Consider the following 57,671-nt stretch of genomic DNA (forward strand, 5'->3'; position numbering starts at 1 on the left):
TTTTTCGAAAATCTCTTTTCTACTCAACCGCTTGCGCCTTCGATCCGATCTCTCTTCTCGTCAGCGGGAGGCGCATTCTACAGCGCTCAATCACGCTGTCAACACCTCCTTTCCAACTTCATTCGCCACCGGCGAACCTTGCGAAGCGGAACCTCCCGACACCTTCGCCAACCGCTTAACTCATTGATCTACAAGGAGTTTTGCTTGGCGACTGCGCCGGAAGAGGTGCGCATTATAGGGATGCAGATTTTGCCGTCAACACTTATTTGAAAGGTTTTTCCATCATCCCTTCTCTCTATATAGAGGGGCACTCGCGCGGCCAGACAACGCTTTCGTTCAGAGAGCAAGGCGGACAATCGATCCTCAGCTCTCACTCAACGTCATGAGAATGTCGGCGTACCAGGTGCAGTTGAGTCCCAGTGCTTCGTCCCGCACCAAGTCGCGGCTACCCATGTCGAGGCGGGCGGAGTGGACGCCAAGCAGCATCCAGGGCAGATCGCCGAGGTTCTGACTCTCTTCCGGGGCGCGCATCACCACGGGGGCGCCGCTGGTGCCGCGGTGGGTTCGGGCGTCGGTGAGGAAGTAGCCCTGGCCTTGGAAGCGCAGGCCAAACGATGAGGCAACGATGGCATGCCGTACCACCGGCATGTGGTGCAGGCTGTCGTGGAAGCCGAGGGGAAAGCCCACTACCAGCAACCCGGTGCCCGCCTCGATCAGGTCGCTGGGGGATTGCAGGTGCTCAGGTGTGAATGCGTGGTAGGCGGCTGTCTTCGGCAAGGCCGAGCGCTCGATTTCGAGGAGCGCGACATCCACGCTACCTGCTGCATCCCCGCCCTGGCGCCACAGGCTCTTGCCGTCGCGATACAGCGGCATGGAGAAGTCGCAGGAGCACGCCATGTTGTGGCGGTCGGTGTGTAGTTCGATTTCGAGGCGATCGGGGAAATGCCGGCTCGGCGTATCCATCAGCACGTGCCGGCTGGTGACCAGGAAAAGGCGCCCGTCCCGGGCAAAGAAGAAGCCGCTGGCGTTGGTCAGTTGGCGTGACCCTGCATAGGTGCAGATGCGTACGGTACTGAGGAGCAGTGGTTCGATAACCGGCATTACGTAAGCTCCATCCGCTTGCGTCCCTGGGGTGGCGGTTCGCTGGATATCAGGCGCGCCACCCACGAGCATCCGCCCAGTCGAGCCTTTTGACTACGACTAACTGCCCCAGCCGGCAGGAAAAAGCCTACCCAGCAACCGGCTTGCGGTCCTACAAGCCAGATCTATAGCGTCACGCTCCGTTGCGGCTCTGGTCGCAGCCGGGATTAGAACCCCCGTCAAAACTCGATGGACACAAACGCCATAAGCGAGATCGGTGCGCTGCTTGCCAGCTCATCGCATCCCGGCAGTCTATGGCGGACCGTGCAAGGGTGGGCTCTGCCCACCGGTTTGGTGTCCATCGACCGGGGTTCTAGCCCTGCACGGTCCGCCACCCTCCCCCACGGTGGCGGCTACTCAGTTCCGAACATGGAGTTAGAACATGAGAGCCTCTTCCACGCATCTGCATCTCTCCCCCGCCCCTCTGCCCGGAGGTGCGCCATGACTGACTACCGCACGCCCACTACCTTTCGCCGCTACCGCCTGCCACTGCGCGCACTGTTGATCGATGATCGCGCCTGGCTCCTGTGTCGCGATCTGGCGAAGCTGGCCAGTTTCCGGCCGGATATCGACCTCTCGCAGAAGCTCGACCCGAATCAGTTGCGCACCGAGGTGCTACGGCTGGAGGACGGCACCTTCAGCGAGGAACAACTGGTGAACGAGAGCGGCATGCACCAGTTGCTGCTGGTGTACTACTACCACCCCGAACATCGGAGCCTGCGTAGCTGGATCAGCGAAGAGGTGGTGCCGGCCCTGGGTCGGCAGGACGCCCCCGACCAGCAACCGCGCCGACGGTTAATGCACTGGCAGGGGCAGGAGTTGAACCTGATGGAGTGGCAAGGCACGCTCTGGATTCGCTACGAGGACATGCCGCGCATCCAGGGGCAGGTGCCGGAGCGAAAGGCACGGCCCTGAGAAGGCCTGCCCCAGGCAACCGTAATTGGATGGGTCGGGAGTGCGTGAACGGAACCGCGACTCATCCTCGCTAGATGCGGAAGCTATCCACCAGCCGGCGCAGCTCGCCCGAGCGACCATCCAGGCTTTCGCACACTACCAGTGCCTGTCGCTGACTGGCCTGGACCTGCTGGTTGAGCGTGGATATCTCGCCCACTTCACGACTGATGGATTCGACCACCGCGCGTTGCTGCTCGGTGGCGGCGGCGACGGACTGGTTCATTTCATCGATGTCGGCCAGGCGGCGCATGACGGCGTCGATGCCTTCGCAGGCCTGGGCGATGACTTCGACGCTGCGCTCGCCGTGGGTGTGGCTGGCGAGCATGGCGGCGACGGATTCGCGGGCGCCGGCCTGGAGCGATTCGATCATGTCCTGGATTTCCCGGGCCGACGCCTGGCTACGGTGCGCCAGCTGGCGGACTTCGTCGGCGACCACGGCGAAACCGCGCCCAGCCTCGCCGGCACGGGCGGCTTCGATGGCGGCATTGAGGGCCAGCAGGTTGGTCTGCTGGGCAATGCCGTGGATGACCTCAAGGATGCGGCCGATGGCTTCGGTCTGGCCGTTTAGGTTTTCCATGCTGGCGCGCGCCGCGCCCACCTGAGCGGACAAAGCCTCCAACGCCGATACACCCTCCCCCAACACACGCTGGCCGTCTTCGGCCTGGCTGCGCGCCTGGGCACTCTGCAGGGAAACGCTGGCAGCATTGCCGGCAATTTCCTGGGCCGCCGCGCCCAGTTCTTCGATGGCAGCGGCGACACTGTCGCTGCGCTGCACCAGTTCGTCGGACTGGCGCAGGGTTGCCTGACTCGCTTCCACCATGCGCCGCGCGCCGTCTTCCACGCCGACGCTACCACTGGCGACCTGGCCGACGGTGGCCTGCATGCGCTCGACGAAGCGGTTGAAGGCCCGCGCCAACAACCCCAGTTCGTCCCGCCCGGCCTGGGGCAGACGTTGGGTCAGGTCACCTTCTCCGGCAGCGATGTCCTGCATGGCGCCAGTCATGCGCAGCAGCGGTCGCAACAACACGCGCAACAGCAGGCCAAGGGCGAGCAAGACCACCAGCACGGACACGGTCATGGCGATCAGCGCCGAGTGGCTGAAGGCGTCCAGTTGCGCGTAGGCCAGGTCGCGGTCGACGGATAGGCCGACATACCAGTCAGCGCCGGGCAGGCCAGCTACGGGAATGAAGGTGTCGATGCGCACCTGCCCGTCCACCGGGTGTGCTTGTAGCTCGCGGCTGACCTTCAAGGGTTGCTTCGGGTTGATTTCGTCGAGGCGACGGTTGATGAGTTCGGTCTGCGGATGAACGAGGATCTTGCCCTCGCCGTTGACCAGGTAGGCATAGCCCTTGCCCTGCAGGTCGACGCCGCCGACGATCTGCACCAGCGTGTCGATGGGCATGCCGGCGCCCACCGCGCCCTGCAGTACCCCCGCATGCAGCACCGGCGCGGCAACGGCCATGATCATTTCCTGGGTCGCCGCATTCACATAGGGTTCGGTGAGTACGCTGTCGTTGCGTGCCAGCACGCGCTTGTACCAGTCACGCTCGCGGGCGTCGTAGCCGGCAGGCATCTCCTGTTGCGGGCGGATGCTGAAACTGCCGTCGACTCGGGCGAGGTAGACCATGCTGAAGGTGCTCTTCAGCACATCCTGTGCGAAGGCCCCGTCTACCGCCGCTTCACGGGTGTCGCCGGAAAGGCGCTCGGCCAGGCTTTGCACCAGCAGCACGCGGCCACCGAGCCAGTTCTGGATGCTGTCGGCGGCCAAGGCGCCGACTTCGCGCAGCTGGCTTTGCAGCTCGCGCTGCAGCAGGCGTTGCTGCCAGACGTAGTTGTACAGGGTGAATGAGATGAAGGCGCTGACCACCACCAGGGCGGCGGCCAGCAGAATCTTGTGGCTGAATTTCATGGTGAATGCCGTCAAAAAGGACCGCGCAGGAAACCTGCGCGGCCAAATCCCCTCTACGGATCGCCAAGCCTCCGGGAGCACGAAGGGTCGGCGACCACCAGAGACTCAGGCGACGCGGCCGCCCAGGTACAACTCACTGACCTGCGGGTCATGCATCAGCGCACGGGCGTCGCCCGTCAGTGCCACGCTGCCCATGGAGAGCACGTAGGCACGGTCGGAAATGCGCAACGCCTCCATGGCGTTCTGCTCGACCATCAGGATGGTCACCTTCTCCTGTGCGCGGATCTGCTGAATGGCCTCGAACACCTCCAGCAGCACTTTCGGCGACAGGCCGGCAGAGGGCTCATCGAGCAGCAGCAGGCGCGGCCGGGGCATCAGCGCGCGGGCCAGGGCGAGGATCTGCCGCTCGCCGCCGGACATGGAGGCCGCCGCGGCGTTGAACTTCTTCGCCAGGATGGGATAGGCGCCGCACAACTCGTCGATGCGCTGCTGACTCTGTTCCTTGTCCAAGTAATGCCCGCCCACCTGCAGGTTCTCGCGGATGGAGAGGTTGGCAAAGACGTTCTCGGTCTGCGGCACGAAGCCCAGGCGGCAGCGGCGGATCTTCTCGTACACCGGCACACGGGAGACATCCTGCCCTTCCAGCAGCACCTTGCCCTGGCGCGGCAGCAGGTAGCCGGCGATGGTTTTCAGCAGGGTGCTCTTGCCGCAGCCGTTCGGCCCCAGCAGGGTGACAATCTCCTGCTCGGCAGCGTGCAGGGTCATGCCGCGCAGGATGTCCACGTCGGCCGTGTAGCCGGCGACTGCGTGATTCACTTCGATCATCGGGTGTGCTCCTCGAGCTCGTGCGGGTTGTGCCGGCCGCCCAGGTAAGCCTGGATAACCCGCTCGTTGGAGGCCAGCTTGCTCGGCTTGCAGCTGGCGACTATCTCACCGCGGTCGAGCACCACGCAGCGGGTGCAGACGTCGCGAATGAAGTGCATGTCGTGCTCGACGATCACCAGGGTCATGCCCTGGCCGTTGAGGCGCTTGAGGGCTTCGACCAGGTCGCGGCGCAGGTTGGGGTGAACACCGGCGGTAGGTTCGTCGAGCAGCACCAGTTCCGGTTCGCCCATCAGCGCGCAGACAATGCCGAGCAGCTTTTTCTGCCCGCCGGAGAGGGCCGAGGCCGGCAGGTCACGCACCTTGGCCAGCAGCAGTTCATCGAGCAGGCGTTCGGCCTTGGCGCGGGCCTCTTCCTCGGCGCGGCGCAGCGTCGGGAAGCCGAGTAGGGTGGCGAGCACGCCGTGCTGGCCGGTGCTGGCGGCCAGGGCCACTTCGATCACCGACATCTTGGTGGGCATGGAAGGCAGCTGGAAAGTACGGGCGATGCCCCGCTGCACGATTCGGTGCGCGGGCAAACGTTCGATGCGCTGACCGCTGAGCGAAATGCTGCCGCCATCCACCGCCTCGAAGCCGGTGATGCAGTTGAGCAGCGTGCTCTTGCCTGAACCGTTGGGCCCGAGCAGGCCGACGATCTCGCCGCGCTGCACATTGAAGCTGACGTCCTTCAACACCTGGTTGCCGCCGAAGGCCTTGGCCACCGAGAGCACGGACAGCAGGGTATCGGTGGAGGCATTCATACGATCTTCCTCACTTTTTCCGGAATCAGGCCCTCGCTGCGCCACAGCAGGCAGGCCAGCAGGATGGTGCCGATCAGACCCAGGCGCAGGGCGCCGGCCAGGTCGGAGTCGAAGCCCAGGTGGTCCTTGGCGAAGGGCACCAGGCTGTAGGCGGCCTGCACCAGCAACACGCCCAGCAGCACGCCGCGCAGGTTGCCGAGGCCGCCGATCATCAACATGGTCCAGAGCAGGAAGGTCTCCGAGGCGAGCAGGTAGTCCGGCCCGACGAAGCTCATGAAGTGCGCGTAGAGCGAACCGGCCAGTGCGGTGACCACAGCGCCGCTCATGATCGCCCGCGACTTCAGTGAGGTGAGGTCGTAGCCCATGCAGGCGGCCAGTTGCGGCTCTTCGCGCATCAGGCGCAGGGCGCGGCCGAAGCGGCCATCGGCCAGACGCTGGCAGAGCAGCGTGGCAGCCCCCAATAGCACCATCACCAGCACAAGGAAGCCGAGTCCGTCGAACAGGGTGGGAATGGCGCCGATGCCCTGGGCACCGCCGGTCAGCCAGCCTTCGTTGGTGGCCACCACCCGCAGGATCTCCGCAATGGCCAGGGTGGCGATGCCCCAGTAGTCCGACGCCAGCTTTCGGCCCAGACGCGCGATGCACCAGCCCAGGCCCATGGCCAGGATCACGCCCAGCGCCACGCCGGCCAGCGGCGAATAGCCGGCCTGGATGGCGATACCGGTGGCATAGGCGCCGAGGCCGGCGAAGGCGATGTGGCCGAAGTTGAGCAGGCCGCCATAACCGGCCTGCAGGTTGAGCCCCAGGGCCATCAGGCCGTAGAGGCCGGCGAAGGTCAGGGCCGAGACGATGAAATCAAACACGGCGTACCTCCCGGTCGAACAGGCCGTAGGGCTTGAACAGCAGCGCCAGCAGCAGGATCAGGAAGGCAGCTCCGCTGATGTAGGACACCGGCAAATAGGCGACTTCCGCGCCCAGCAGCGGGCCGAAGTTGAGGCTGGTCACCAGGGTTTCGGTGAACGCGATCAGCAACGCACCGGCCACCGCGCCCAGCGGGTTGCCGAGTCCGCCGAGGATGGCGGCGGCGAACACCGGCAGCAGCAGATCATGGCCCAGGTTGATGTGGGCACCCGTGGACAGCGCCAGCAAGCCGCCACCGAGCCCGGCGATGGCACCGCTGGCGAAGGTCACCACCTGGGTGATGCGTGCCGCGTGCAGGCCGCTGGCGTTGGCCAGCGCCGGGTTGCCGGCCAGCGCGCGCATGGCGCGGCCCAGGCGGCTGTGGAACAGCGCCAGGGTGAAGCCGGCCAGCAGCGCCAGGGTGGTGAAGAAGAAGTACAGCTGGGTGTGGGTAATGCGCGCATCGCCTAGGGTGATGGGCGCCTTGAGCGGCAACTCGAACATCCTCGGGAAGGTGCCGGCGCTGCCCTGAACCGCGGCCACCAGCAGCATGGCGATGGCCAGCGAGCCGATCATGGCGATGGCCGGGCCGCTTTTCAGCAGGCGCTGGAACACAAGGCGCTGCAGCAGCAACGTCAGGCCGCCCACCAGCAGGGCGGCGAGCAGCAGCGCCAGGGGCAACGGCAGGCCAGCGGCAGAAATGCCGTAGGTCAGGTAAGCACCCAGCATGGCGTACTGCACATGGGCGATGTTGGGGAACTTGACCAGTCCGTAGACCAGGCTCAGGCCAAAGGCGATCAGCGCCAGGTCGGTGGCCCGCAGCAAGGTATCGATCAGGAACTGCAACATGGAGAACACTCCGCAAAAAACAGGCAGGAGCCCACCCGGCGAACCGGGTGGGGTGTTGCACGGATCAGCGCGGAACCACCTTGCCGCCGTCGTACTTGAGCTTGGCGTAGGGCGGATCGAGGCGTTGGCGACCGTCGTCGAAGGCGATCTTGCCGGTCACGCCCTCAAAGCCCTTGCCGACTTCCCTGAGCGCGGCCTGCACGGCGGCCGGCTCGGTGGAGCCGGCGTTCTCGATGGCCTTGGCGGCCATCAACACAGCGTCGTAGGCGTAGCCGGTGTAGGAGGTCTTCATGCCTTCCTTGTACTTGGCGGCAAAGGCATCGGCGTATGCCTTGCCGGTGTCACCCACGAAGGAACCCACCTCCATGCCCAACTGGCCCTGGGCGATGTTGGCCGGGGTGTCGGACAGACTCATCGACAGCAGGATGGCGTACCAGGGCTGCTCGCGCAGACCCAGCTCGAAGGCCTCGCGGTTGATCACCGCGGACTCCTGGCCATAGGCGGTATAGATGTAGGCATCCGGCTTGCCGCGGGCGATCTGCTGCAGCTCGCGGCGGTAGGTGGACTGGCCGGCGGTGTAGAGGGTCTCGCTGATCACCTTGCCGCCAAGCTTCTCGAACTCCGCGCGAAAGCCGTGGGCCACGCCCTGGCCGTAGGCATTGTTCGGCGCCAGCACCGCGACGTTGCGGTAGCCGAGGTCCCAGACGTCCTGGGAGGAAAACTTGTTGCCCTTGTCCTCCAGGCCGATCAGGTTGAACGAGCTGGCGCCCAGGTCGCGGATCTTCACGCTGGTGCTGGCGATATTGATGTGCACCACGCCTTCCTTGACCAGGTACTGGCCCATGGGAATGCTGATGCCCGACGAGTATTCGCCGATCACCACCGGCACCTTGTCGACGCTGACCAGCTTGCGTGCGGCGTTGATGGCGGTTGTCGGGTTGCCGCCGGAGTCTTCGACGATGACCTGGAACGGCTTGCCGAGCACACCGCCGTCAGCGTTGACCTTGTCTTCGGCGAGCTTCACGGCACGGCGCACGTCCTCGCCGACCGTGGCGTTGGCTCCGGTCAGCGACAGCACGGCGCCCATCTGAATGGCGTCGGCGGCCTGGGCGGAGGGGGTTGCCATGGCCAGGGTGAAGAGCATGGAAGCGGAAGTCAGGATGGAGCGGAACTTGAATGTCATAACGGTCTCCTTGGGATGATCGTGACGGCCGGGGCCGTCGCTCACTGCGTCATGCAGTCCCCTGCTCAAGCGGGACAGAACAGCTCAAGTACCGGTGCTCCCCGAGCCGCTCGTGGCAAATCGCGGGCGCACCGCTCCTGTCCTCCCGGGGGTTCCGGGTGGGGGAGTGAATCGAATCGGGGCTTAGCGGCCGCTTACCAGAGCGGCAGCGAGTAGCTGATGGTCAGCCGGTTGTGGTCGATGTCGCCGAGAACGTCGCTGCGCAGCATGCCGTTACGCCAGGCAACGCCCACACCCTTGAGGGCACCGCTCTGGACCACGTAGCCCAGCACGATGTCGCGCTCCCATTCCTTGCGATCGGAGCCGATGGCGGTCTTGATCTGGTCGCCCTTGAGGTAGGTGAGGCTGGCGGTCAGGCCCGGAATGCCGGCTTCGGCAAAGTCGTAGGCGTACTGGCCGAGCACGGTGCGCTCGCCGGCGTAGGTGAAGTTCTGCACCAGGCTGTCGGTGATCACGTAGGTGCTGGTACCGCCGGCGCCTTCGTTGGGCAGGCTGCCCTGGTTCAGCTGGACGAACATGCTGTTATCGGAGACCTGCTGGTAACCCAGGCTGACCGAGTGGCCCTTTAGGCCGTAGGTGAACTTGGCACTCCAGGTGGAGTTGTCGATCTCGCCGTCGTTGCCGCTGCCGTTGGTGGCGGCCCTGTAGCCGGCAGTGCCGTTGGCGTTCTGGCCGTCGGAGGTGGTGCGGAAGTAACGCAGGTCGGTCTTCAGCACGCCCGGCCCCAGCGGCAGGCTGTGCAGCGCGCCGAGGAAGTTCTGGTCGTAGTAATCCTCAAGGTTGGCGAAGTAGTACTGCAGGGTCAGGTCCTTGATGCCCTTGTAGTCGCCGCCGGCGAAGCGGAACTGGTTGCTCTGCTCGGTACCGCCGGATACCGCCATGCCGGTGAAGTTGCTCGACATGCGCCCCACCACATGCTCGATCTGGCCGGCGGTCAGGGTCAGGTTGTCGATCTCGTTGCTGGTGATCATGCCGCCCTCGAACAGCTGCGGCAGCATGCGCCCATCGTTGGCGGTGAGGATTGGCAGCTTGGGCACCAGGATGCCGTAGCGCGCTTCGGTCTTGGAGAAGCGCATCTTGCCGGTCAGGCCGCCACGACTGAAATCGTCCACCGCCTCGCCGTCAGTGTCGGCGGGGAAGATCGACCGCGCCCCCGAGGCGTCCAGCTTGACGCCCAGCGTGTAGGTGGCATCCAGGCCAACACCCACGGCGCCTTCGGTGAAGCCGGACTGCAGGTTGAGCAGGAAGCCCTGACCCCATTCGTCCTGGGTCGGACTGTCGGTGTCACGGATGTCGTGGTTGAAGTAGAAATTGCGCAGGTCCAGCCGTGCCGTGCTGTCCTCGATGAAACCTCCGGCAAGCGCCTGCCCGCCGGTTCCCCCCATGGCCAGAGCAATGGCCAGACCCAACATGGTCTTCTTCATGTGAAGCGACTCTCCCTTCGTTGTTTGCTTTGTTCAGGACGCACCTTGCCGCGGGCCTGCCGTGACGGCGGGCCCGAGGGGCGGATGCGGAGTTGCGACAGCTAAAAAAAACCGGAGCACGAGGGCTCCGGTTTCTTCATTCAGGACGCGTTCACGCCACCCTGAATCTCGTCGTCGGTGCGGCGTTTGCCGACCGACAGGATGGCGACCAGGGAGATGGCCACGGTCGCCAGCATGTACAGGGCCACCGGTTGCCAGCTGCCGTTGTATTCGGCCAGCAGCCAGGTAGCGATCAGCGGTGCGGTACCGCCGGCGACGGCGGCGCCCAACTGGTAGCCCAGGGTAATGCCGGTGTAGCGCACGCGGGTGGAGAAAATCTCCGAAGACAGGGTGCCGAGCACGGCCGTGACCGGCGCCCAGAGCACACCGAAGCCGATCAGCGTGGCCAGCGTAATGCCCCAGTGGCTGCGGGTATCGAGCAGCATGAAGTACGGCACGATGTACAGGGCGATAGCGATGATGCCGCCGATGTAGACGCGCTTGCGGCCAATGCGGTCGGACAGCCAGCCCATCAGCGGAATCAGCAGCGATGCGACCAGGGCGCCAATCATCACCGAGTGCAGCGCCGACACCTTCTCATAACCCAGGTTGTTCACCGCGTAGCTGACCACGAAGGTGGAGAAGATATAGAAGGGCGCGGTCTCGACCACTTTCAGGCCAGCGGCGATCAACACTTCCCGCCAGTGGTCACGCAGGGTTTCCACCAGCGGCATCTTGGCGACGTTGCCACTTTCCTTGGCCTTCTTGAACTCCGGCGTCTCATCCAGGCCATGGCGAATCCACAGCCCGAGGAATACCAGGCCGGCGCTCATGATGAACGGCACACGCCAGCCCCAGGACAGGAAGTCCTTCTCGGGCAGCATGGCCATCAGGCTCACGGCCATCGTGGCCAGCAGCATGCCGAGGGTGACACCTACCTGCGGCACGCTGCCGAACAGGCCCTTGCGGTTGGCGGGCGCGTACTCGTAGGCCAGCAGCAGGGCCCCGCCCCACTCGCCGCCGATGCCCAGCCCCTGGATCACTCGCAGCAGGATCAACAGCACCGGCGCCCAGATGCCGATGTGCTCGTAGGTCGGCAAGCAGCCGATCAGGACGGTCGCGCCGCCCATCAGCGACAGGGTGATGACCAGGGTTTTCTTGCGCCCGATGCGGTCGCCGATATGGGCAAACAGCACACCACCAATGGGGCGGATGAAAAAGGTCAGGGAAAACGACAGGTAGGCCAGGAGCAGGCCGACCACCGGATCGAAGTTGGGGAAGAACAGCTTATTGAATACCAGCGCTGCAGCTGTTCCATAGAGAAAGTAATCGAACCACTCGATGGAACTACCGGTGAGACTGGCGATAAGTGCACGCCGACGGGTCTGGGCCGATTGGGCCTCGGGGAGGGGATGGCTCATCTTGTTGTCCTGCTTGTTATTGGTGGAGGCCGCGCAGGCCCCGAGTATCACCAGGTATCACCTGTGATGGCCGATCCTAGGTTTCGCCAGTCACAAGGTGCAACCGCACTCTTTTTCATAGGTATAACCAAAGCGATCAATGAGCCGTTTTTGCACCATTGAAGAGCGCATGAAAACAACTAGAGATGGAACTCGCACCAATGATGCGCACAATATTTCGCTTGAAAATACTGTTCGATCAGCGAACTTCAAAGTTTAGGTTGCACCCAGTTGCACCTTAAATAATTCAAGGTTTAATCTGCGCACTTCCAATTAGCCAAGCCCGCTCTGACAGGTATAACAACATGGCAACCACCACCCTCGGCGTGAAGCTCGACGACGCCACCCGCGACCGCCTGAAGCAAGCTGCCCAACAGCTGGACCGTACCCCGCACTGGGTGATCAAACAGGCGATCTTCAGCTACCTGGAGCAGGTCGAAGGCGGCCTGACGCCGGCCCAACAGGCGGGCCTTTCGGCTGCGGCGGGCGAGGAGCTGGTGGAGAACCTGAACGAGCAGGGCCTGCAGGTGTTCCTCGACTTCGCCGAAAGCATCCTGCCGCAGTCCGTACTGCGCGCGGCCATTACCGCTGCCTACCGCCGCCCCGAGCAGGAAGCCGTGCCCATGCTGCTGGAGCAGGCCCGCCTGCCCGCCACCATGGCCGACGCCGCCCACACGCTGGCCTACGGCATCGCCGAAAAACTGCGCAACCAGAAGAGCGCTGGTGGCCGCCAGGGCCTGGTGCAGGGCCTGCTGCAGGAATTCTCCCTGTCTTCCCAGGAAGGCGTGGCGCTGATGTGTCTGGCCGAAGCCCTGCTGCGCATCCCGGACAAGGCCACCCGCGACGCGCTGATCCGCGACAAGATCGCCAATGGCAACTGGAACCAGCATCTGGGCCAGAGCCCGTCGATGTTCGTCAACGCCGCCTCCTGGGGTCTGCTGATCACCGGCAAGCTGGTATCCACCCACAATGAAGCCGGGCTGTCGTCCTCGCTGAACCGCCTCATCGGCAAGAGCGGCGAGCCGGTCATCCGCAAGGGTGTAGACATGGCCATGCGCCTGATGGGCGAGCAGTTCGTCACCGGCGAAACCATCGGCGAAGCCCTGGCCAATGCCAGCACCCAGGAAAGCAAAGGCTTCCGCTACTCCTACGACATGCTCGGTGAAGCGGCCCTGACCGCCGAGGACGCGCGTCGCTATCTGATTTCCTATGAACAGGCCATCCACGCCATCGGCAAGGCTTCCCACGGTCGCGGCATCTACGAGGGTCCGGGCATTTCCATCAAGCTCTCCGCCCTGCACCCGCGCTACAGCCGCGCCCAGTACGACCGGGTCATGGACGAGCTGTACCCGATCCTGCTCAACCTGACCCGCCTGGCCCGGCAGTACGACATCGGCCTCAACATCGACGCCGAAGAAGCCGACCGCCTGGAAATCTCCCTCGACCTGCTCGAACGCCTCTGCTTCGAACCCTCACTGGCGGGCTGGAACGGCATCGGTTTCGTCATCCAGGCCTACCAGAAGCGCTGCCCTTATGTGATCGACTACGTCATCGACCTGGCCAAGCGCAGCCGCCACCGCCTGATGATCCGCCTGGTGAAGGGCGCCTACTGGGACAGCGAGATCAAACGCGCCCAGATCGACGGCCTGGAAGGCTTCCCCGTGTACACCCGCAAGGTCTACACCGACATTTCCTACATCGCCTGCGCGCGCAAGCTGCTGGCCGTGCCGGACGCCATCTACCCGCAGTTCGCCACCCACAACGCCCACTCGCTGGCGGCCATCTACCAGATCGCCGGCCAGAACTACTACTCCGGCCAGTACGAATTCCAGTGCCTGCACGGCATGGGCGAACCCCTGTACGAACAAGTGGTGGGCAAGGTCGCCGACGGCAAGCTGAACCGTCCGTGCCGCATCTACGCACCGGTGGGCAGCCACGAAACATTGCTGGCCTACCTGGTCCGCCGCCTGCTGGAGAACGGCGCCAACACCAGCTTCGTCAACCGCATCGCCGACCAGTCCATCTCCCTCAACGAGCTGGTGGAAGACCCGGTCGCCCAGGTCGAAGCCATGGCCGCCCGTGAAGGCGCCCTGGGCCTGCCGCACCCACGCATCCCGTTGCCGCGCAACCTGTACGGCGCCGCTCGCCTCAACTCCAGCGGCATCGACCTGTCCAACGAACACCGCCTTGGTTCGCTGTCGGCGGCCCTGCTGGCCAGCACCAATCACCCCTACGTCGCCGGCCCCATGCTGGGTGGTGAGCCCGCCAACCCCGGCCCGGCCCAACCGGTGCGCAACCCGGCCGACCATCGCGACCTGGTCGGCCAGGTATTCGAGGCCAGCGAAGCCGACGTGAAAAATGCCGTGCTCTGCGCACAGGCCAGCGGGCCGATCTGGCAGTCCACCCTGCCGGGCGAGCGCGCCGCCATCCTCGAACGCGCCGCCGACCAGATGGAAAGCGAGATGCAGCAACTGATGGGGCTGCTGGTGCGCGAATCCGGCAAGACCTTCGCCAACGCCATCGCCGAAGTGCGCGAAGCCGTGGACTTCCTGCGCTACTACGGCGCCCAGGCGCGCGGCTTCAGCAACGACAGCCACCGCCCGCTCGGCCCCGTGGTGTGCATCAGCCCGTGGAACTTCCCCCTGGCGATCTTCACCGGCCAGGTGGCCGCTGCGCTTGCCGCCGGCAACACCGTGCTGGCCAAGCCCGCCGAACAGACCCCGCTGATCGCCGCCCAGGCCGTGCGCATCCTGCACGACGCCGGCGTTCCGCATGGTGCCGTGCAATTGCTGCCGGGCCGTGGTGAAACCGTCGGCGCGAGCCTGGTGGGCAACGAGCGCGTCCGTGGCGTGATGTTCACCGGCTCCACCGAAGTAGCCGGCGTTCTCGGGCGCAACCTCGCCGGTCGCCTCAATGCCCAGGGCCGCACCCTGCCCCTGATTGCCGAAACCGGCGGCATGAACGCCATGATCGTCGACTCCTCGGCGCTGGCCGAACAGGTGGTGGTCGACGTCATCAGCTCCGCCTTCGACAGCGCCGGCCAACGCTGCTCCGCCCTGCGCGTGTTGTGCGTGCAGGCGGACGTGGCCGACCGCGTCACCGAGATGCTGCGCGGCGCCATGGCCGAATACCGCGTCGGCTCGCCCGAGCGCCTGCAAACCGATATCGGCCCGGTGATCGACGCCGAAGCCAAGGCCGGGATCGAGGCGCACATCCGCGCCATGCGCGAAAAAGGCCGCAAGGTGTTCCAGGCCGGACGCGTAGAGGGCGAGGAACTCAAGCGCGGGACCTTCGTGCTGCCGACCCTGATCGAGCTGGAGAGCTTCGACGAGCTCAAGCGTGAGATCTTCGGCCCGGTGCTGCACCTGGTGCGTTACGAGCGCGCCCAGCTCGGCGAGCTGCTGGAACAGATCAATGCCAGCGGCTACGGCCTGACCCTGGGCGTGCACACCCGCATCGACGAAACCATCGCCCAGGTGGTCGGCAGCGCCTGCGTCGGCAACCTCTACGTCAATCGCAACATCGTAGGTGCCGTGGTCGGCGTGCAGCCCTTCGGCGGCGAAGGCCTGTCCGGTACCGGTCCGAAGGCCGGTGGCCCGCTGTACCTGTACCGCCTGCTGTCGACCCGTCCGCAGGATGCCGTGGCGCAAAGCCTGGCCAACGACGACGCGCAACCGGTTGCCGTACCGGGCGAACTGGAGCAAGCGCGCAATGCCTTCGCCGACTGGGCGAAGCAGAAGGAGCCGGCCATCGCCGCCCTGTTCGCGCAGTACCGCGCGCTATCGCGAAGCTACAGCACGCATCTGCTGACCGGCCCGACCGGCGAGCGCAACAGCTACAGCCTGCTGCCCCGCGAGCGCGTGCTGAACCTGGCCGAAGAGCGCACCGACCTGCTCGCCCAGTTGGCAGCGAGCCTGGCGGTGGGCAGCCGCGCCGTCTGGCCGGACAGCCAGCGTGCCCTGCGCGCCGAACTGCCCGCCGCCGTGCAGCAGCGCATCGACAGCATCGCGGACTGGACCTGCCACGAGGCGGCGTTCGACGCCATCCTCCACCACGGCGACTCCGATCAGCTGCGAGCGGTGAGCCAGCAAGCCGCCCAGCGCAAGGGCGCAATCATCGGTGTGCATGGCCTGAGCCGGGGTGAAACCGACATCCCGCTGGAACGCCTGTTGATCGAGCACGCCCTGAGCGTCAACACCGCCGCAGCCGGGGGCAACGCCAGCCTCATGACCATCGGCTGAAAACCCGCCCAGCCGTGCCGCCACGGCTGGGCCATGCAACGCGCCGGTAGCGGCGCGCCTAACTGCCACAGGACAACTGACAACATGAACGCACTCTTCATCGGCTACGGCCGCATGGGCAGCGCCATTGGCGAAGCCTGGCTATCCGCCGGCCTGGTCGACAGCCTGAGCGCCGTCGATCCGTACCTCCAGTCGGCCACCAGCGCCGCCCTGTTCAGCAGCGTGGAGGCGGTTCCCGCCGAGCCGTACGACATCATCGTGGTAGCGGTGAAGCCGGCCTACGCCTGCGAAGTCCTGGCGGCCCTGCCTGATGCGCTGTGCCAGCGCGCGGTGGTGATTTCGGTCGCGGCGGGCGTCACCGCCGCAAGCCTGGGCCAGGCCCTGCGCAATCGCTGCCCGGTCGTACGTGCCATGCCGAACACGCCGGTTCTAGTGGGCGCCGGTTGCACCGGGCTGTACGCCGACGCGTCGCTCGGCGAGACAAAGCTCGAACTGGTTACGCGCCTGTTCGCGGCCGTGGGCACTGCGAGCTGGGTCGAGCGTGAGGAGTTGCTGGACGCGGTCACCGCCATCTCCGGCAGCGGTCCGGCTTACTACCACCTGTTCAGCGAAGCACTGGCGGCAGCCGGCGTGGCCCTGGGCCTGAGCCCGGAGCTGGCCAGGTCCCTGGCCGCACAGACCGCCCTGGGCGCGGCGACGCTGCAGACGCAACCGGAAGCCGATTTCGTGGCCCTGCGCACCGCGGTGACCTCACCCAACGGCACCACGGCGGCAGCCATCGCCACCTTCGAACAGGACCAGGCCCTGCGCCAGCTGATAGGCGCCGCGGCCCGTGCCGCCCACCAGCGCTCCCGGGAGCTTTCCCAGGGCGCCTGACCCGAGCGTGCCGCATGCCAGTGGCACGCGGCACGTAACCCGCCCAGGCCCCGGGGCCTGCTGATCCAACCCGACATACGGCACCGCCCATGAAGTTGAACCAGCTCCGAGCCCTCGTGGCGATCTGCGAAAGTGGCAGCATGCAAGAGACCGCGCGCCTGCTGCACATCTCCCAACCGGCCCTGTCGAAAAGCATCAAGGAACTGGAGACGGCGCTCGGTGTGCCGCTGCTGGTGCGCTCCAATCGCGGCATCACCGCGACCGAGTATGGCGAACGCCTGGTGCGCCGCGCCCGGCTGATGCTCGAAGAGGCACGCCGCGCCCGCGAGGAGATCGAAACCCTGAAGGGCGGCATGGATGGCAAGGTGTCGATCGGCATCTCGCCGGCAACCCCCGGCGCCCAATTCCTTGCCGCACTCGAACACTACGGCAAGCGCTACCCCAAGGTGCAGTTGCAGATCCATGAGTCGCGCCCGTCCAAGCTGATGGAAGGCCTGCGCGAGGGCCAACTGGACCTGGCACTCTGTTCCCAGCCGGCCAGCCGCTACAGCGATGGTTTCCATTGGTCTGAGCTTTACGTGCAACCCACGGCCCTCGCAGTGCGCAAGGGACACCCCCTGCGCAACGCCCACTCGCTAGCCGAGTTGCGCGAGCAGCAATGGCTGCTGCAGGACTCGCTGGACAAGTCCCGCATCGGCCTGATGTTCGAGGCGTTTCAGGTCCCCCTGCCCGAGCGCGTGATCGAGTGCTCTTCGGGCGTGATGTTCTGCGAGCTGGCACGCAACACCGACGTCATCAGCTACTGGCCGCTGCGCGTGCTGGAGTACGTGCAGAAGCTCGGCCAGGAACTGGACGTGCTCGACCTGCAGGAGCAGGTGCCGCCGCTGAACATCTCGCTGGTCTACCGCGACCAGGAACTGATCACCCGCGAGGCCAGGGCGCTGGCCGACGAACTGGTGTACGTCTTCAAGAGTCCCCACGCCGCGAAGGTCGGGGACCTACAGCGTCTGGTGAAGTGAGCCGGGCGAACCCGGCCCGCGTAGGGGGTTCGACGCGCCCGCACGGTGCTACTATCGCTCACCGCTGCCAGGCCCCTGGCCCGTTCGGCAGAGCAATCCCCCTCATTCCCCCCTGAAAAAACCACGGGTAACCACCATGGAAATGGATTGGAACCAGGCCCTGCAGGAAAGCCTGAGCTGGCTGGCAGTCGCCTCCCTGATCACCATTGCCGCGTTCGCTGCCGCGGGAACACTGGCGGTACGCTTCACCCGCTGGGGTAGCCAGTTCTGGCAGATCGCCGGCCCCTACCTCAGCCCGAAACACAGCTGGCGCCCTCTGCTGGTGTTCATCCTGCTGCTGGTCCTGACGCTGTTCTCGGTGCGCATGAACGTGCTGTTCTCGTTCTGGTACAACGGCTTCTACAGCGCCCTGCAGGGGCTGGACCAGAAGGCTTTCTGGTACTTCCTCGGGGTGTTCTCGATCCTCGCCACCATCCACGTGCTGCGTGCGCTGTTCAACTACTACGTGACCCAGGCCTTCAGCATCCGTTGGCGGGTATGGCTCAACGATCGGATGACCGCCGACTGGATGAAGGGCGATGCCTACTACCGTGGCCAGTTCCTCGCCGAGCCTGTGGACAACCCCGACCAGCGTATCGAACTGGACGTGAACTCCTTCGTCACCGGCTCGGTGTCCCTCGCGCTCGGCGCCGTCAGCGCGCTGGTGTCGCTGGTGGCCTTCACCGGCATTCTCTGGGGCCTTTCGGCGCCCCTGGAAGTCGGCGGTGTGGAGATTCCACGGGCGATGGTCTTCGCCGTTTACATCTACGTGATCATTGCCACCTGGATCGCCTTCCGCCTCGGCCGCCCGCTGATCCGCCTGAACTTCCTGAACGAAAAACTCACCGCGAACTTCCGTTACGCGCTGATGCGCCTGCGCGAGTACGCCGAGAACGTGGCGTTCTACCAGGGCAACGACATCGAGCGACACACGCTGCTGGGCCGCTTCTCCGCGCTGATCAGCAACGTCTGGGCGCTGGTGTACCGAAGCCTGAAATTCGACGGTTTCAACCTCGCCATCAGCCAGGTGGCGGTGGTTTTCCCCTTCATCCTGCAAGCCCCGCGCTTCTTCAGTGGCGCCATCAAGCTGGGCGACGTGATGCAGACCTCCCAGGCCTTTGGCCAGGTGCAGGACTCGCTGTCGTTCTTCCGGACCTCCTACGACGCCTTCGCCCAGTACCGCGCCACCCTCGACCGTCTCACCGGGTTCCTCGATGCCAACGAACAGGCACGCACCCTGCCCCGCGTCACCACGCACGAACAAGCCAAGGTGCTGGAAATCGAAGGCATGCAGGTACTGCGCCCTGACGGCTTTCGGCTGCTGGCCGACCTGAACCTGAGCCTCGCGCCCGGCCAGGCGCTGCTGATCAAGGGGCCATCGGGCAGCGGCAAGACCACCCTGCTGCGCGCGCTGGCCGGGCTCTGGCCTTACGCAGAGGGTGCGGTACGCCGCCCCGGCGGCAACCAGGCCCTGTTCCTTTCGCAGCGCCCTTACCTGCCGCTGGGGGACCTGCGCACGGCAATCGCCTATCCGGCCACCAGCGCCCCGGAAGACGAGGAGCGCCTGAAACAGGCACTGCGCCAGGTGAACCTCGCCCACCTGGCCGACCGGCTCGACCTCAGCCAGGACTGGACGCGCATACTCTCCGTCGGCGAGCAGCAGCGCCTAGCCTTCGCCCGGGTGCTGTTCAACCGGCCGCAGATCGTCTTCCTGGACGAATCCACCTCGGCCATGGACGAAGGCCTGGAGCATGCCCTCTACTCGCTACTGCGCAATGAAATGCGCGACGCCATGCTGGTCAGCATTGGCCACCGCAGCACCCTGTCGCTGTTCCATACCCACCGCCTGGAGCTGGACGGTCAGGGCGCCTGGTCACTGATGGAACAGCAACCGGCGCTCGAGGCGAACGTCTAGCCAGTCCCATACGCGCCCGGACCCGCATCGAGCGCGGTCACGACCTATGAAAAGCCCCTGGGGATCGGCAATCCCCAGGGGCTTTCTGCATCGGCTGCCAGCGCATGACACGCGGAAACGCGCGACCTGCCGCCGCAACTCGGTGCCCAGCCGTGCCAGCGCGATGCTGACCGCCGCGCCCGCACCTGCCTTCGGCTCCCGGATACCAGCGGGCGCCCAGCGCGCCTCATTCCGGGTCCTGACCGAACCTCACGTATCCAGATTGGTGCAAGAAGCGCATCCACTCCTGCATGCAATCGACAACAACAACAGTCCACAACCTCTGGGGCGCGGTTTTGCGGACCATGGCCTGCTCCTTGCTATGAGTCCTCCCGAGTAGAAGCGGTCAGCGCGGGTCGGAGGACTCCGCGCGGGACATTGCTCTTGCGGCTCAGGCCGCACACCCGGCAAGGGTGTCCGCCCCGGTATTGGCCGGGGTGGGAGAGGCATGTCCAGATGGCAGCCCTTGCCGGTCACCTCAATGACTACAAGCAAGGGAACATCCGATGAAGCATCGCATCGCCTCGCGCGCCAGCATCCCCACCCTGGTTCTCGCCCTCGGCGCCTCGCCCCTGGCTGCCCAGGCCGGGCCGCTGCTGTGGAGCGACAGTAGCCTGAGTTACCTCTACGGCACCGACTACAAGGTGGACGGCAACGGCGCCGGCAAGACCCAGCAAACCATCACCTTCGAGCACGCCAGCGGCTGGAGCTGGGGCGACGTCTTTCTCTTCGTCGACAACAAGTGGTTCAACGGCGTCCACGGCAGCGACGGCCACAGCTACTACGGCGAGTTCTCACCCCGCCTGTCCCTGGGCAAGATCAGCGATACGCGCATCGCCTACGGCCCGATCAAGGACGTGCTCATCGCCGCCACCTACGAGCGTGGCAAAGACCGCAACCGCAAGTACCTGCTGGGGCCGGCGCTGGACCTGGACATTCCCGGCTTCGACCGCTTCTCGCTGAACACCTACTACCGCAAACCCGACGGCATCACCGGCAAGGCCTCGGGCCAGTGGCAGATCAACCCCACCTGGGCCATGACCATTCCCGTGGGCCGTTCCGACATCCTCTTCGATGGTTATCTGGAGTGGTACGTCAACGACGTGGGCACCAAGGGCAAGTCCGACTATGTCGCCCGCAGCTTCCACTTCAATCCGCAGATCAAGTACGACCTGGGCAAGGCGCTGGGCCATGGCGCCAAGACCGTCTACGCGGGCATCGAGTACGACTTCTGGTCCGACAAATACGGCATCGAAGACAGCCGAGGTTTCCCCACGGACCAGAGCGCCACCAGCTTGCTTCTGAAAGCACACTTCTAAGCAGACCGGGGGCGCAATGCCCCCGGTTCCGTTATGCGCGCGGCGTTACCGCAATCGCTAGCAGTCCAGCTCCAACCGCCCACCCCGGCAACCCGACACGCAAGGCAACAGCCATTCGCCGCTGTCCCGTTCGGCATCGGACAGGAACTGGTCGCGGTGCTCCGGCGTGCCTGCAAGCACGCGGGTCAGGCAGCAACCGCACATGCCCATGCCGCACGAGGTGGGAATGGCGACACCCGCCCGTGCGGCGGCATCCACTAGGGTTTCACCCTCCCCCACCTGCACCGAACGACCACTGCGCACCAGCACCAGCTCCAACCCTGCGGACGGGGTGACGACGTCGCCGGACGGCGCCTGGAAATGCTCCTGGAACAGGGCCTCCGCCGGCCAGCCCGCCGCTTCAGCCTGCTCCAGCACCGTTGCCATGAAGGGTGCCGGCCCGCAGGTGTACAGCGTCGCGCCAGGCCGCCAGGCAGGCAGTTCGGCGCGCAGTCGCTCCATGACCCCGGCACCGTCCAGGCCATGAACCAGCCTGACCGACGCGTCGCCGGCCAGCTCATCGGCGAATGCAGCGTGGGCGGGACTGCGGGTGAAATACAGAAGGCGCGCCGGGCGCGTATCGCGGCGGCACTGGCGATACATGGCCAGTAGGGGTGTGACGCCAATCCCCGCTGCCACCAGCAGCACTTCACCCTGCCCGTCCCGCAACGGAAACAGGTTGCGCGGCGCGCCGACCTCCAACCGCGAGCCGATGCGCAACCGCTCATGCAGCCAGCGCGAGCCGCCACGGGAGGTTTCCTCCTGCTTCACCGCCAGGCGCATGCAGCCTTCGTCTGCCAGGTTGGTCAGCGAGTACTGGCGCACCAGCCCGCCTTCCAGGCGGATATCCACATGAGCGCCGGGTTCCCAGTGCCACGTCAGCGGAACATCCTCGGCCGGCCGCAGCTCGATACCGAGGATGCCAACGGCCTCTTCCCGCAGGCCGCGCACGCGCATGTCCAACCAGCTCATGCCCGTACCCCCGCGCGTTGCTGCAGCCCCACGACTGCGCGGGCGGCTTCGCGGCCCAGTTCGGCGAGGTCGAGACCGGGAATCCGATCGTCGTCCACCACCCGTTCGCCGCCGACCAGCAAGGCGCGAAGCCGGGCACGGCCACCACAGGCGATGGGGCCGATGGCCGGATCGTGCAAGCCAAAGTAGCGCGGGTCGTCGAGGGCATAGATGGCCAGGTCAGCCGCCTGCCCGACCGCCAGGGTGCCGAGCTGGCCAAGGCCAAGCACCTTGGCGCCGCCCGCCGTGCCCCAACGCAGAACGTCTTCGATGGACGCCGCGTCGGCGCCCCCCTCAAAGGTGCCACCCGCGTAGCGCGGCCGTGCCCGCTCGCCCTTGCGCGCCCGCTGCAACAGCCAGGCGGCGTGGGTTTCCGAAAGCATGTCTGCGGCCTCGTTGGAGGCAGCACCATCAACGCCGATGGACACCGCCACTCCGGCCGCCTCCAGCGCCGGCAGATCGGCGATGCCACTGCCCAGGCGCCCGTTGCTCTGCGGGCAGTGAGCGATGCCGCTGCCGCTGTCCCCCAGCAGACGGATTTCTTCGGGCAGCAACTTCACCAGATGGGCGAACCAGACATCCGGCCCGAGCCAGTCCTGTTCGGCGCAGAACTGCACCGGCGTCATGCCGAACTTGGCCCGCGCGGCATCCAGGTAGTCCACGGTTTCCGAAAGGTGGCTGTGCAGGCGAAGGCCCAGCCGGCGCGCCAGCGCGGCAATCTCCCGCAGCTCCTGCGCCGTGGTGGAGTGCAGGGTGGTAGTCGGCGCGGCCACCACGCGGCGGCGGGCATCGCCGGCCGGGTCGTGATAGCGGGCGGTGAGTCGTTCCAGGTCGGCCAGGAAGGCGTCCAGGGTTTCCGGTCGCAGCGCCTGCGGCAGGTCCGCTTCCAGCTGACGGGCCTGGGTGGCACCTCCCCGGCAGAGCACGAAACGCAGCCCGAGGGACTCGGCTTCCTCGAAGAGAATGGCCGCGCCGTCGAAGGGCATGCCCGGGTAGTACAGGTAGTGATGGTCAGCCACGGTGGCGCAACCGGAACGGGCCAGTTCCACCAGACCGATCCGTGCGGCAAGGCGGAAGCTGTGCTCGTCGAAGGCCGCGCGGAAGCGATAGGGTGTGGTCGCGAGCCAAGCGGTGAGGCTCTGGTCGAGGCCTTCCGGTTCGCCCTTTAGCAACGACTGGAAGAGGTGATGGTGGGTATTCACCCAGGCCGGGTAGACGACGCAGTCACGGGCGTCTATCTGCGACTCGCCGGGTAGCGGGTCGAGCCGGCCAAGGGCGGCGATGCGTCCATCGCGGATGCGGATATCCGGCCCGGCGTGACGCGCCGCGTTCCCGGTAAGGCCGGTGAGAATGGCGCTGGCATTGCGGATCAGCCAGCTCTTGGAATCAGTCATGACGACACTCCGTCAAGGCTCCCCGGAACGGCGCGGTGAGGGAGCCGGATCACCGCAACCGCTCCGGGAGAGACAGGGTTGGGCCGCTGCTCAGGTCAGCGGCCGGAATCAGGCAAGGCGGGGCTCAGCCCTGCTCGCTTTCGTGCCAGTGCCCGAGGCACACCCGCGCCAGCATAGCCATCAGGCAGAACAGGGCGACGCCGGTGACGGCAATCAGCAGCAGCGCGGCGAACAGCCGGGGAATGTTCATCTGGAAGCCCGCCTGGAGGATCTGGTAGGCCAGCCCCGCGCCGGTGCCGCCGGTACCGGCGACGAACTCCGCCACCACCGCGCCGATCAGCGCCAGCCCCGAGGCTATGCGCAGCCCGCCGAAGAAGTACGGCAACGCGCTGGGGATGCGCAGGCGCAGCAGGGTCTGCCAGCGGCCGGCACGGTTCAGGCGGAACAGGTTGAGCAGGCCAGGGTTGACGCTGCGCAGCCCCAGCACGGTATTGGCGATCACCGGGAAGATGGCCACCAGGGTGGCGCAGACCACCAGCGCCAGGGTGGTGTTGCTGACCCAGATGATGATCAGCGGTGCGATGGCCACCACCGGCGTGACCTGCAGCAGGATGGCGTAGGGGAACAGACTCGCCTCGATCACCCGGCTCTGCACGAAGAGAAAGGCCAGCGCCACGCCCAGGGTCACCGCCAGGGCAAAGGAGAGGAAGGTGATGGTCAGGGTGGTCCAGAGCGCCCCCAGCAGCATGGGGCCGTCGGTCAGCAGGGTGCGGCCAATGTCCAGCGGACTCGGCACCAGGTAGGCGGGCACCTGCAACGCCACGCACAGGACTTGCCACAGGCCGAGCAGGACGATGCCCACCAGCACCGGCGCGGCGATGCGTTGAACGGTGGGGTGGGTCAGCCAGGGACGATGTTCAGTGTTCATGTTGAGCTCCTGTGTGGGAGGAAAACGCCCTCATCCCAGCCCTCGCCCAGAGGGCTGGGAATGCACGAAAGTTGTCCATCAATGCCCGCCCTCCCCGCTCGCCTCGGCCAGCAGCGCCGACAGGTGCGCACACTGTTCGATGAAGGCGGATGACGTGCGGAAGGCGTCGTCCCGTTCCAGTGGACCGTCGATGGCCACGTCCGCCAGCACGCGGCCGGGTCGTGCGCCCATCACCACCACCCGCGAGGACAGGTACACCGCCTCGAAGATGCTGTGGGTGACGAACACCACCGTCAGGTCGCGGCTCGCCCAGAGCTGGCGCAGGTCGCTGTCGAGGCGGTTGCGGGTGAATTCGTCGAGGGCACCGAAGGGCTCGTCCATCAGCAGCAGGTTGGGCTCGGTGGCCAGCGCGCGGGCAATCGAGGCGCGCATCTGCATGCCACCGGACAGCTCCCGCGGGTAAACCCCACCGAAGCGGCCGAGGCCCACCAGTTCCAGCGCGGCTTGAACCCGGGGCACGCTTTCGGCCTTGGGTACGGCGGCCAGGTCCAGCGGCAGGCGCACGTTGTCGGCCACCTTCGCCCAGGGCATCAGGGTCGCCTCCTGGAACACCATGGCCAGGCGCTGACCGCTGCCCGCTTCATCGAGGCGGCCCTTGCCCCACCAACGCACATGGCCGGCGGAGGGTTGCTCCAGCCCGGCGAACATCTTCAGCAGCGTGCTCTTGCCGCAGCCGGAGGGTCCCAGCAGCGAGACGAACTCGCCACGGCCGATCTCGAGCTTCATGCGTTGCAGCGCCTGGGTGCCATTGGGGTAGACCTTTTCCACCTGGTTGGCGAGCAGGACCGGGCGCTCCTCCGCCATCACCGGCGGCAGGTTCATGGCGGCGTTCACAGCGGCACCCCCTCGGCACGGAAACATTCCTCCTCACCGTGCTTCTGCAAGAGCGCGAAGAGCTGCTTGCGCATGATCAGGCCCGGCTTGTCCGACTCCATGTGGAACTCCACCCGGCGACGTGTATCGACGCAGGCGTCGTAGTCGGTGGCTTCGAGGATGTCCTGGTCCTCGCGGGTGATCGGGGCATCCCAGGCGATCAGTTCCCCGGTGCTGCAGTTCTCCTCGCTGTCGTTGCGGTAGAGCCACTGCACCAGCTGAATGCGCTTGTCGTCGATGGGCGTGGCGCAGTTGTAGATGATGTGGTGAATGCCGCTGTCCGGGTAGGTACAGCCGAAGCGCCGCACGAAGGGCAGGTACCAGCGGTTGAACAGGTGGCGTGTGGTGGTCGGCGCGCTGCTGCCGGTGACCCGGTGCCCGGACGGCGGGTTGTTGATCGGCACGACGGTTTCCGCCTCGAACCCCCAGTCGGTTTCCTCCAGGCGATAGCTGGAGGGCTTGGGCTGGTCGAGCATGCCGAAATTGGCCCGGTGCACGAAGGAAAAGTGGGAGTTGTCGAAGCTGTTCTCCATGAAGCGCAGCGGGCTGGTCTTCCACTCCTCGTAGAACTGAAAGATGCGCCGGTACTGGGGCAGGCCATCCTCCTCGAACCGCGGGATGTCCTGCAGTGGCTCGCCGAGGCAGACCCAGACGTAACCGTACTGCTCCTTGCAGTGGAACGCCTGGGTCCGGGCGCCGGCGGGAATCGGCGCGCCTTCGGCCTGCTGCGGGATGCACACGCAGGCGCCGCTGCCGTCGTAACGCCAGCCGTGGTAGCCGCAGACGATGGTGCCGTCCTCCACCCAGCCCTTGGACAGCTGGGCGGTGCGGTGGCAGCAACGGTCCGCCAGGGCCACCGGGCCTTCCTTGCCGAGGAACAGCACCAGGCGCTCGCCCAGCAGGGTGAAGGGCTGGGGGCCGGCGTCCAGATGGGCGACAGGCATCAGTGCGTACCAGAAACGGCGCAATACAGGTTGTTGGGTAACCAGCATGGTTCAGGTCCTCATCGAATTCGTTTCAGGCGCGGAGTCAGGGATTGGCGGCGGTCTGGGCCGGCGCACCGGGCAGTACATGAAGGTCGCGGACGAAGCGCAGGTCGTAGGCGTCCTTCGCATCCACCTCAGCCTTGAGCAGACCGCTCTGCACCATGAAGTCGCGGGTGGCCTGCCAGCGGGTATCAGTCATCACGCCGATACCCCGGGTCGCCGCATCGCCGCCCTCCACCAGGCGGTACTCCTTGAGTTTCTCCACACCCCAGGCCAGCAGTTCGTCACTCATGTTCGGGTTGTCGCGCTTGATCAGCCCATTGGCTGGTGCCGGGTTGACCAAGTAGCTGCGCCAGCCTTCCATGCTCGCCTTGACGAAGCGCGCGAGGACCTCCGGGCGCTGTTCGATCAGGTCGCGGCGGGTCACCAGCGTCGAGCCGTAGGGCGGATAGCCGTGATCGGCGAAGAGGAAGAAGTTGGGTTTGATACCGGCCTTGGTGGCCTGCAGCAGCTCGGAACTGGCGTAGGCCTGCTGGGCCGCGGCAGGGTTGGCGAAGAACGGCTGCAGGTTGAAGGTGTAGGGCCGTGCCTGGGCGTCGGAAAGGCCGTACTTCGCCTTCAGCCAGGGCCACCAGGTGGTCTGCCCGGAGGTGGAAACCAGCACGGTCTTGTCCTTGAGCTGATCCAGGCTCTTCACGTCGGCGTGGGTCAACATGCCCTGGGGATCGCCCTGGAAGGCCGCACCAATGGCCACTACCGGCATGCCCGCCTCCACGCTCTTGAGCACCTGCAGGTCGTAGCTGGCGATCACATCGGCCTGGCGGTTGAGCAGCAGCTGCATGCCGTTCACCTGGGGGCCGCCCATGCGAATGGTGACGTCCAGCCCCTCGGCTTCATAAAGGCCGGTAGCCAGCGCCTGGTAGAAGCCGCCGTGCTCGGCCTGGGCGTACCAGGAAGTGAGCAGCACCACCTTGTCAGCGGCCTGGGCCAGCGGCGCGGCAAGGGCACCCGCCACAGCGAGCGGGAGCAGCAGTTGACGGGAAAAGCGGCGAGCGGCGGAGCGCAAGGCGGAGTAGCTGGTCATGGCGAAAATCTCCGAATCAAGGCACAGGAATGGGCCTCGCGTGCATGGCGCGAAACCCGTCAGGGAACCGGAGGGATGCTGGAAACGACGAGACACCGTCGCGCGGTTCTGACCGGCGAACAGGTGGAAGGGATGGGCAATGGCGAAGCGCATGACTGACATCTCTCTCGTCCAGGTCCGAAGACCATGACCAAGCACCCGCATACCGGGTGTGCGACCGGGGTGGCCGCAAGAGCAATGTCCCGCGCCGAAGGAACTCGTTCGGCGCTAACCGCTTCTACTCGCCAATGACAAAGCCAGGAGCGTGCCAAGCCGCGAGAAAAGCCTGAAAAGCCTCATTCCAGAGCGCTTTGCTGAGGATATAGATGCAACCTGGTGCACCTGGATCGCGCTCAGGCCGGGGGCACCACGACATGAATGCGCCTCGTCGTGGTGCATCGGAATCAACTGTCTGACGGGCACGACCCTGGGAAAATGGCTGCCCCCGGAACGACCGGGGCCAAGGGACTCAGCTGGATCAGCGCGACAGGTGGCTGGAGAACTGCCCGATGGCGTTGACCACGCGTTGCGCCCCGTCCTGGATTTCGACGATGGCGGTGCCAGCCTGGCCGGATAGTTCCAGGCCCAGCTCAGCCTGCTGCCGACCGCGGTCGATCATGGCGACGGCGCGTTCGGCCAGTTGCTGGTTCTGTTCCACCACCTTGGTGATTTCCACGGTGGCCGAACTGGTCCGCGAGGCCAGTTGGCGAACCTCGTCGGCAACCACCGCGAAGCCACGCCCCTGCTCGCCGGCACGAGCGGCTTCGATGGCGGCGTTGAGGGCCAGCAGGTTGGTCTGGTCGGCGATCCCGCTGATGCTCTTGACGATGGCGCCGATGACCTGCGACTGCTGGTCCAGCGCTTCGATACCCTGCACCGCTTCCTGCATGCGGATGGCCAGCTCACGCATGACATCCACCGTCTGCTGAACCACGGCGGCGCCGCGCTTCGCGCTGTCATCGGTGCCCCTGGACGTCTCCAGGGCCATTCCAGCAGCCTCGGCCACGGCCGCTTCGCGGTTGACCTGATCGGTGATCACGGTGGCGAACTTGACCACTTTGTAGAGGCGGTCATGGGCGTCGATGATCGGGTTGTAGGAGGCTTCCAGCCAGACCGTGCGGCCGTGGCGATCAACACGCTTGAAGCGATCGGCGACGAATTCGCCGCGACGCAGCTTGTCCCAGAAGGCCTGGTACTGCGACGAGTTGTACTCGACCGGCTCGCAGAACAGACGGTGATGCTTGCCACGGATCTGTTCCAGGCTGTAACCCATGGCGTCGAGGAATCTATCGTTGGCGGCCAGCACCTCGCCGTCCAGGTTGAACTCGATCACCGCCGTGGAGCGCTGCAAGGCGTTGATCAGGTTCTCGTGCTCGCGGGATGCCTCGATGGTGCGGGTCAGGTTGCTGGCGTAGATGGAAAAGCGCTGGAGCCTGCCGGCGCTGTCGCGAATCGGCTGCAGGATGCAACGCAGCCAGGCCTCCTCGCCATCGCCGCGCAACAGGCGCACGACCCCAGCCAGATGCTCACCCCGCTCCAGCGCGGTCTTCACCCGCAGGTGGAACTCCAGGCCGCGCACATGCTGGGGAATCAGATCCAGCAGCGCTCGACCGAACAATTGGTCGGCGCGGTAGAGCATTTCCTTTTCGAAATTGGCGTTGACCGACTCGATGCGACCACGCGCGTCGAGGTAGAGCGCGAGCATTTCCTCATCGAGGCTGGCGCGAACCTGCTGGATGGAGGACAGCTCTTCGCGCAGGCTGCGCAGTTCCTGTTTCAGGCGGGAGTTGAACATGTCAGGACTCGGGGAAAAGAAAACGCAGGGAGGTAACTCCTGCATCGGCAGCGGCGACCGCTTCTTTAGGCCCCTGAGCCCCCTGGCTGATTACCGGGAAATGCCGGCAGCGTGCGCCTGGAGGAAAGTGATGTGCGGGCCCGCTTGGGGACGGCTGGCGCCGTGAAGATGGGTGACGTCCATGTCGCTTGATCGCATTCTGCCACTAGCCATTCGGGCAGCGCCACAACTAAAAAACACGCTCATTCATCCCCTGTGGGAATGCCGGAAAGTTTCAGCATCGTCCAGCGTGGGATCGAACCGTGGATCGTCCGGATCGCGCTCCAACTCCAGGTCAATGTAATCGGGGTCGATCAGCCAGCGCGGAAATTCGCCCTGGCTCTTTTGGTCATTACCGGAAAGGCCGCCTCTTCGCTCACTACTCATGCTGCACCTCGCGGGACCGACAGGATCCTTACCCATTTGAGTCGGCTGGACGGCACGGCGTTCAAGGCCATTGGTCGCCGACGTCGGACAGCGAGCCATGCACGTGGCACATACCCTGTAGGGGCGAGTTCATCGGCTCTGTCTGCGTTACGTCTTGCAAGCAACTGCATTGCCCGTAGGAGCTGGCTTGCCAGCGAATGGCCCCGTTTCGCTGGCAAGCCAGCTCCCACAAGGCTCTTGGCCCTATGGTCAATCTCTCGCACAGCTAACGCAGACATAGCCAGTTCATTCGCCAAGGGCCGCACAGCGGCCCCGCCGGTTGGACAGGACACCTTCGCCAGCAAGCGGGTTCCTACCGACCTGCCGCGCAGGCTGCTGCGCAAGAAAAAGGCGCCAGTCCCTTGCGAAGCTGGCGCCCGGCATAAGAAAGCGGGGCCGGTGTGAGGGCACCGAACCCCGGTGGACGATGCGGCGATGCGAGCAGGATCGCAGCCCGGCCACAAGGATCTCCTCCTCCTGAACTGGCGAGAGGGAGTGCTAGGGAACAGTAGCGCCAGAAGGCGCCGGGGCCCGGTGGCGGATCAGTGACGGCGATCCGGCCGGACCAGGCCCAGTTTTTCGATTCGGTAACGCAGCATGTCCCGCGTCAAGCCCAGCAGGCGGGCGGACTTGGTGACGTTCCAATCGGTCTTGTCGAGCATGCGGATGACCAGGCCCCGCTCATCCTCGGGCTCGGCGCCATTGCCGTTGCCATGGGTGCGGTAGTGACTGGACGACTCGTCCACCAGACTCGGGCAAATGTGCAGTTGCCCGGCGCTCACCCGTTGTCCCTGGGCCAGCAGCACGGTCTGCTCCAGCATGTTGCGCAGTTCACGCACGTTGCCTGGCCAGCTGTAGCTCTGCAGAAGGTGTTCGGCCTCGGGGGTGAACTGCATCCCCGGCTTGCCATAGCGCTTGCCGTGCTGCTTCAGGAAATGCCGGGCGAGCAGCAGGATGTCGTCGCCACGTGCATACAGGCGCGGCACGCGGATGGAGATGATGCGCAGGCGGAAGAACAGGTCCCGGCGGAATCTGCCCTGTTGCACCATCTGCTCCAGGTTGCAGTTGGTGGCGCTGATGATGCGCAGGTTGACCTTGCGCTCTTTCACCGAGCCGATGCGACGGATGGTGCGGTCCTCCAGCAACTTGAGCAGCTTGGCCTGGAGCACCAGGTCCATTTCGCCCACTTCGTCGAGGAACAGGGTGCCGCCGTCAGCCGCCTCCACCAAACCCAGGCGACGCTCCTTGGCATCGGTAAAAGCACCTTTCTCGTGGCCGAACAGTTCGGCCTCCAGCAGGTGCGCAGGAATCGAAGCGCAGTTGAACTCGACGAATGGCCCCTTGCTCCGCGCGCCGTCGAAGTGGAGGGCACGGGCGATCAGTTCCTTGCCGGTGCCTGTCTCACCTTCGATCAGCACCGCCGGCAACTCGGCATCGACCATACGGCTTTCGGCATCCAGCAGCTGACACACCATGGATTTGACTTCCAGCATCGCCGGCGACTCGCCGATCATCGCCGCCAGCCCGGCATCCTGCGCCGCACGGCTGTGATAGAAATCCAGCTTGTGCTCCAGGCGCTGGGCCTCCAGGGCCTTGTCCAGCAGCAGCTTGAGCTCGGCCAGGGCCACCGGTTTGGTCAGGTAATGGAAGGCGCCGGCCTTCATCGCCTGCACCGCGTCCTCGATGTTGCCGTAGCCGGTCATCATGATCGGTTTGATCTGCGGCGCGCGATTGCTCACCTCGCGAATCAGCTCATGGCCGCTCATGCCCGGCAGGGAGTTGTCGGTGAGCAGCACGTCGGGCACCTGGTCCTGCAGCAGTTCCAGCGCCTCTTCGGCCGAGTGGCAGACCAGCGCCTCGAAGTTCTTGCGTTCGAGGTAGACCTGGATATTGCCGGCCAGCAGCTCGTCGTCTTCGACTATCAATACGCTGTGTTCCATCACCCCCGCCCCCCAGCGACCTTGAAGTTCAGGCAGATGCGGGTGCCTTCCCGCTCACGGCTGGTCAGGCTGACCTTGCCGCCGAAGCGTTCCATGATGCGTTTGACCATCACCAGCCCCACGCCCAGCCCCCCCTGTTTGGTGGTGTAGTAGGGCTTGAACGCCATGGTTTCCTGCTTGCGCGTCATGCCCTGGCCGGTGTCGGTTATGGCCAGCATCAGGCGCTTGCCGGTGCTGTCGGGCTTGACCTCGATGCGCAGCAGGCCGCCGTTGGGCATGGCCTCGATGGCGTTGGCGAACAGGCTGTTGAGCACCTGCGCCAGCAGCACCCGGTGGCTGACCACCGCCGGCGCCGCCTCGGCATGGAACTCCACCCGCACGCCGCTATGGCGGATCTGCTGATCGAAGCCATGTAACGCCTCGTTGATCACCGCGATCGGCGCCACCTCCTCAGAATCACCGGAGAGCGGCCGCGCCGAAATCAGCAGCTCGCGCACCCACTTCGACATACGATCCACCTGGCTGATGATGTCGACGATGTTCTTCTGCACCGGCGGAGCCACCAGCTCCTGGGCCAATTCCGCGCTGGAACGGATCGAGGCCAACGGGTTGCGCAAGCTGTGGGCCACCGCGGAAGACATCTCGCCCAGGGCGACGAAGGTCTCGTTGGCGATCAGTTGGCTCTGCTGTTGGGCCAGCAGGCCCGAGGCACGGCGCACGATCCAGAACAGACCGAAGTAGATCAGGCCGCCGCCAATGGCGGTGGCCAGCCAGATCAGTACAAAGCCGCGCTGGATGCGCTGCACCAGGTCGCGGGGCTCCTTGTAGATTTCGACTACCGAAGCGACGCTGCCCTGGTCGTCCAGCAGCGGAATGTAGTTCTCGATGAACAGGGTGCGCGGCGCGCGGAGGAACTTCTGCTCGCTGCGCCCACCGGTGACCTCGTCATAACTGGAAGCCACCTGCATCGGCGACGAGAAGGCCTGCTCCAGGTCCTCGTTGCCACTCATGTCCTTGCCCACCAGCGCCGGGTTGGTCGACCACACGATCACCCGGTCGGCGCCGTAGATGTTCGCCAGCAGGGCATCGGGCAGCATGGCGATGTGGTCGAGGAATTCGTTGCGCGCCCGCTGCCGCGCTTCCAGCATGCTTTGCGGATGGTGGCCATCCTGACGGGCATCCAGCAACTCGCCCATGGTCATGCTCGCCGGCAGCGCCACATGGCGGATTTCGGCCTGGGCGATGGACTGGATGAACTGCGAGCTGAGCATGGCATCGCGTTCGATGCTCTCGGTCACCACGAATCGCGTGGAAATGATCCCGAGGCCAATGGCCACGCTCGCAATCACAACCAGGCTGACCAGCGAAAACCAACGCAGCAGGTTGAACTGCGGAGGTGGCGAGTCGCCGGTCTTGCCGGTTGCGTACTTATCCCAGATCACCGACAGAGCGCTCATGGAAACCTTCCTATGCGTTGCGTGATGGGTTCGACCCGTCGTGCCAACCGGGCGGCCTTGGACGCAGGTACCAGTGCATAAACCAGGCCCGATTTATCGGATTGGCGTGAAAGCCCCGTGCCATGCGGCCTCCCCCAGGTTCACCCGCATTCCCCCCACTCCCCCAACCACCCCCAGATTCACCCAGTAGTGGGGAGACTCACCCACCTGCCCAGCGCCGTTGGCGAGTACACCCAGCGCGACCAGAAGCCTTGCCGGGTGCGGTTTGGCGAGGTGATTCGGAAACACTGGCACGCTCATTGCGAAGGGCCGGTCAGCCAGCCTGTGGCGCAGCAAATCCGCAGGGAGGGCCCCCACATTGCAAGAGGGAAAGCTCATGCAACGCAAACTCGCCAAGGCCACCACCTCGATCTTCCTCGTGGTCGCCGCAGAACACGTAACCGCCGCCCTGTACGCCGTCGACGAGGGCCCCTACAACCCCGACATCGGCTCCTTCGCCGCCTGGTACCAGGACACTCACGGCCGGACACTGGACCTGTGCCTGTCCAAGACCATCAGTTCCCGGGCAGGCGGGGCACCTGGCGCCCCGGCCTACATGTGCTCGTTGCTGCCGGAACCGGGCGTCTACGACGACACCCAGCCGCTGGCGTTCCCCACCAACTTCCCGCCGGAAGCCTTCTGGTTCACCGCCGACGCCGCCATCGCCGACGCCGCCAGCGGCATCGACCTGAATTTCGGCGCGGCACTGGAAGCCGCCTTCGTGGTGGAAAACCCGGCCGAGGGCGACCAGATCAGCTTTGCCCGTATCCGCATCCGGGTGGATGTCCCCACCATCGGCACCTACACCGTCACCCACCCCTATGGCGTGGAGGTCTTCGAGGTCACCGCAGAAGACTTCGGCGATGACGGCGGCGGGGCGATCAACATGACCCGCGACATCGGCATCGGCGCCCCCAAGACCTACACCGGCGCGCTGGGTGGTGACATCGGCCCCTTCCTGCGCAGCCTCAACGGCCCCTACACCGAGGTGAACCCGGAAACCGGTCTCTCGGAGCGTTTCATCGGTGACCCCAACCTGACCGAACCGGTCACCGGCAGCCCCTTCGACACCAACTACGTCCGCATCCAGGGCCCGGGCGGCATCGACCTGCGCACCAACCTCTTCTCCGTCTCCGGCAAGTTGTCCGATGTGATCCGCCCCACCCCGGTGATCGTGCAGCGCTCCACCTACTCGCGCAGCGCCGGCGAAGCCGGGGCCAGTGCCCAGCAGGACGTCTTCGTCATGGCGCCGCCGCCCCCCGGCACCGCCAGCTACGAAGACAGCGCCGCCACGACGGTGCCCATGACCGAAGCAAACGCTACCGGCAACTGGTACGGCCAGTCGAACAGCAACCCGGCGCTGCCGGCGAGCGTCTCGATCACCGCCGACAACAGCGTCGCCATCCCGGAAAGCACGCCCACCACCCAAGCCGCCCCATTGGTCGACCTGGTCCACATCCAGCGTGCCGAATACAGCCTGGCCTCCGGCCAATTGACCGTGGTGGCCAGCAGCAGCGACGAAACCTCGCTGCCGGCGCTCACCGCCACCGCCAGCAGCGGCGCCGCCATCGGCGCGCTCGGTGGGGACGGCGCCACCAAGACGCTCACCACCGGCATCACGCCCACGCCTCCCGCGACGGTGACCGTCACCTCGGGCAGCGGCGGCAGTGATACCGAAGAAGTGGTCATTCTTCCCTAAGCGAACCCAGAGCCGAGCGCTCAAGCGCCAGGAGGCAACATGAACAAGTGGCCCTGCCTGCTTCTCACCACCCTGGGTCTCGCCGTCGAGGGTATCGACATGGCCGAGGCCGCCCTCAAGGCGGTCGACCCGGGCCCTTACACCGCGTCCACCGGTTACTTCCCGCACTGGTACCAGGACAACGACGACCTCAGCCTGGAGCTCTGCCAGTCCAAGGCCCAGAGCACACTCGTCCCCGGGTCCTACATGTGCACCCTGATACCGGAGCCGGGTGTGTTCGACGACACCCAGCCGATGGTCTTCCCCAACAACTGGCCCAGTGAACTCTTCTGGTTCATTGCAGAAGCCAACATCCCGGCCGTGGGCGGCAGCAACTACGAACTGGAGGTGTACACCGCCGCCATCGAGGCTGCCTTCGCCCTGGAACTGCCCCGCGCCGGCGACCAGCAAAGCTTCGCGCGCATCCGCATCCGCGCCAGCATCCCCACGCCCGGCACTTACACGGTCACCCACCCCTACGGCGTGGAAACCTTCACCGTGACCGCGGCGGACATTGCCGAAAGAGGCGGCCGCCGCGCCATCAACATGACCCGCGACATCGGCATCGGTGCGCCAGGGGTCTTCAACGGTGCCCTCAACGGCGACGTCGGCCCGTTCCTGAAGGGACCTGGCGCGCCCTACCCAGCCACCAACCCGGAGACCGGTGAAGAGGAGCTGTTCATCGGCGACCCCAATGTCCCGTCGACAGTGACCGGCAGCCCCTTCGGCACCAACTACGTCGAGATCAGTGGGCCGGCGGGCACCATCCGCACCGAGCTGTTCTCGGTCTCCGGCAAGGTCTTCGACTCGCGCTCCGCCACCCCGGTGGAAATCGAACGCGCCAGCTACCGGCGCACCAGCCAGGGCACCCGCCTGGAGGTGTTCGCCAACGGCCCGGCCAATTCCGAGTTCTGCTACCGGGAAACCCTGGAACTGGTGGAGGGCGGCACCCAGCCGGCCTGCCTGGCAGACATGGTGAACGACGGCAGTGGGTTCTTCTTCGCCCACAACCCGGCACCGGGGGTTCTCCCGCCATTCGTGGTCGTCACCGGTACCGATCCGTCCGGTCTCACCAAGCCCACGTCGGTCTCCCGTGCAGTCACAGACGTCGTGAAGGTCAGCACCGCCCGCTACAACTGGGCCGATCGCTCGCTGACCATCGAAGCCAGCTCCAGCGATGAGGTGCAGATCCCCGACCTCGCCGCACAGGGCTTCGGTCGCCTGACCAAGGCCGGCACCCTGCAGAGCCTGCGGGTCACCGACCTGGCCCAGCCGCCAGCGGTCATCACGGTGAAATCCGCTGCTGGCGGTGCCGACACCGAACCTGTAGTGGTAGTCGGCAGCGCACCGGAAGAAGTGCCCAACCAGGCACCGGTGGCCAACGCGGACAGCGCCAGCACCAGCTTCGGCGTACCGGTGACCATCGCCATACTGACCAACGACAGTGACGCCGACGGCGACCTGCCACTGTCCATCACCGGGCTGACCCAGCCGGCCGACGGCCAGGGCAGCGTGACCCTGAACGGCAGCACCAGCGTGGTCTACACACCGCCACCGGTGGTCAACAGCCCGCTCACCGCAACCTTCACCTACCGCGCGATGGACCTACGCGGCGAGGCGTCGGCGCCGGCTACGGTCACCGTGAGTGTCAGTCCCAACCAGCCACCGGTGGGCCTGCCTGATACCGGCAACACCCTGGGCGTGCCGCTGACCCTGAACGTGCTGACGAACGACAGTGATCCGGAGGGCAACACACCGCTCTCGGTGGTCAACCTGACCCAGCCCGGCACCGGACAGGGCATCGCCAGCACCGACGGCACCAGCATCACCTACACGCCGCCGGCTACGGTCACCAGCGCCTTCACTGCCAGCTTCACCTACCAGGTGCAGGACGCCTTCGGCGCCCTCTCCGCCCCGGTCACGGTGACTGTCCAGGTGTCGCCGCCGCCGGCCACGGCTGAGACTCTGACGGTAGCCACCGCCGAGTTCACCCTCCGCTCCAACAACCGCGTCACCTGGAGCCTGGACGGCCAGTCCTCGGTGACCACCGGCAACAGCATCCGTGTGCAGGTGAGCACAACCACCGGCCTGCGTGACCTCGGCACCGTCGTGGTCCCCTTGAGCGGCCGCTGGCGGCTTTCGGTGACTACCACCAACGTAACGCCGAGCGCGAACCCCACGGCCACCGTCACCTCGTCCCACGGCACGGTGCGCACCGTGACCCTGACGCCCCGTTAGGAGCCAGCCATGAACACCGCCACCGCGCTGCGCATCGCCGCCCTGCTCGCCTTCGGGCTGGGCAGCAGTGTGCTGCCGGCGGCGGACCTGATGGAAAACTTCGACCTGGCCGGCGGCAACGCCGACCTTGGCAGCCCGCCGGGCGCTCCCCTGGACCAACAGGCCCTGGTGCGCCAGCTGGGCGAAGCGAATGTCGCGTTGCTGGCGCAGAACGGGCATTCGTTGCTGGGGCAGATCATCCAGAACGGCAGCGACCAGGAGGCCTTCATCCTCCAGGACGGTGTGCAGAACCTGGCCTCGATCACCCAGCAGGGCACCGGCAACCAGGCCTACATCTCTCAAAGCGGCGCTTACAACCGGGCCGAGATCGACCAGGCAGGCGCCAACAACAGCGCATCCATCGTGCAGTCCGGGGAGGGACTGAACAGCACCATTACCCAGTATGGAAACGGCCTCAGCGTGCAGGTGATCCAGCACTGAAGGCGAACTCACGATCCGAACGACTCGCAGGGAACCATCCCCAGGAGGCAATACCATGTTCCAGTACAAACCGCTTGCCGCCGCAATCCTGGCCCTGGTCAGCATCCAGGCCTTCGCCGACGACAGCCTCTCGACCCAGACCCAGAACGGCCTGGAAAACGTAGCCGAAGTGCAGCAGGCCGCTGCCCCCTTCAGCAGCGCCACCCAGGACCAGCTCGGTGAAGACAACAACGCCTACGCCGACCAATCGGGCGGCACCGGCACGGTGACCCAGACCCAGGACGGCACGTACAACGCCTCCACCGGCGTGCAAGGCTCGGAAACCGAAAGCCAGATCACCCACACCCAGAGCGGCGACTGGAACAGTGCCCACAGCGAACAGTGGTCCAACCAGAACAGCCAGGCCACGGTGACCCAGGACGGCAGCTTCAACGCTGCGTTCAGCTTCCAGGACAGCCAGGTCGCCAGCACCATCGACATCAACCAGGTCGACCAGGAAAACATCGCCGATGCCGAACAGATATTCGGCACGGACAACACCACCACCATCACCCAGAGCGGCACGCATAACCAGGCGGGCACTTGGCAGGTGGACCATACCAGCAGCCGCGTCGACGTCCAGCAGTCCGGCAGCGATAACGAGGCCTACATTGACCAGACCGGCCCTGGCCTCGACAACCAGGCCGTGATCTTCCAGAGCGGCGAGACCGGCTACGCGGAAATCTGGCAGACCGAACAGGAAGGCAGCCAGGCCTCCATCGACCAGGGCGGCGGCGCCCTCAACGAAGTGGTCGTCGACCAGAGTTTCGGCACGGGCAACCTGGCCACCATGACCCAGACCGGCGATGCCAACGCCGCCTGGGCCGACCAGTACGCCACCACCGATTCCGTCAGCACCGTCACCCAGACCGGCAACGGCAACCTCAGCCTGACCTACCAGGAAGGCGTGAACCTCAGCCTGACCGTGGACCAGACCGGCAACGACAACAACGTCTACGCCAGCAACTGGCAGGGCGCCCAGGAAGGCGGCCAGTTCGGCAACGACCAGACCGCGAACCTGAGCCAGAACGGCAACGGCAACACCGCCAACTTCACCCAGGACGGCAACTTCAACGAGCTGTATTTCGACCAGAGCGGCGACAGCAACGTCCTGGTGGTCAGCCAGCGCGACGGCGGCAACATCGCCGAGGGCTCCAGCGAAGGTATCGGCAACAGCGTCGAAGTCGACCAGTCCGGCAGCGACAACCTGAGCCAGACCTACCAGAGCGCCGGCGGCGACAACGTCGCCAGCATCACCCAGGCCGACATGAACAACCTCTCCATCGTTAGCCAGGTAGGCTGGGGCAACCAGGCCACGGTCAACCAGAGCAACTTCAACATGACTGCCACCGTCGACCAGACCGGCACCGGCAACTCCGCCACCGTCGTCCAGCAGTAATCCCCCGAAGCCGCCGCCCCGTTGTGGGCGGCGGTCTTTTTTCCCCATGCTCCTCGCCGCCCTGCTGGTCAGCGCCAGCCTCCAACTCCAGCCCCAGGCCCCCGGCCAGGCCGACCTGCGCCTGTGCTTCGAACCTCCCAGCCCCCATGTGCGCTACGAACTCCTGGTCATCGCCCAAGGCCCGGCCGGCCGCAGCCAGTCACGCCAGAGCGGCGTGGCCGACAGCGCCTGCCCGGTGCACAACCGCCTCAACCTGTCCGTCGCGACGCGGGTAGAAGCTCGGCTCAAGTGGTGGGTCGACGGCGTGGAGCAGGAAGAGCGGGTGGAGTGGGTTCAGTTGTAGCCCCCCCCGCACATGAGGGCTCGCCTGGTGGGGGCGAACTCATTCGCTATGTCTGTGTTAGCTGTTGCGAGAGATTTACCAACGGGCCAAGAGCCTTGTAGGAGCTGGCTTGCCCGCGAAACGGGGCCATTCGCTGGCAAGCCAGCACCTCCGGGCAATGCAGCTGCTTGCAACGCGTCCAATTCATTCGCCAAGGGCTGCGCAGCGGCCCCGTAGGGTGGACCACGCTTCACCGGTCCACCATCGGAGCATCGATCAGGCGCCGTTGGTGGATGTAAAGAGCGACATCCACCCTGCGCGCTGAATGATGGGTATCGCTTCGCTCTACGCCATCCTGCGGGCTCGGAAAGTGTGGTTAAGCGGCCCGGTATGGCGGAGCTGTCGCGTTACTGGATCGAAACCTGCGCCCCCATGTATTTCTTCAGTGAGGTCTGCTCCACCGGCTGGTCGCCGGAAGCGTGCCAGAGTTGGCGTTCCACCCCCTGGGCGATGAGGTGGGCCACGGCCGATTCGATGGCCGAGAGCACGCAGAGCTGCGCCGGTTCGTTAGTGGTATAGCCCGCCTCGGCTTCCAGCAGTTCCTTGAATTCGATGAACTTGAACACGCTGGCGCTCTGCCCCACCGAGTAGATGGTCTTGGAGGTCATCACGTTGGCCAGCACCATGCCGCTGCGCACGTCGACCGCACGCAGGTTCACCGAGACCTGGTCGACCCGGTACTCGTGAGAGGCGCCGATGCCGAGGTAGCGAGCCCCCTCGCCGCCGCTGCGCACGTTGGTGTCGTAGGCGATGATGCCGCCTTCCAGCAACAGGTTTGCGGCCTGCAGCGGCGGCAACTGGGTCTGGATGTTCGACGGGGTGTTGGGCTTGTTCTGCGAGGCGCGGATGATCTTGCGTTCGGTCAGCACGTTCTGCAGACCTTCGCGCTCCAGCACCATGAACCAACCACTGGCCTGCAGCGCATCCACCAGCATGCTGGCGGCGCCCTGGGTGACGCTGGTGGAGAAGGAGCTGGCCGGAGTCGGTTTGTACTGGCCGGTCTGATCGCGGAAGCCGTACACCGCCGCCACCAGTCGCCCCTTCGGCCGGGGCAGGTTGAGCAGGTCGTAATAGGTCGAGGCGCGCGGGGTCAGGGTCGGGGTCTGGCCTTCGGTATCAGCCGACATCGGCTGGCGCAGACCGCAGCCTTGCAGGGTGGCGAGCAGCAGTACCAGCAGCATCACTCTGTTCATGGTCGTGGCTTCCTGTCGATGCCTGGATTACGGGAGCAGGCCGTTGACGACGACTTCAGAGACCTCACCAGTGGCACGATCGGTGATTTCGATGGTCAGCTGACCACCGTCGTCGATCATGTTGATGATGAAGGACTCGGTGGTGAGGCTGCCGGTATTGCCCTCCTCGATATTGGTCAGCAGTTGCGACAGCAGGCGCGATTCCAGGGTGCTGGTGAATCGCTCCAGGGCACTCTGCCGGCTCGCCGTGGAACGGGCATCCGGGTCGTCGTGATCGTTCTGCGCCTGGGCGTTGTTCAGCAGCCAGGTGCCGTTCAGCGGGTTACCACCGAACGAGGGGTTGACCGGGGTGTACACCAACTCGGTGGCCTGGACCGAGCCGACCAGGCCGAACCCGAGCAGCCACAGGGAAAGTCTGTTCTTGTTCATAGCTCGTCCCTCTCCATGTCGTGTGTGTCTTGCAGGAGGCGCTGCAGCTTCTGCTGGGCGATGGCCTCCAGCACCATGTCCGCCGCTGCGTAGGCAGCAGGTTTCAGTTCAGCGGTGTTCGGCGGGAGAAACTGCCGGTAGAGCACGCGCTGTTCGTATTCCACCCAGATCAGGCTGCCCCAGCGGGCATCGGGGCGTTCACGCACCACCAGGTTGAAGTCCAGCTTGCTGGTGTCACGCAGGCGCTCGCTGAAGGAGCGGTAGAAGTCGTGGCCGATGTGGGAAATCGTGTAGTCGACGATGAAGCCCATGAACTCATCTTCGTCCCCACGCGCCGTACCTAGCGCGCAGCAGAGGATAAGGACGGCGAGCAGCGGCGTGCGCTTCATGGCGTCGCCCTCGCCGGGGTGCCTTCCATGAAGGCTTTCTCGGCGACGAAGCGCCAGTCGGCGTAGCGGGTCATGCCCTCGAACTCCACCCATTGCGCGGGGAAGTGCGCCAGCTTCATCGGCCGTTGGCGGGACTGGCTGTAGACGCCGGCGATGCGCCCGTCGAAGGAGCGGATCAGCCCCCAGTCGGTGCTGCCGGTGAGCGGGTCGGCGTAGAGCCGGCGCAGGTGCCGCACGGTCTGCGGAAAGCGGTTGTCTTCCAGCAGGTCGTCCAGGGCGGCGGGGTACTGGGCCACACCCGGCGAGGCCCGGTAGTAGCTACGCAGGGCCTGGGCGTACTGGCTGCCGACCCAGAGCAGGTCGCGCTCGCGGGCACGCTGGCTGGCGGTGGACCAGAGCTGCCCCGCGCCGGCCAGGCCCATCCCCATCAGCATGATGAGGAAGAGCACGCCGAGGTAGGTGAAACCCTGCTCACCAGTCCGCATAGAGGCTCCCGTCGCGCGCCCGGCCAGGGGCGCCGCTCTTCACGTCGTAGACGCCGCCCGGCGCGCCTTCCGGGGGCGGCAGCACCACCCACAGATCGCTGCGCTCGGTCATCGGGTCCAGCGGCAGGGCGCGCAGATAGCGCTGGGCAACCAGCTCCTCTATCGATTCAGGATAGCGCCCGGTGTCGCCGTAGAACTGGTCCAGGGACTCGCGCATCACCGCCAGGCTCTGGCGCAGGGTGGTTTCCTTGGAGTTCTCCAGGCTGGAGAAGTAGCGCGGCACGGCAATGGTCATCAGGGTGGCGATGATGGCCATGACCACCAGCAGTTCGATGAGGGTGAAGCCCTTCTGCCGAGTCATCGTCACCACTCCCGGTAAGGCGTGCCGTTGAGGCCGCGGCCATCGGCCTGCGAGTAGACGTCGAACACGTCCGCGCCGGGGCGCGGGTCGTCCGCCGGGCTCGAATAGGCGCGCAGGCCCCAGTTTTCCGTGGCGTCGAGGCGGGCATCGGCGAAGGGATCGCGGGGAATCCGCCGCAGGAAGAAGATGCGCTCGCCCTTGATGCTGCGCAGGTCGCGCACGCCGTCCACCAGCACCTGCAGCGACGGTGGATAGCCGGAGCTCGTGGCGGACTTCTCGATATGCCCGGCATCGGCCGCCAGCTTGTAGGCATCTATGGCGTCGCGGATCTCGTAGAGGGCGATCTTGAGATCCTGCTCCTTGCCGCGGCGGATCACGGTCTCGGCCAGCGGGGCAGCCATGCTGGCGAGCAGGCCGAGAATGGCCATGGCGATCACCAGTTCGATCAGTGAAAAGGCGGCTTGGCGTTGCATGGCTCAGGGCCTCCCGCTGACAGGGGCGGGGCTGACCACCACCGCCGGTGCATCGGGCAGATCCACGCCCAGCGCCTCCACCGGCCCGCGCACCGTCGGCACGCGCATGCTGCTTTCGGTACCGGACGGGAACTCCATGTCGTAGGGGCTCTGGTACGGCAGGTTGCGCACGATGCGCGGGGTGATCGACAGCACCAGTTCCGACTTGGCGACCTTGTCGTTGTTGCTGCCGAACAGGCGACCAAGGCCGGGGATGTCACCGAGTCCGGGAATCTTGTTGCCGCTGTTGGCCTGGTCGTTGCGCACCAGGCCAGCCAGCACCTGGGTCTCGCCATCGCGCAGGCGCAACGTGGTCTGCGCGTTGCGGGTATCCACCTGGACCGGAATGGTGCCCGCCTGGGTCGGCGCCAGCGGTGTGGCGTTGCTCACCTCCAGGGCGACCTTGATGGCCACCTCGTTGTTCAGGTGCACCGTCGGCTGCACCTCGAGCTTCAGGCCGACGTCGAGGTAGGTGATGCTTTCGGTGATCACCGGGCCCTGGGTGGACGGCACCGAGGTGGCGCTGACGATGGGAACCCGCTGGCCGATATGGACGCGCGCCTGCTCGCGGTTGCTGACGCGGATCACCGGGCTGGCCAGGGTGTTCACGTCGTTGTCCTGGGCGTTGATCTTCAGCTGCGGCGAGGGATTGATACTGATGCGACCCGAGTCGATGCCCTTGAGCTGGTCGAGGATGGTCACTGGCGAGCCGTCGTCGTTGATCACACCGAAGGTATTGGGCCATTGCAGGCCGAGGTCGAGGATGCGCTGGCGGGACACTTCCATCACCTCCACCTCCAGCACCACCTCGGGGTTGGACTGGTCCTGGGCCAGGAACAGCTTCTCGGCCATGCGCACGGCGTCGGGGGTATCGCGCATGGTCAGGGTGTTGAGGCGTTCGTCGATGAACACGTCGCGGGTTTTCAGCAGGGTCTTGACCAGGTTCATCGCCGTCGCCGCGTCGGTGTTGGTCAGGTAGAAGGTGCGCATCACCAGGTCCTGGTAATCCTTCAGTTTCTGCGGCGAGTCGGGGTAGATGACGATGGTGTTGTCATTCACCACCCGCTGGTGCAGCTGGTTCTGTTGCAGCAGCAGTTCCACCGCATCCTCGATCGGCACCTCACGGACGAAGATGGTGGCCTTCAGCTGCGGGGGCACATCCTTGTCGAAGATGAAGTTCAGCCCCGAGGTCTGCGCCAGCACTTCGAAGATCACCTTCAGGTTGGCGTCGCGAAACTCCAGGGTCACCGGCCGATCCAGGCGCGAACGCAGTTGCGGATAAGGCACGGAGGAGCGGGCCTGGACGACTTCGATGCTGCGTTGCAGTTCGCGCGCGCCTTCATGCTCCGGGTCCAGGGCGAAGATGCCGCGCACCTGGCGCGAGGCCCCGACCACGTCGCCTCGGCGCAGGGCGGTCTGGCCCTGGCGCAGCATGTCCTGGATGTTGCGCTGCTGCTGGATCAGGTGCAGGCCGTCCAGCGCCCGCTGGTTGTGCTGCTCGATACGCAGGACCCGCTCGTAGTTCAGGCTCGCAGTGGCGTAATCCCGTTGGCTGCGAGCCAGGTCACCATTGCTGAGCAGCGCCTTCACGGCGCGCTCGCGCTGGGTGGTCAGCGCCATTTGTGCGCCGACATCGCGAGGCGACTCGCGCGCGACCTTCTCCAGCCTGGCCAAGCCTTCCTCGAACTGACCGGAGTCAATCAGGTCAAGGCCTTCGCGCTGGGCCAGGTTGGTGGCGCAGCCGGCCAGCAGCACCAGGGCGAAACAGCACGTCAGGCGGTTCATAGTGCGCTCCCTACCGCCAGGGTCTGGGCGACGTCGAGGGGCAGATAGACCAGGGTCATGCGCTCGGCATCGATGCGCTGGACCTTGTAGGTCTTGTCGATCAGGTCACCCTCACTCACCACCAGGACCTGCTCACCGTGCAGCAGGAAAACCTGCAGATGCTGGCGGTCATCCATCTTGCCGATGAACTTGAAGGGCAGCGGTGGCGCCGTGGGTTTCGCCAGCGGCGCTGGTGGCGCGGCGGCCATGACGGGGGCTGGCGGCGGTGCCACGTACCAGCTCTGCGAAGCAAACAGGTCGGCCGCCGGTACCGCCAGCGGCGCCGCCACCTCCGGCAGCGCCACGGCGCTCGGCGCGGTCTCCCGTGGGGCCAGTGCCAGACTTGCGCTGCGTGGCATGGCCTGTGGCTCGGCCTGCTCACTGAAGAATTCGGGGACCACCGCCAGCGCGGCGGCCGAGCCGAGGAATGCCAACCAGAACAGACGGCGTGCCATGGTCACCTCGCCAGATACAGGGTCATTCGGATACGCCCCTCGAGTTCCGAGTCGGCAATCTGCTTGCGTTGCAGGTCCACCTCTTCCAGCGCCAGGGCCGGCAGTTGTGCCTGCAGGCCATGGAGGAAACGGCGCAGCTGCGGATAGCTGCCACGCACCGGCAGCAGTACCTGGTAGCGCGCCAGGCGGGTCTTGGGGTCGAGACCGAGGGCGTATTCGCCACGGGCCAGGGCGATGCCCTCGTCCCGGGCCAGTGCGTAGATGCGATCGATGGCGCCGGTGGCGTCCAGTTGTGCCGGCAGGTTGCGGCGCAGCTCCTCCAGTTGTGCCGCCGACGCACCGCTGGCCTGTGTGCCGGGCAGAATGGCGGTGGCGGCAGCGGCCAGTTGGGCGCGGTCTGCAGCGAGCTGGCGGTCCATGTTCGCCAGTGCCTGGCGTGCCGGCAGCAGGCCCAGCGCGGCGTAACCCAGGGCCAGTGCCAGCAGCGCGGCGCCGGCCAGGCCCGGCCAGCCGAGGCGGCGGGTCTGTTCGATGAGGATCAGCCTAGGGACGTGCATCCTTCACCCCCCAGTTGGCCAGCAGGTTGAAACGAATCGGCCGCTCGGCCTGCTCGGTGACCATCTCGTGGTTGAGCAGCGAGACATCGCTCAGGGCGTCGCTGGCTTCCAGCTCGCGGTGGAAGGCCAGCATCGCAGCCAGGTCGCGCGCTTCGGCGGCAATCCGCAACTGGCCCTTGCGGGCATCCGGGGCCAGCGACAGCAGGGCGATATCCTGGCGCGGCTGGGCTTCAAGCATGGCGAACAGGCCGTCCCAGGGCAGGTTCATCTGCGCGGTGATGCGGCGCATCTCCGCCACGCTGGCGGCGCGGGCCTTCTCTTCGGCAGCGGACAACGGTGCCTGGCGCAGCCCGCGCTTTTGCAGTTGCTGCTCGACGCGCTGCAACTCGGTACTGCGAACGTCGGCTTCGTCGCTGGTGCGCAGGTGAGCACCGAGCATCAGCAGCGCCATCAGCATCCCGCCCCCCAGGAGAATCCACCCGGGTACGCTGGAAACGGGGTTGTGCTGGAAGTCGAGATCGATCGGGCGCATGTCAGTTCACCGTCATCGCCATGGCGTACAGGGGATTGCCAACCCGCCCTTGCGGCAGGTCGGCATCCAGGCAAGCGACGCCGTCGGCGATCTGGCCGGCGCGGCCCGGAGCGTGCAGGAAGAAGGCGGCCGGAGCGTCCTGCTCGAGGCCCTGAATTTCGCCCTCGCGGGCAATCAGGTGGTTCAGTGCGCAATCGCTGTCGTCCAGCGCCACCGAGCGCACGGAATTCCAGCGACCACCACGGACCAACAGCAGATTGGCGCGGCCGGGCTCGGCGACCAGGAAGAGGAAGTCATCCCGCGTCAGGGCGGCGCGGAAACGGTTGAACGCGGCCATCAGGTACGGCTGCACCGAGGCGAGGTTCAAGCCGCTGGCCTTGGCCAGGGTGCGCAGCTGGGTGAGCAGTTCGCCCGGCATGGCGGCGGCCAGGCGCGGCCGGCCGGCGGCCTCCGGCGACAGGCGCAGGCTCCAGCCGTCGTCCAGGGCGCCGTAGATGTCTTCGAAGCACAGGCGCGCGTAGCCGGCCAGTTCGTCGAGGCTGTTGATGGCTTCGCTCCAGGGCACCAGGCAGAAGCGTGTGTAGTGGCTGGACAGCACCACCCGCAGTGCCGCCCGCCCCGGCTTGCGCTTGACCAACAGGCTCTCCAGCGCCGCCAGGGCAGCCGGCCAGGCCAGGCCGCCGACGCAGTCGAAGTCGGCGCTGCCGAGCCACTGTCGGTCACGGCTGCGGTAAAGGCCCACACTGTGGGGGCCTAGTACGGCGACATAGGTCTCACGCGACAAAGGTGACACGGTTGATCTCCTCCAGCGTGGTGCGACCTTCGCGGACCAGGTCCAGGGCCGAAGTGCGCAGCAGGCGCAGGCCGCGCTTGACCGCCAGGTCCTTGATACGGCTGATGGGCTGGCGCTCGATGATCAGTTGGCGCAGGTCGTCGTCCAGACGCAGCAACTCGGCGATGGCGGTCCGCCCGCGATAGCCGGTGCCGCGGCAGCGGCCACAACCCGGACTGGTCACGAAGTGGTACTGGTGGGCGCTGGCCGGGTCGATGCCCGATGCCAGCAGCTCCTCCTCGGACGGCTGCACGGTCTCGGCGCAGCTCGGGCAGGCCAGGCGGATCAGGCGCTGGGCCAGCACGGCGTTGAGCGCCGAGACGAAGCTGTAGGGGTCCACTTCCATCTGGGCGAAGCGACCAATCACGTCGAACACGTTGTTGGCGTGGATGGTGGTGAACACCAGGTGACCGGTGAGGGCCGACTGCACGGCGATCTGCGCGGTGTCGGGGTCGCGGATCTCGCCGACCATGATCTTGTCCGGGTCGTGCCGAAGGATGGAGCGCAGGCCACGGGCGAAGGTCAGGCCCTTCTTCTCGTTCACCGGAATCTGCAGCACGCCGGGGAGCTGGTACTCCACCGGGTCTTCGATGGTGATGATCTTGTCCACGCCGTGGTTGATCTCGGTGATCATCGCGTACAGCGTGGTGGTCTTGCCGCTGCCGGTGGGACCGGTGACCAGGACCATGCCGTAGGGCTCGGCGGCCAGCCGGCGCAGGCTGCGCAGGGTGCCTTCCTCGAAGCCCAGGGCTTCCAGGCGAACGCCGTTGACCTGGTCGGCCAGGTCTTGCTTGTCCAGCACCCGCAGCACGGCGTCCTCACCAAAGATGCTCGGCATGATGGACACGCGAAAGTCGATCTGCCGGCCATTGATGCCGATCTTGAAACGGCCGTCCTGCGGCACGCGCTTCTCGCCGATATCCAGCTCGGCCATCACCTTCACCCGCGAGATCACCTGCTCGGCCAGCTCCACGCCCGGCACCCGGCTGGAACCGCCGAGCACGCCGTCGATGCGGTACTTGATGGTCAGCCCATTACCGGTCATGCCCAGGTGGATGTCGCTGGCGTGCAGCTTGAGGGCATCGTAGAGGGTGGAGTTGACCAGCTTGACCACCACGCTGGAGTCTTCGCTGATGCGTGCCAGGGACAGGGTTTCCAGGGCTTCGCTTTCCTGCACCGCGCCAGCACCGGCCTGCAGGGATTCGACGGCGTGGAAGCTCTCCTCGTGGCGTTCGAAGAAGGCCGCCAGTTCCCGGGGATGCACCAGGTACAGCGGCGCGCCCTGGCGCTGCTCTTCGATCCAGGCCAGGCGAGACTCGTCGAAGGGGTCGGCGAACACAGCGAGGGTCTCGCCTTCCAGCTCCAGCAGCACGAACTCGCGCTTGAGGGCGAGCGCCAGGGGAATCCGCTCGAAGCCGGGCGTACCCCGGCTGAGGTCCTCGAAGGCCAGCACCGGGTAATGCAGCGTGTTGCCCAGGCGCCGGGCGAAGGCATCGGGGGTCAGGTTGGCCAGCTCGTCCAGGGCGTCCACCAGGCGATGCCCCAGCTCGACCGAACGCTTGCGCGCAGCGCGCATCAGTTCGGTGTCGAAGCGCTCCAGTAGCGGCTGTGCAAGGAGTTGGCTGTCCATGGTCGTGCCTCCAGAGGCCCTGGCGATCCGGCATGGCCGGAATCCGCCTTCAACTGGACATACGCACGCATCGTGCCAGTCATTTTCTGTGCTGGAGGTGTTTCTAAGTCGCTGATTTGCAATGGGGGTGGTTTACCCGCCACCGGGGGTTCCCCCAAAACCGGGGGAATGGCCGATGTTGGCCAGTGGCTATCCCCAGAAGTGGGGGATGGAGACAACTCCACTCTCCCTCAGTGCGTGGCGTGGATGTCGCTCTTCACATCCACCAACGGTGCACGATCGAGGCTCCGATGGTGGACCGGTGAAACGTGGTCCACCCTACGGGGCCGTTGCGCGGACCTTGGCGAATGAATTGGCTATGTCTGCATTACATGTTGTAGTCACCTGCATCGCCCGTAGGAGCTGGCTTGGCCCGCTGGTAGATCTCTCGCAACAGCTAACGCAGACATAGCGAATGAACTCGCCCCTACAACACCACCAGTACTTCTACCCTGCCCTTCTCGCGCAGTTTCTCCAACGCCAACTCGCGTCCCTGGGCCATGCGTTGGCCAGTGAGGTACTGGCGCACCAGGGCCTTGGCGCGGGCCTCATCCATCGCGGGGTCGAGCTGTGGCTTGAGGCTTTCGAAGGCCGCTTGCACCTCCGACTCGGCGGGTGGGGTTGTCGCGGCCAGTGCATCGAGCACGCGGCTGGCGACCAGCTCGTGGTGCAGGTAATCGCGGTAGCCGGACTCGTCGAAGCCGGCCTCTTCCAGGGCACGGGAAAAGCCCTGGGTGTCGGGGAAAGCGGCCTTCATCTCGGCGAGGCTGCCAGCGATCTCCTCGTCCGACACCGTCACGCCCAGGCGGCCGGCCTCCTGCCAGAGCAGTTCCTTGTCGATCAGTTGCTGCAACGCTTCGCGCTTGAGCCGCTTGTAGGCCTTCGGGCTGCGGATGGCGCCCACCTGGCGGCCCTGGATCTTCAGGTAGTCGGCGAAATGCCGCTCCAGGCGGAAATTGCTGATATCGGTGCCGTTGACCCTCGCGGCGATGCCGGTTTCCCCGGCCAGCGCCAGGGGCGTGAGCAGGCCGATGATCAGGCCGAGCCAGGGGTTTGCTTTCATGACCTATAGCCTCGTGTCGACTTTTACGAAACGACCCAGCGGCCGAAAGCTCTGGCCGTGCAGGTCCACCGTGACGATATGCGCGCCAGCCAGGCCCACCCGCTGCCCGGGGCCGAACTCCAGTGCCGGGGTCAGGCCGGTGTGGAAGCCATGCAGGCTTTCCAGGGCGCTGACCAGCTTTTCGCGGCTGGCCTCTCGCCCCGCCCGTTTGAGCCCCTCGCTGAGCAAGGCGGCCGCGCAGTAGGCGCCTACCTGCAGTACCGCGTGTTGGCCACCCAAGCCCTGGCTGCGACGGATCGCCAGCAGCGCCGCCTCCCCCTCCGGGGTCCAGTCCGCGGGCATGAAGGGATAGGCGAGGAACAGCCGCCCGGAAAAACGCTGCGGAATACGCAGGGCGCTACTGGCGACCTGAGCCGACGCCGCGAACAGATAAGGCGAGAGGTCCGCCGCCTGGAGCTGGTCGGCCAGTTTCGCGAATGCCTCCGACTGGCCGAGGAAAAACACGCCCTGGGCGCCTTTGGCCGCGTGGCCAAGCGGGGCATCCGTATGCGCCGCGTCATAATCCAGCAGACGCACACGCGCCCAACCCTGATCCATCAGGCGCAGGGCTAGGGCCTCGGCCAAAGCCTTCTGGCGGGCGTCATCGGGATAGGCCACGACCGCCTCCGGCTGATGCAGGCCAAGATCGCTGGTGGCGTAGCCCGCCAGGGCGAACATCTGCTCGCGCAGCCCCGGCAGGGTGGTGAACACCAGGGGGTTGTTGGTGGTTTCGTCGAACAGCGCCAGCGGCCCCACCAGCGGCACGCCTGCCTGGCCGGTCAGTTCGGCGAGGTCGCCGTCCAGCGCCGGTACCAGGGGCGCCACCAGGGCGAAAACCTGATCTTCGCCAAGCAGCTGTTCAAGCGCTCGTTTCGTGCTCTGCCGGTCCATGCCGGGGTCGCGTATTACCAATGACAGCTGCCGGCCATGGATGCCACCGGCCTCGTTGACCCGGGCCAGGGCGCCGCGCAACACCGCCTCCACGGTATGGCCCAGTTCGACCAGTGGCCCCTGGGTGGGCAGCAGCGTGCCCAGGCGCAGTTCGGCGTCCTGCACGCCGGGGTCATCATCGTCCTCCAGGCGCTTGAGGTAGGCGGTGAGGTTGGCCATGTCACGCAGGGACATGACGAAACGTGGCATGGCCGGATCGAGGCGGTTCCCGGCGGGGTCGCGGCCTTCCGTCACCGCGCGCTCCAGGGCACCTTCATCGTAGGGCCCGTGGCTGCGGCCGTTGGCCTGCACCTGGCCGTAGGGCCGGGAGAGACGCCGCCAGGTGATATCCGGCGGGCGCACGCCGCCTTCCGGACGGCCCCGGCCATCGGCGCCGTGGCAGTTGGCGCACGGCATCACCGCCGCCGGCACCAGGGTGTCGGCGGCGCCGACCCGTGCGCTGATCTCGCCATTGGCCGAGCCCACACCTTCCAGGTAGATGCGTCGGCCGGCCGCTTCGCCGGGGCTCAGCTCCAGCCCGGCGGCCAAGGGCGCCTGTATGAACAACGTGACCAGCAGCAGGGCTCGCCACATGACCGCGCCCTCAGCGCCCGGCCATGGGCATAGTCATCAGCTGCAGGCGCTGGGCGATGGCATTCACGGGCGCGTCGGGGCGGATCTTGCTCCAGCGCTTGTTCGGCACGTCGCCGGCGATCAGCAGTGTGGAATGGGCCTCCGGGCTTTCCCCCAACTGGCCGAGGCGCGACAGCACCAGGTCCATGTCGGCCTTGTCGCCAGTGAGGAAGATCCAGTTGGGCGAGTCGACCCCGTGTTTGGCGGCGAAGGTCTTGAGCACCTCAGGGGTGTCGTTCTCGGCGTCACTGGAGAGGGAGATGAAATAGACCTGTTTGGCCAGTTCCTCGCCCATGGACTCGCGCACCTCCTTGAGCTTGCGAGTAATCAGCGGGCAGGCGTCCGTGCAGTGGGTGAAGATCACGTTGAGCATCACCAGCCGGCCCTTAAGCACGTCGCTGTAGAAGCGCACGGTCTGGCCGTTCTGGTCGCGCAGCACGGTGTCAGTGAAGTAAGCCTGGGCGTCCGTGGTGCCACCCGCGGCCAGGGGCCGGGAGGCGGGGGCATTGGAGGGCGCGGCGCCCTGCCCTTCATGGCCCTCGTGGCCTTCGTGGGCGGCGGCGCCGGTGGCAAGGCCCAGGGCCAGGACGAGCGGGATCAGGCGCTTCATGGGCGGATCTCCTGGAGCAAGGCGGTGTGATCATGGCCACCGTGTGCGCGGGCGGCGCGGAGTTCTTCGACCCGGGCCATGAGCACAGCGGGGTCGGTGAAGCCATAGAAGCGGGTCCACTGCTGGCTGCGGCCGTCGCCGACCATGATCAGCGGCGGGTGCTCCGCGTAGTTGGCCGTCCAGGTGCCGAGCCCCTTGAGGGTTTCGCTGACAGCTGCGTTGCTGCCGGTGAGCCAGCGCCAGCCATCACCCGCGCCGAAACGACCGGCGTACTCGTGCAGGCGTTCCGGGGTGTCGCGCAACGGGTCGATGCTCAGGGAGATCAGTTGCACCTCGGTGCCGGCGCGCTCGCCCAACTGGTTCTGCAGCTTCTGCATGATCGCCGAGATCACCGGGCAGACCGTGGTGCAGCTGGTGTAGACGAAGCCCATGACGACGATGCGGTCGCCCACCAGGTCGTCCTTCAGGCGCAGCTCGCGCCCATCCTGGTCCAGCAGCGGGACATCGGCGAAGGTCACCTCGGCGCCCGGCTGGGCGCTGGTGTGTCCCTGATGCCCGGCATGGGGGTCGGCGGCCTGGCTGGCCATGTGCGCGGCGTGTTCTTCCGGGCTGTGGGCCTGCGCGGGAAGAACGCCCAGCCCCAGCCCGAGCAGGGCGATGGCGATACCTGACTTCAGAGCTTTCATGACGTGCTCCTTTACGGGTTGGTCCGCGCCTGGTCCGCAACGGCGCGCAGGCTGGCGTAGGGTTGCGAGCCGAAGGGCATGCCCAGGGACGACGACCCCACGTGCAGGTAATAGGCGCCGGCGGTCTTCAGCTCGATCGGCGCTTCGTAGATACCCCCGCCCACTTCCACGGCGGCCACTTCGTGGGGGCGCGAGGCCGGGGCCAGGAAGTAGCGCACGCGCACGTCGGTGATACCGGTTCTCGGCTGGTCGCCGCTGCCCTGGAGGATGCGCAAGCGCGCTTTGGCCGGAGCGCCGGCAGCCACCTGAGGCTGGTCGATGAGGAACTCCACGCGCGGCTTGCTGCGCTGGGCGGCCAAGGCCTTGTTCGGCTGCACTTCAGTGCGGAAACAGTGGGCGACGTTCGGCTGGTTGATGGCCACTGCCAGGTCGAACTTGCCCGGTGCCGGCAGCTTGATCCGGGTGCTGAACAGACCCGGCTCCACCTCGCGCATGCTGCGATCGATCACCCGCGCGGCACGGGAGGTGTGACCGCGGTTGAGGTAGCCGGTCATGGGGGCGTTCATGCCTTCCATGTAGAAGTAGGTGGAGTTGTCCACCGGGTTGACCACGAACACCGCGCCCTCGTCGCGGGCCTGGCTGAGGCTGTCGGCCAGCGGCAGGTCGCCGGCCAGCTTGGGCGCGGCCGGGCCGGCATCGAAGCCCTGGACGATCATCTGCTTGCCTTTGCCCAGGGACTCCAGGTTAATCATGGTCACCTTCGGCGACGCCAGGCCGCGCACGTAGGCGTAGTTGCGGGTGAATACCAGCTGGTAGGGCTCGGCGGTAACCTCGGCGCGCTGGACAATTTCGTCACTGCCGGCATCCAGCACCAGCACCTGGTCGTCGAGGCTGTTCAGGGCCAGGCCGAAGCGGCCGTCCTGGGTGAAGCGCAGCGGCCCAAGCCCATGGCCGGCGTCGATCACCTTGCGCACCTTGAGGCTGTGGGCGTCGATCACGGTGATGGTGCCCGCCTGGCCATCGCTGACGTAGAGCGCGCCGGAAAGGGCCGACAGGGCCAGGGACAACGGGCTTGGGCCGGTCTCGATGTCCTTTACCCGCTTCAGGCTGGCGATATCCACCACGGTCACCCGGCCGGATTCGCGACTGCTGACGAAGGCATGACGCGAATCGGCGCTGAAGGCGATTTCATGATGGCCATCGCCGGTCGCCAGGGTCGCCACGGTCTTGCGGGTCTGGGTGTCGATCACCGTGACGCCGCCCTTCTCCCCCCGCCGGGCATTGTTGCCAACCCAGAGGTAGCGGCCATCGGGCTGCAGGGCCACGCGCACCGGCTCAGGACCGGCGGGCAGGCTTGCCAGTACCTTGAACTCGGCGGTGTCCACCACCGCCACTTCACCGGCACTGGGCATGGAAACGTAGAGCAGGCGGTCGTCGGCGCTGGCGGCCCAGTCCATGGGCGGTCGCTTCAGGGCAACGCGGGTGAGGGTGCTGGTGATGCCGCCTACCGAGGTCACCGGGTCGATCACGGTGAGGGCGGAGTCTTTGTTCATCACCACCAGGTAGTAGCTGTTCAGGTCGACCATCGCACGGGCGCTGAGCACACCCTTGAGGTAGGTGCCGATGCGCACCTTGCACTGGTCGGCCTGGCCTTGCGGCAGTGCCTGGTCGAGCCAGGCCCCCGGCACCTGTCCGGCCAGCGGCTGGCCGGTGGTGGCGTCGGTGAGGCGCAGGCGGATATCGGCGAACATCCCTTCGGTGAGCACGCCATCGCTGCCCAGCGGCCGGGCCTCGAACTCGATGGCGACGCCGTCGCGCACGAGGCGCTCGGAAACGCCGGCAGGCGCGTCTGCCGCAAGCGCCTGGACGACCCACAGGCCGGTGAACAACAGCAGTCTGGAAGCTTTGTACAGGGCTTTCATCTGGCGTCCTTCCCCTTCGTCTGGACCTCGCCCTGATGTGGGAGCAATGCCTGTGCCAGGCGCGGTAGGGCTGTGGATTCAATGGGTTGCGACAGGTGACGGGCCGATCAGGCGAATTTCCCCCACCCATTCCCCTTTTTTGGGGGTGACCCGGCGGAGCCCGGAAAAAGAACTTCGTAGGCCAAACCTCGCCTGCGATTTTCAGTGTCACAGTCGGTCCCGATCGATGGGTTTCGTACCTCTACCCCTCCTACGAAGCTGCCCCAGGTGGGCTCGTTCCTTGTGGGGGCGAATTCATTCGCGATGCAGGACGCAGTCCTGCCTGGTGAGCCATCCCGGAAAAAGAAAATCGCAGGCCAATCCTCGCCTGCGACTTTCAGCGTCACGGTCGGTCCCGATCGATGGGTATCGCTTCGCTCCACACCATCCTACGAATCTGCCCACCGTAGGATGGGTTGAGGCACGAAACCCATCGCCGGGGTTTCGCCGCGCTCAACGCCATCCTGTGCCCTACTGCTCGTTGGTCACCCGCAACAGCCCCCAGACCCCGCCGACGTTGCCGAAGGCGGCGTAGTCCCGGTACAGGTAGTCGCCCGGTACCGCATTGGCGCCCCCGGCACTGGGAATCGACAGGCTGAAGTGCGCCGCCGGCAGCACGCTCTCCTGGGCGCCGATGTAGAGCGCCGCCGGGTTGATGCCAAAGCGCAGCGAGCCGATTCCCGCGTTCTTCAGCGGATAGCCCCAGACATCCAGCTTCTCGGACAGGAAGGGGTTGAACGCCCAGACATGGCCGTCCAGCTGGAAGGTCATGCCACGGCTGCCCCCAGACGGCATGGTCACATGGGTGCGGAACGGCTGGCCGGGCTTGACCTTCATGATCGGGGTCTGCGGGTCGCCTCCCACCAGTTCGTTGCTGTAGGCCATGTGGGCATTGGGCACGTCCCCCCAGCCCTGCCCCTGGGCGTGGCCGAAGGGCGCGTCCGGGGCCTTGGCGAAGCGGTACCACAAGGGCTCGCTCTTGTAGTTCACGGCCATGCCGGAGTTGTCCTTGGGATCGGCCGGGATGCCGAAGCCCTCGGAGGCCATGTTTTCCACCGGCCGGCCATCGGCCCAGCGCAAGTTCAGCGACTTGTGCAGCACCAGAGAGAAGTCGCGGTACGCCGTGCCGGACAGCGGGGTCACAGTGGCGGCGGCGCGCATGCCGGCATCCTCGGTCCAGGTAGCGCCCAGGGGTGCGATGCTCATGGCGCCGGCCAAGCCTTTCTGGCCTTGCTTGACCGGGTCGGCCGGCAGCAGGTTGAAACCGCCGAACTCCACCGGGGTGGCCGTGATGTTGTCGACGCTACGGCCGAGTTGGGTCACCGGCTTGCCTTCCCGCTCCAGGTGACCGACGTAGAACTTGTAGCTCTTCGACGGCCAGGCACCACCTGCCGCGCTGCGCGGCTCGACGGTCTGCACCGGGTTGATGCCGACGTTGAAGCCGTCGGCCTTGGTGATGTCGTAGGCCAGCAACTGGGTGTGCAGGCCGACGTGGCTGGAGGGCCGCATCATGTTGTTGTTGAAGGTGGTGGAGCCCTGGGCGCTGTTACGGTCGCGTTTGACCAGGCCCTGCATCACCGCGTAGGTCGGCAGGTCGGGCATGACCAGCGGCAGGCGGTTTTCCAATGTGATGTTCACACAGTCGCCAGCGGCGGCACGCAGCACCAGCGGCTCTACGGGAACGCCGGGCTTCAGCTTGCCGGTGAGCGGGTCCAGGTCGGCCTTGCGTACGTAGAGGATGGCGGTCGGGTCATGCAGCGGGCCGCTCTGCCCGCCGATGGTGAACACCTCGCCGTCTTCTTCGTCCACCACCGTGGCCTGCGGGATGGTCACCGGCCGCGAGTTGAACACCAGGGTGCCACCCTGCGGGTTCAGCGGGCCGCCAGCATGCATGCCCGCGCCGGCCGGATCGCCAATGGTCAAGCCCAGGGGGTTGCCGAGCACGTCGTTGGCCAGCACGGCGACAATCTCATAGTTGCGCTGCACGGTGCTGCGGGTGCCGATGCCGCTCGGGTTGGGGCTGGTGCGCGGGCACACCCCGTCGAACTGGGTGGTGTTGCGCGACGACACCGGACGCGGGTTGTTGGGCAGGGCGAACAGGTCGGCGCGCGGCTGGGTGTAATTGCGCATCACACCCCAGATGCCGTTCCAGTAACCCTCGATGGAAGCGTCCATGTTGTAGAGGTAGTCCGCGGCATCAAAGGTGACGTTGCCGGACATCATGGTCACCGGGGCAACGAAGCCGAACTGCTCGGAAATACCGACCATCTGCGAGGCCTTCCAGCCGGAGTTGCCGCTGCTGCCGAAGCCGGTGCCCGAGTGCAGCCACTTCACGCCGTGCAGGGTGACGTTGTGCTCTTCCTCATGGCCGCCGGCGTGCATGCGCAGCCGCACGTTATCGCCGGAGTACGCCCGCAGCAGTGGAGTGAAGGGGTCGCCCGGCAGGTCGCCGGCCACGTTGATGTGCGGCGGGAAGGTCGTGCTGGCACCGGTGGGGCCGGTGGCCGAGCTGATGGCACTGGGTGCCAGGTTCAGCGCGGGAATGGCGCGATCGGTACGGGTCTGCAGGGCATAGGCGAGATCGCCCGCCAGGCCATCGGCCTGCATGCCGGGCTTGCCGTCCGGGGCCACCTTGTTGGGGTCGAAGATGCGCAGTCCCACAGGCTCATTGCGGTAGTTCACGACGAACATGCCAGGGTCATCCACCGAGATGGCCTGCGGGCAAGGCCGGCTCGGACAGCCGGGGAGCTGGCCACTGGCAACCTCGCGTACCGACTCGAAGAGGTTCGAACCGGACTGACGCACGGGCGGGTTGATGGCGTAGCGGAAGCTGTCCATGGAGGTCGGGTAGGCGCCGGCATCCGGGATGCCGTCAGGCCCGGCCCCCACGTAAACCCCTGCCTCATAAGCATGCTGGAAGTCGCTGTACTCCATGAAGAACTCACGGAAGCTGTCGTTCTTGCCGTCGCCGTCCAGGTCACCGGTGGCGATCACCGCTTGCCAGGAGGTTGGGCCGCCGTCCTGGCGGGCGCCACTGTAGAGCGGCTGGCCGGTTTCGCCGTGGTACCAGCTGGAGCCTGCCGGTTCGGTGAGCACTGTGGCGTAGAGACCGATCTGCTGGTGGGTGGACGGGCCGA

At 66.0% G+C, this 57,671-nt stretch carries 48 protein-coding genes and 1 pseudogene (1 of these 49 running past the window's edge); 12 read left to right on the forward strand and 37 right to left on the reverse strand.

Annotated elements, in window-relative coordinates:
- Positions 1-187, forward strand: a pseudogene (locus E8F20_RS26485) (hypothetical protein); the annotation flags it as partial.
- A 176-nt stretch (positions 188-363) separates the two neighbouring features.
- On the opposite strand, the gene E8F20_RS26490 reads toward E8F20_RS26485, so the two are convergent.
- Positions 364-1,101 (reverse strand): serine protease, encoded by a 738-nt coding sequence (locus E8F20_RS26490; RefSeq protein ID WP_280286395.1) that lies wholly within the window; start codon positions 1,099-1,101, stop codon positions 364-366.
- Between the two features lie 480 nt (positions 1,102-1,581).
- Between E8F20_RS26490 and E8F20_RS26495 the strand changes: the two genes are divergently transcribed.
- Complete coding sequence (locus tag E8F20_RS26495) at positions 1,582-2,055, forward strand: phage antirepressor (RefSeq protein WP_280286396.1); 474 nt, start codon at positions 1,582-1,584, stop codon at positions 2,053-2,055.
- 70 nt (positions 2,056-2,125) lie between these two features.
- On the opposite strand, the gene E8F20_RS26500 is transcribed toward E8F20_RS26495, so the two are convergent.
- The 8 genes from E8F20_RS26500 to E8F20_RS26535 form a co-directional block, all read right to left on the reverse strand.
- Complete coding sequence (locus tag E8F20_RS26500) at positions 2,126-4,003, reverse strand: methyl-accepting chemotaxis protein (protein WP_280286397.1); 1,878 nt, start codon at positions 4,001-4,003, stop codon at positions 2,126-2,128.
- A 105-nt stretch (positions 4,004-4,108) separates the two neighbouring features.
- On the reverse strand, positions 4,109-4,828 hold the full coding sequence (locus E8F20_RS26505) for an ATP-binding cassette domain-containing protein (protein WP_280286398.1): 720 nt from the start codon (positions 4,826-4,828) through the stop codon (positions 4,109-4,111).
- Positions 4,825-5,625: an ABC transporter ATP-binding protein gene (locus tag E8F20_RS26510; RefSeq protein WP_280286399.1), complete on the reverse strand. Its 801-nt coding sequence runs from the start codon at positions 5,623-5,625 to the stop codon at positions 4,825-4,827. The genes E8F20_RS26505 and E8F20_RS26510 overlap by 4 nt, the downstream gene beginning before the upstream one ends.
- Positions 5,622-6,488, reverse strand: a complete 867-nt coding sequence (locus E8F20_RS26515) for a branched-chain amino acid ABC transporter permease (RefSeq protein WP_280286400.1) — start codon at positions 6,486-6,488, stop codon at positions 5,622-5,624. The genes E8F20_RS26510 and E8F20_RS26515 overlap by 4 nt, the downstream gene beginning before the upstream one ends.
- On the reverse strand, positions 6,481-7,374 hold the full coding sequence (locus tag E8F20_RS26520; RefSeq protein WP_280286401.1) for a branched-chain amino acid ABC transporter permease: 894 nt from the start codon (positions 7,372-7,374) through the stop codon (positions 6,481-6,483). The genes E8F20_RS26515 and E8F20_RS26520 overlap by 8 nt, the downstream gene beginning before the upstream one ends.
- A 64-nt stretch (positions 7,375-7,438) precedes the next feature.
- Positions 7,439-8,557 (reverse strand): ABC transporter substrate-binding protein, encoded by a 1,119-nt coding sequence (locus E8F20_RS26525; RefSeq protein ID WP_280286402.1) that lies wholly within the window; start codon positions 8,555-8,557, stop codon positions 7,439-7,441.
- Between the two features lie 194 nt (positions 8,558-8,751).
- A complete protein-coding gene (locus E8F20_RS26530) occupies positions 8,752-10,041 on the reverse strand; it encodes an OprD family porin (RefSeq protein ID WP_280286403.1) in 1,290 nt (429 codons plus the stop codon).
- A 140-nt stretch (positions 10,042-10,181) separates the two neighbouring features.
- Positions 10,182-11,501 (reverse strand): MFS transporter, encoded by a 1,320-nt coding sequence (locus E8F20_RS26535; protein WP_280286404.1) that lies wholly within the window; start codon positions 11,499-11,501, stop codon positions 10,182-10,184.
- 344 nt (positions 11,502-11,845) lie between these two features.
- On the opposite strand from E8F20_RS26535, the gene putA reads away from it, so the two are divergent.
- The 5 genes from putA (at position 11,846) to E8F20_RS26560 (ending at position 20,988) form a co-directional block, all read left to right on the forward strand.
- A complete protein-coding gene (gene putA / locus E8F20_RS26540) occupies positions 11,846-15,781 on the forward strand; it encodes a trifunctional transcriptional regulator/proline dehydrogenase/L-glutamate gamma-semialdehyde dehydrogenase (RefSeq protein WP_280286405.1) in 3,936 nt (1,311 codons plus the stop codon).
- 84 nt (positions 15,782-15,865) lie between these two features.
- Positions 15,866-16,657: a pyrroline-5-carboxylate reductase gene (gene proC / locus E8F20_RS26545; RefSeq protein WP_280286406.1), complete on the forward strand. Its 792-nt coding sequence runs from the start codon at positions 15,866-15,868 to the stop codon at positions 16,655-16,657.
- Between the two features lie 89 nt (positions 16,658-16,746).
- Positions 16,747-17,676 (forward strand): LysR family transcriptional regulator, encoded by a 930-nt coding sequence (locus tag E8F20_RS26550; RefSeq protein ID WP_280286407.1) that lies wholly within the window; start codon positions 16,747-16,749, stop codon positions 17,674-17,676.
- Between the two features lie 136 nt (positions 17,677-17,812).
- On the forward strand, positions 17,813-19,630 hold the full coding sequence (locus E8F20_RS26555; RefSeq protein ID WP_280286408.1) for an ABC transporter ATP-binding protein/permease: 1,818 nt from the start codon (positions 17,813-17,815) through the stop codon (positions 19,628-19,630).
- A 545-nt stretch (positions 19,631-20,175) separates the two neighbouring features.
- A complete protein-coding gene (locus tag E8F20_RS26560) occupies positions 20,176-20,988 on the forward strand; it encodes an outer membrane protein OmpK (protein WP_280286409.1) in 813 nt (270 codons plus the stop codon).
- 57 nt (positions 20,989-21,045) lie between these two features.
- Here E8F20_RS26560 and E8F20_RS26565 read toward each other — a convergent pair whose 3' ends face one another.
- From E8F20_RS26565 to E8F20_RS26610, 10 genes are all read right to left on the reverse strand, one after another.
- Positions 21,046-21,999, reverse strand: coding sequence for a PDR/VanB family oxidoreductase (locus E8F20_RS26565; protein ID WP_280286410.1), 954 nt, complete (start codon positions 21,997-21,999; stop codon positions 21,046-21,048).
- The gene (locus tag E8F20_RS26570; RefSeq protein WP_280286411.1) at positions 21,996-23,432 is read right to left on the reverse strand and encodes an amidohydrolase family protein; all 1,437 of its coding nucleotides are present in this window, start codon (positions 23,430-23,432) and stop codon (positions 21,996-21,998) included. The genes E8F20_RS26565 and E8F20_RS26570 overlap by 4 nt, the downstream gene beginning before the upstream one ends.
- A gap of 124 nt (positions 23,433-23,556) precedes the next feature.
- Positions 23,557-24,360 carry an ABC transporter permease gene (locus tag E8F20_RS26575; RefSeq protein ID WP_137823703.1) on the reverse strand — a complete coding sequence of 268 codons (804 nt, stop codon included), beginning with the start codon at positions 24,358-24,360 and terminating at the stop codon, positions 23,557-23,559.
- A gap of 78 nt (positions 24,361-24,438) precedes the next feature.
- Complete coding sequence (locus E8F20_RS26580) at positions 24,439-25,242, reverse strand: ABC transporter ATP-binding protein (protein ID WP_348529643.1); 804 nt, start codon at positions 25,240-25,242, stop codon at positions 24,439-24,441.
- 8 nt (positions 25,243-25,250) lie between these two features.
- A complete protein-coding gene (locus E8F20_RS26585; RefSeq protein ID WP_280286413.1) occupies positions 25,251-26,285 on the reverse strand; it encodes an aromatic ring-hydroxylating dioxygenase subunit alpha in 1,035 nt (344 codons plus the stop codon).
- Positions 26,286-26,322: 37 nt separating this feature from the next.
- Positions 26,323-27,363, reverse strand: a complete 1,041-nt coding sequence (locus E8F20_RS26590) for an ABC transporter substrate-binding protein (RefSeq protein ID WP_280286414.1) — start codon at positions 27,361-27,363, stop codon at positions 26,323-26,325.
- Positions 27,364-27,880: 517 nt separating this feature from the next.
- Complete coding sequence (locus tag E8F20_RS26595) at positions 27,881-29,197, reverse strand: methyl-accepting chemotaxis protein (RefSeq protein WP_280286415.1); 1,317 nt, start codon at positions 29,195-29,197, stop codon at positions 27,881-27,883.
- A 246-nt stretch (positions 29,198-29,443) separates the two neighbouring features.
- Complete coding sequence (locus tag E8F20_RS26600) at positions 29,444-29,623, reverse strand: hypothetical protein (protein WP_280286416.1); 180 nt, start codon at positions 29,621-29,623, stop codon at positions 29,444-29,446.
- Positions 29,624-30,204: 581 nt separating this feature from the next.
- A complete protein-coding gene (locus E8F20_RS26605) occupies positions 30,205-31,602 on the reverse strand; it encodes a sigma-54 dependent transcriptional regulator (protein ID WP_280286417.1) in 1,398 nt (465 codons plus the stop codon).
- Positions 31,602-33,059, reverse strand: coding sequence for an ATP-binding protein (locus tag E8F20_RS26610; protein ID WP_280286418.1), 1,458 nt, complete (start codon positions 33,057-33,059; stop codon positions 31,602-31,604). Before E8F20_RS26610 ends, E8F20_RS26605 begins: the two co-directional genes overlap by 1 nt.
- A 376-nt stretch (positions 33,060-33,435) precedes the next feature.
- Here E8F20_RS26610 and E8F20_RS26615 point away from each other — a divergent pair, with 376 nt between their 5' ends.
- Genes E8F20_RS26615 through E8F20_RS26635 form a run of 5 tightly spaced genes read left to right on the forward strand, consistent with a single transcriptional unit; the run spans position 33,436 to position 39,335 of the window.
- Positions 33,436-34,797: a hypothetical protein gene (locus tag E8F20_RS26615; protein WP_280286419.1), complete on the forward strand. Its 1,362-nt coding sequence runs from the start codon at positions 33,436-33,438 to the stop codon at positions 34,795-34,797.
- Between the two features lie 39 nt (positions 34,798-34,836).
- On the forward strand, positions 34,837-37,074 hold the full coding sequence (locus E8F20_RS26620) for an Ig-like domain-containing protein (protein ID WP_280286420.1): 2,238 nt from the start codon (positions 34,837-34,839) through the stop codon (positions 37,072-37,074).
- A 9-nt stretch (positions 37,075-37,083) separates the two neighbouring features.
- Positions 37,084-37,554: a curlin gene (locus E8F20_RS26625; protein WP_280286421.1), complete on the forward strand. Its 471-nt coding sequence runs from the start codon at positions 37,084-37,086 to the stop codon at positions 37,552-37,554.
- A gap of 55 nt (positions 37,555-37,609) precedes the next feature.
- A complete protein-coding gene (locus E8F20_RS26630) occupies positions 37,610-38,992 on the forward strand; it encodes a curlin (RefSeq protein WP_280286422.1) in 1,383 nt (460 codons plus the stop codon).
- A 46-nt stretch (positions 38,993-39,038) separates the two neighbouring features.
- Complete coding sequence (locus E8F20_RS26635) at positions 39,039-39,335, forward strand: hypothetical protein (protein WP_280286423.1); 297 nt, start codon at positions 39,039-39,041, stop codon at positions 39,333-39,335.
- Between the two features lie 386 nt (positions 39,336-39,721).
- Here the strand turns inward: E8F20_RS26635 and E8F20_RS26640 are convergent, their stop codons facing one another.
- The 18 genes from E8F20_RS26640 to mnxG all read right to left on the reverse strand — a co-directional run.
- Complete coding sequence (locus tag E8F20_RS26640; RefSeq protein ID WP_280286424.1) at positions 39,722-40,567, reverse strand: CsgG/HfaB family protein; 846 nt, start codon at positions 40,565-40,567, stop codon at positions 39,722-39,724.
- A 27-nt stretch (positions 40,568-40,594) separates the two neighbouring features.
- Positions 40,595-40,996: a curli assembly protein CsgF gene (locus E8F20_RS26645; RefSeq protein WP_028630850.1), complete on the reverse strand. Its 402-nt coding sequence runs from the start codon at positions 40,994-40,996 to the stop codon at positions 40,595-40,597.
- Positions 40,993-41,385 carry a curli production assembly/transport protein CsgE gene (csgE, locus tag E8F20_RS26650; RefSeq protein ID WP_280286425.1) on the reverse strand — a complete coding sequence of 131 codons (393 nt, stop codon included), beginning with the start codon at positions 41,383-41,385 and terminating at the stop codon, positions 40,993-40,995. Before csgE ends, E8F20_RS26645 begins: the two co-directional genes overlap by 4 nt.
- Positions 41,382-41,870 carry a type II secretion system protein gene (locus E8F20_RS26655; RefSeq protein ID WP_280286426.1) on the reverse strand — a complete coding sequence of 163 codons (489 nt, stop codon included), beginning with the start codon at positions 41,868-41,870 and terminating at the stop codon, positions 41,382-41,384. Before E8F20_RS26655 ends, csgE begins: the two co-directional genes overlap by 4 nt.
- Complete coding sequence (locus E8F20_RS26660; RefSeq protein ID WP_280286427.1) at positions 41,857-42,231, reverse strand: type II secretion system protein; 375 nt, start codon at positions 42,229-42,231, stop codon at positions 41,857-41,859. Before E8F20_RS26660 ends, E8F20_RS26655 begins: the two co-directional genes overlap by 14 nt.
- A 2-nt stretch (positions 42,232-42,233) precedes the next feature.
- Complete coding sequence (locus E8F20_RS26665) at positions 42,234-42,704, reverse strand: type II secretion system protein (RefSeq protein ID WP_280286428.1); 471 nt, start codon at positions 42,702-42,704, stop codon at positions 42,234-42,236.
- A gap of 3 nt (positions 42,705-42,707) precedes the next feature.
- The gene (locus E8F20_RS26670) at positions 42,708-44,528 is read right to left on the reverse strand and encodes a secretin N-terminal domain-containing protein (RefSeq protein ID WP_280286429.1); all 1,821 of its coding nucleotides are present in this window, start codon (positions 44,526-44,528) and stop codon (positions 42,708-42,710) included.
- The gene (locus E8F20_RS26675; protein ID WP_280286431.1) at positions 44,525-45,022 is read right to left on the reverse strand and encodes a secretion system X translation initiation factor; all 498 of its coding nucleotides are present in this window, start codon (positions 45,020-45,022) and stop codon (positions 44,525-44,527) included. Before E8F20_RS26675 ends, E8F20_RS26670 begins: the two co-directional genes overlap by 4 nt.
- A gap of 2 nt (positions 45,023-45,024) precedes the next feature.
- A complete protein-coding gene (locus E8F20_RS26680; RefSeq protein WP_280286432.1) occupies positions 45,025-45,579 on the reverse strand; it encodes a GspMb/PilO family protein in 555 nt (184 codons plus the stop codon).
- Positions 45,566-46,111, reverse strand: a complete 546-nt coding sequence (locus E8F20_RS26685) for a pilus assembly protein (protein ID WP_280286433.1) — start codon at positions 46,109-46,111, stop codon at positions 45,566-45,568. Before E8F20_RS26685 ends, E8F20_RS26680 begins: the two co-directional genes overlap by 14 nt.
- 1 nt (position 46,112) lies before the next feature.
- On the reverse strand, positions 46,113-46,904 hold the full coding sequence (locus tag E8F20_RS26690) for a hypothetical protein (protein WP_280286434.1): 792 nt from the start codon (positions 46,902-46,904) through the stop codon (positions 46,113-46,115).
- Positions 46,885-48,519, reverse strand: a complete 1,635-nt coding sequence (locus E8F20_RS26695) for a GspE/PulE family protein (RefSeq protein WP_280286517.1) — start codon at positions 48,517-48,519, stop codon at positions 46,885-46,887. Before E8F20_RS26695 ends, E8F20_RS26690 begins: the two co-directional genes overlap by 20 nt.
- Positions 48,520-49,039: 520 nt before the next feature.
- Positions 49,040-49,675, reverse strand: coding sequence for a SurA N-terminal domain-containing protein (locus tag E8F20_RS26700; protein ID WP_280286435.1), 636 nt, complete (start codon positions 49,673-49,675; stop codon positions 49,040-49,042).
- Positions 49,676-49,678: 3 nt separating this feature from the next.
- Positions 49,679-51,238 (reverse strand): ABC transporter substrate-binding protein, encoded by a 1,560-nt coding sequence (locus tag E8F20_RS26705; RefSeq protein ID WP_280286436.1) that lies wholly within the window; start codon positions 51,236-51,238, stop codon positions 49,679-49,681.
- A gap of 10 nt (positions 51,239-51,248) precedes the next feature.
- Positions 51,249-51,887 (reverse strand): SCO family protein, encoded by a 639-nt coding sequence (locus E8F20_RS26710; protein ID WP_280286437.1) that lies wholly within the window; start codon positions 51,885-51,887, stop codon positions 51,249-51,251.
- Positions 51,884-52,573, reverse strand: coding sequence for an SCO family protein (locus E8F20_RS26715; RefSeq protein WP_280286438.1), 690 nt, complete (start codon positions 52,571-52,573; stop codon positions 51,884-51,886). The genes E8F20_RS26710 and E8F20_RS26715 overlap by 4 nt, the downstream gene beginning before the upstream one ends.
- An 11-nt stretch (positions 52,574-52,584) precedes the next feature.
- Entirely contained in the window at positions 52,585-54,495 is a 1,911-nt protein-coding gene (locus E8F20_RS26720; protein ID WP_280286439.1) for a cytochrome D1 domain-containing protein, read from the reverse strand.
- Positions 54,496-55,005: 510 nt separating this feature from the next.
- Positions 55,006-57,671 carry the 3' end of a manganese-oxidizing multicopper oxidase MnxG gene (gene mnxG, locus E8F20_RS26725; protein WP_280286440.1) on the reverse strand. It continues 3,145 nt past the right edge of the window, so the window shows 2,666 of its 5,811 coding nt (coding positions 3,146-5,811); the start codon falls outside the window, past its right edge; the stop codon is at positions 55,006-55,008.

Origin of the sequence: Pseudomonas sp. BN415 (assembly GCF_029871195.1) — a bacterium.
Classification (GTDB): Bacteria; Pseudomonadota; Gammaproteobacteria; order Pseudomonadales; family Pseudomonadaceae; genus Metapseudomonas; species Metapseudomonas resinovorans.

Excerpts from the sequence above, each read along its gene's own strand:
- E8F20_RS26550 (WP_280286407.1), top strand. The coding sequence starts at position 16,747 with ATGAAGTTGAACCAGCTCCGAGCCCTCGTGGCGATCTGCGAAAGTGGC.
- E8F20_RS26670 (WP_280286429.1), bottom strand. The coding sequence starts at position 44,528 with ATGAACCGCCTGACGTGCTGTTTCGCCCTGGTGCTGCTGGCCGGCTGC.
- E8F20_RS26520 (WP_280286401.1), bottom strand. The coding sequence starts at position 7,374 with ATGTTGCAGTTCCTGATCGATACCTTGCTGCGGGCCACCGACCTGGCG.
- E8F20_RS26595 (WP_280286415.1), bottom strand. The coding sequence starts at position 29,197 with ATGTTCAACTCCCGCCTGAAACAGGAACTGCGCAGCCTGCGCGAAGAG.
- E8F20_RS26620 (WP_280286420.1), top strand. The coding sequence starts at position 34,837 with ATGAACAAGTGGCCCTGCCTGCTTCTCACCACCCTGGGTCTCGCCGTC.
- E8F20_RS26590 (WP_280286414.1), bottom strand. The coding sequence starts at position 27,363 with ATGACCAGCTACTCCGCCTTGCGCTCCGCCGCTCGCCGCTTTTCCCGT.
- E8F20_RS26660 (WP_280286427.1), bottom strand. The coding sequence starts at position 42,231 with ATGACTCGGCAGAAGGGCTTCACCCTCATCGAACTGCTGGTGGTCATG.
- E8F20_RS26510 (WP_280286399.1), bottom strand. The coding sequence starts at position 5,625 with ATGAATGCCTCCACCGATACCCTGCTGTCCGTGCTCTCGGTGGCCAAG.
- E8F20_RS26535 (WP_280286404.1), bottom strand. The coding sequence starts at position 11,501 with ATGAGCCATCCCCTCCCCGAGGCCCAATCGGCCCAGACCCGTCGGCGT.
- E8F20_RS26525 (WP_280286402.1), bottom strand. The coding sequence starts at position 8,557 with ATGACATTCAAGTTCCGCTCCATCCTGACTTCCGCTTCCATGCTCTTC.
- E8F20_RS26675 (WP_280286431.1), bottom strand. The coding sequence starts at position 45,022 with ATGGCACGCCGTCTGTTCTGGTTGGCATTCCTCGGCTCGGCCGCCGCG.
- E8F20_RS26495 (WP_280286396.1), top strand. The coding sequence starts at position 1,582 with ATGACTGACTACCGCACGCCCACTACCTTTCGCCGCTACCGCCTGCCA.
- E8F20_RS26655 (WP_280286426.1), bottom strand. The coding sequence starts at position 41,870 with ATGCGGACTGGTGAGCAGGGTTTCACCTACCTCGGCGTGCTCTTCCTC.
- E8F20_RS26665 (WP_280286428.1), bottom strand. The coding sequence starts at position 42,704 with ATGCAACGCCAAGCCGCCTTTTCACTGATCGAACTGGTGATCGCCATG.
- E8F20_RS26645 (WP_028630850.1), bottom strand. The coding sequence starts at position 40,996 with ATGAACAAGAACAGACTTTCCCTGTGGCTGCTCGGGTTCGGCCTGGTC.
- E8F20_RS26710 (WP_280286437.1), bottom strand. The coding sequence starts at position 51,887 with ATGAAGCGCCTGATCCCGCTCGTCCTGGCCCTGGGCCTTGCCACCGGC.
- E8F20_RS26640 (WP_280286424.1), bottom strand. The coding sequence starts at position 40,567 with ATGAACAGAGTGATGCTGCTGGTACTGCTGCTCGCCACCCTGCAAGGC.
- E8F20_RS26555 (WP_280286408.1), top strand. The coding sequence starts at position 17,813 with ATGGAAATGGATTGGAACCAGGCCCTGCAGGAAAGCCTGAGCTGGCTG.
- E8F20_RS26720 (WP_280286439.1), bottom strand. The coding sequence starts at position 54,495 with ATGAAAGCCCTGTACAAAGCTTCCAGACTGCTGTTGTTCACCGGCCTG.
- E8F20_RS26605 (WP_280286417.1), bottom strand. The coding sequence starts at position 31,602 with ATGGAACACAGCGTATTGATAGTCGAAGACGACGAGCTGCTGGCCGGC.
- E8F20_RS26500 (WP_280286397.1), bottom strand. The coding sequence starts at position 4,003 with ATGAAATTCAGCCACAAGATTCTGCTGGCCGCCGCCCTGGTGGTGGTC.
- E8F20_RS26600 (WP_280286416.1), bottom strand. The coding sequence starts at position 29,623 with ATGAGTAGTGAGCGAAGAGGCGGCCTTTCCGGTAATGACCAAAAGAGC.
- E8F20_RS26705 (WP_280286436.1), bottom strand. The coding sequence starts at position 51,238 with ATGTGGCGAGCCCTGCTGCTGGTCACGTTGTTCATACAGGCGCCCTTG.
- E8F20_RS26700 (WP_280286435.1), bottom strand. The coding sequence starts at position 49,675 with ATGAAAGCAAACCCCTGGCTCGGCCTGATCATCGGCCTGCTCACGCCC.
- E8F20_RS26680 (WP_280286432.1), bottom strand. The coding sequence starts at position 45,579 with ATGCACGTCCCTAGGCTGATCCTCATCGAACAGACCCGCCGCCTCGGC.
- E8F20_RS26615 (WP_280286419.1), top strand. The coding sequence starts at position 33,436 with ATGCAACGCAAACTCGCCAAGGCCACCACCTCGATCTTCCTCGTGGTC.
- proC (WP_280286406.1), top strand. The coding sequence starts at position 15,866 with ATGAACGCACTCTTCATCGGCTACGGCCGCATGGGCAGCGCCATTGGC.
- csgE (WP_280286425.1), bottom strand. The coding sequence starts at position 41,385 with ATGAAGCGCACGCCGCTGCTCGCCGTCCTTATCCTCTGCTGCGCGCTA.
- E8F20_RS26530 (WP_280286403.1), bottom strand. The coding sequence starts at position 10,041 with ATGAAGAAGACCATGTTGGGTCTGGCCATTGCTCTGGCCATGGGGGGA.
- putA (WP_280286405.1), top strand. The coding sequence starts at position 11,846 with ATGGCAACCACCACCCTCGGCGTGAAGCTCGACGACGCCACCCGCGAC.
- E8F20_RS26635 (WP_280286423.1), top strand. The coding sequence starts at position 39,039 with ATGCTCCTCGCCGCCCTGCTGGTCAGCGCCAGCCTCCAACTCCAGCCC.
- E8F20_RS26585 (WP_280286413.1), bottom strand. The coding sequence starts at position 26,285 with ATGCTGGTTACCCAACAACCTGTATTGCGCCGTTTCTGGTACGCACTG.
- E8F20_RS26580 (WP_348529643.1), bottom strand. The coding sequence starts at position 25,242 with ATGAACCTGCCGCCGGTGATGGCGGAGGAGCGCCCGGTCCTGCTCGCC.
- E8F20_RS26570 (WP_280286411.1), bottom strand. The coding sequence starts at position 23,432 with ATGACTGATTCCAAGAGCTGGCTGATCCGCAATGCCAGCGCCATTCTC.
- E8F20_RS26490 (WP_280286395.1), bottom strand. The coding sequence starts at position 1,101 with ATGCCGGTTATCGAACCACTGCTCCTCAGTACCGTACGCATCTGCACC.
- E8F20_RS26575 (WP_137823703.1), bottom strand. The coding sequence starts at position 24,360 with ATGAACACTGAACATCGTCCCTGGCTGACCCACCCCACCGTTCAACGC.
- E8F20_RS26565 (WP_280286410.1), bottom strand. The coding sequence starts at position 21,999 with ATGAGCTGGTTGGACATGCGCGTGCGCGGCCTGCGGGAAGAGGCCGTT.
- E8F20_RS26695 (WP_280286517.1), bottom strand. The coding sequence starts at position 48,519 with ATGCGCGCTGCGCGCAAGCGTTCGGTCGAGCTGGGGCATCGCCTGGTG.
- E8F20_RS26685 (WP_280286433.1), bottom strand. The coding sequence starts at position 46,111 with ATGCGCCCGATCGATCTCGACTTCCAGCACAACCCCGTTTCCAGCGTA.
- E8F20_RS26560 (WP_280286409.1), top strand. The coding sequence starts at position 20,176 with ATGAAGCATCGCATCGCCTCGCGCGCCAGCATCCCCACCCTGGTTCTC.
- E8F20_RS26505 (WP_280286398.1), bottom strand. The coding sequence starts at position 4,828 with ATGATCGAAGTGAATCACGCAGTCGCCGGCTACACGGCCGACGTGGAC.
- E8F20_RS26715 (WP_280286438.1), bottom strand. The coding sequence starts at position 52,573 with ATGAAAGCTCTGAAGTCAGGTATCGCCATCGCCCTGCTCGGGCTGGGG.
- E8F20_RS26610 (WP_280286418.1), bottom strand. The coding sequence starts at position 33,059 with ATGAGCGCTCTGTCGGTGATCTGGGATAAGTACGCAACCGGCAAGACC.
- E8F20_RS26625 (WP_280286421.1), top strand. The coding sequence starts at position 37,084 with ATGAACACCGCCACCGCGCTGCGCATCGCCGCCCTGCTCGCCTTCGGG.
- E8F20_RS26630 (WP_280286422.1), top strand. The coding sequence starts at position 37,610 with ATGTTCCAGTACAAACCGCTTGCCGCCGCAATCCTGGCCCTGGTCAGC.